The sequence below is a fragment of the Massilia sp. CCM 8734 genome, from assembly GCF_011682155.1.
In the GTDB taxonomy this organism is placed as follows: domain Bacteria; phylum Pseudomonadota; class Gammaproteobacteria; order Burkholderiales; family Burkholderiaceae_D; genus Telluria_A; species Telluria_A rubra.
The window spans coordinates 227,786-283,928 of the sequence record NZ_WHJI01000003.1 but is presented as its reverse complement, the minus strand read 5'-3'; the positions used below and the strand labels follow the sequence as shown (position 1 = coordinate 283,928).

The window sequence follows — 56,143 nt, the reverse complement described above, 5'->3', positions numbered from 1 at the left end:
CCGCGATGCCGGCGCCAATCCGCAGCAAAACGCGGTCATTGATGGTTGGACTGGGGGCGGATGCGTAAAAATTCATCTATTTCGAAGAAAAATGCGAAAAAATCATACCGACCCTTGACCAAGTGTATTCCCTCCGCTATGATTCTTGTCCTCGGAGTGTGGCGCAGCCCGGTAGCGCACCTGGTTTGGGACCAGGGGGTCCAAGGTTCGAATCCTTGTACTCCGACCATGAATTGATATGCAGGCTGATGAAGAACACCTCATCAGCCTGTCATACTCCCCCGGCAGCATCTCTTCCAGCAACATCATTCTCCTTCCCAGTAGTCGACCGATTGGCCAATGTGGCCTACTGTCCGTTGTGGCAAGGTGTTTGCACCGCCGCCCGCACCCTGCAGCAGTGTCGCATACTTCCCGGAATCGGGAAATTCCACCACTTCCGGCGACTGGTTCGTGCTCAGCGCGAGATAGCGCAACTCCCCCTCCCCTGTATTGATAATCTGATGTGCCGTTTCCTGCCCGCCGGCCGGACAGGCAACAATATCGCCCTGCCGCAGCGGATAGCTGGCGGCGCCGATCCTGATCGTTCCACACCCTTGGACAACGATGAACACCTCTTCGTTCACCCGGTGGTTATGAAAAGGGAAAGCGCGCTTGCCGGGCGAGAGCACCGTCAGGTTGCAGCCCAGTGCGCGCATGCCGATCAGTTCGCCAATCATCGCGATACGCGGCGCGAACCGTTCTGCGGCTGCGCCAGTGGGCGCGTACTGCGGCGGCATGTCTTGCGGCGTCAACTGGTCGAGATTGATGACGGGATGGGGCATGGCGGTCTCCTTTGCATGATTGATAAGTCATTATAGGAGTGCTGCCTGCGAAGAAAAACAGCGGCAACCGTAATACACTGTCAAATTGCATTGACAATCGATCCCCCGTTTATGCTGAACCTGAACCGTCTGCAAATGTTTGTCGCCATCGTCGAGACCGGCTCGTTCACCAAGGCCGCAGCCAGGCTGGACGTCACCAAGGCCATGCTGAGCTTCAACCTGAAGCAGCTTGAAGGCGAGCTTGGCGTGTCGCTGCTGACGCGCACCACGCGCCGCACCGCGCTCACCGATGCGGGCCAGCGCTTCTTCGACAGCTGCGTGCAGGTGCTCTCGCAAGCCGAAGCGGCCATCGACGCGGCGCGCAGCAGCCACGCGGCGCTGACGGGGACTTTGCGCGTGACCTCGACCGCCGAATACGGCGCGCACATGGTGGTGCCGGCGCTGGCCGCGTTCGCGCGCGAGCACGCGGGTTTGAAGGTGGATTTTTCGGCGTCGCCGGGATTGGCCGATCTGGTGTCGGACCGGTTCGACCTGGCGCTGCGTTTGGGCAGCCTGCGCGACTCGACCTATCGCGCGGCGCTGATGGAGCGCTTTGCCACCCTGCCGGTCGCCAGTGTCGCGTATGTGGCGCGCCACGGGGCGCCCGAGACGCCGCAGCAGCTGCAAGCGTTTGAGGGCATCTTCCACGCGCGTTTTGAAGGGCCGTTAAGCTGGACGCACACGGCCAGCGGCGAGATCGTCGCCACCACGCATTCACGGCAGCGCATCGTCACCGATAACGCGGCCGGCATGCGCAGCTTTGCGCTGGCCGGTGCGGGCGTGGCGATTTTGCCGGAGTGGCTGGTGAGGGAGGACGTTGCCGCGGGTCGTTTGCTGCGGCTACTGCCCGCGTATGCGTTGCCGGAACAGGGCGTGTACGCGGTCTACCCGAACACGCGCCATCTGCCGGCCAGGGTGGGGATGTTCATCGCCTTCCTGCGCGAGTTCATTGGCCACCAGAGACCGTAACGCTGTTGTCTCAAGCTGTTTGCCTGCACCCTCAAAACCGTCATTCCCGCGCAGGCGGGAATCCAAGGCATCTTTGCTAAGCGGCGGTGCCTTGGATTCCCGCCTGCGCGGGAATGACGGCTAGAACGTTACGGGCTCCAAATATGCGAATCAGCCCGCGCGCTTCGCCGCAATCGCATTGCCCGCACGACTCGACCCCTTGCGTCCCAGGTGCTGCGCAATGAACTGCCCCGCATCGACCACCATATCGAGATCGATCCCGGTTTCAATCCCCAACCCCTGCATCAGATACAGCACATCCTCGGTCGCCACATTCCCGGTCGCGCCCTTGGCATACGGGCAGCCGCCCAGCCCCGACACCGACGAATGAAAGATCGACACGCCCACTTCCAGACTGGCGTAGATATTGGCCAGCGCCTGCCCGTACGTATCATGGAAGTGCCCGGAAATCCGGTCCAGGTGAAACTCCTGGGCGGCGCGCAGCATCACCGCCTGCGTCTTGCGCGCGGTCGAGACCCCAATCGTGTCGGCGATGTCGATCTCGTCGCATCCCAGCTCGCGCATGCGGCCCACCACGTCGGCCACGGCGTCGAGCGACACCTCGCCCTGGTACGGACAGCCGAACGCGCAGCTGATGCTGCCACGCAGGCGCAGGCCGTGTTCCTTGGCCGCCCTGGCCACGCTCTCGAAGCGCGCAATCGACTCGGCGATCGAGCAGTTGATGTTCTTTTGCGAGAACGCCTCCGACGCCGATCCGAAAATCACCACTTCGTCAGCCCTGGACGCCAGCGCCGCGTCAAAACCCTGCATGTTGGGCGTGAGGGCCGAATAAACGGCGCCCGCGCGGCGCGTGATCCCGGCCATCACCTCGGTGCTGGTCGCCATCTGCGGTACCCACTTGGGCGACACGAACGACGCCGCTTCGATATTCGCAAAGCCGGCGCGCGAGAGGCGGTCGACCAGCTCGATCTTGACGGCGGCGGGCACCGACTCTTTTTCGTTTTGCAGGCCGTCGCGCGGCCCCACTTCGACGATCTTGACTTGTTGTGGCAGGGTGTTCATGACGATTCCTTGTTCGAATATTGGTACATGCGCGGTTAATACCCGCGTGCGCGGTCGACCACGTCGGCCACGGCTTCGCCGCGTTCGAGCGCGCCGATCTTGCCGGCGATCTGCGCCACGCTTTCGCTGCGCAAGGTCAGGGCCGAGATATGCGGCGTGATCGTAATGCGCGGCTCATCCCAGAACGGATGCGGCCCCGGCAGCGGCTCGTTGCGGAACACATCGAGCGTGGCGCCGGCGATATGGCCCGACTTGATCAAGGTCAGCAAATCCGGCTCGGCCAGATGCGCGCCGCGCGCCACATTGACCACAAACGCCCCTTCGGGCAGCTTGGACAGGTTGGCGCGCGCCAGCAGGTTGGTGGTGTCGGGCGTGAGCGGCAGCATGCACACCAGCACCCGCGTGCCGCGCAAGAATTCATCAAGGCCGTCTTCGCCGGCAAAGCAGGTGACGCCATCGATCTCCTTGTGGCCGCGGCTCCATCCGCGCAGCGGAAAACCGAACTGCGCCAGCGAGTCGAGCACGCGCCGCCCCAGCATCCCCATGCCCATCACGCCAATCGTGAACTGCGCCTTGTCGAACTGCGGCAGCGGCGCCCACAAGCCACGTCGCGCCTGGCGTTCGTATTCGTCGAAACGGCGGTAGTAGCGCAGCACCGCGTGCGCCACGTATTCGGCCATCTGGAGCGCCATGCCGGCGTCGCCCAGGCGGATGATCGGCACCGGCGGCAGCGCGTCGCCGAACTTGAGAATGGCGTCCACGCCGGCACCGGTCAGGAAAATCGCCTTGACCTTCGCCAACTGGTCGAGCAGCGCCGGCGGCGGCGACCACAGAACCGCGTAATCGCAAGGCGCGCACGGCACGCCTTCCTGCCAGACCACCACCTCGGCTTGCGGCAGCACGCTGGCGAAATCGCGAACCCACGGCTCGGTAACGCCGTCGGCCCGATGTAGAAGAATGCGCATGCTTGTCTCCACTATGCTTTTCTGTTTTGTTTTTATGCAGCCTTGAATGCCAACAGCGGGGCGCCGTCGGCGACCTGGTCTCCTACCTGATACAGGATTTCTTCAACCAGCCCGTCGCTTGGTGCGCCGATGGTATGTTCCATCTTCATCGCTTCCATGATGACGAGCGGATCGCCCTTCTTGACTTGCTGTCCTTTGGTGGCCAGTACCGCCACCACTTTGCCCGGCATTGGCGCGGTCAGGCGCCCGCCTGCGGCTTCGGCCTCGCCGGCGTGCGCCATCGGGTCGTTATAGGCCAGCACAAAGTGCCGTCCGCCGGTGAACACGTGAAAGGTGTCGCCATCACGCCGCACGGCGCCGTGGATCGACGTCGCCCCGAGCTTGATCGACAGTTCCGCGCCAGTTTGCGCGGTGACGGCCAGCCCGGCGTCGATGCCGCCCACTGACAGGTCCCACCCGTGCTGGCGGTAGGTCAGGCCGACCTGGTAGGCCTTGCTCTCTTTCGCCGCCGAATACTCGTCGGTGAACGAGAGCTGGCGCTGGCAGGCGCTGTTCAGGCGCCAGCCGAGCGCATTGCCCCACGGGTCGGACGGATTGTCCGACTGGCCGATCGAGGCCTGCTTCTCGGCCCCGATCAAGGCCACCGCGGCCAACGCCAGCGCGCCGACGGGCGCCGCTTTTGGTGCCGGGAACAGGGTATCGGCATTGCGTTCGATCAGGCCGGTGTCCAGGTCGGCCGTCGCAAACGCGGTGCCTTCGACCAGGCGCTTGAGGAAGGCGATATTCGTGGCCAGGCCGACGATCCGGAACTCGGCCAGCGCCTGCGACATGCGCGCCAGCGCCTGCGTGCGGTCCGCACCCCAGACAATCAGCTTGGCGATCATCGGATCGTAATACGGCGAGATGGCGTCGCCCTCGCGCACGCCCGAATCGATGCGCACCGCCGCCGGCGAGCCGCCAGGCGTGCCACCCAATTCGAAACTGACCGCGCTTGGGGTATCCATATGGCGCAAGGTGCCGATCGACGGCAGGAAGCCTTTTTCAGGATTCTCGGCGTAGATGCGCGCTTCGATTGCATGGCCGTGGATGCCCAGCTCCATCTGCGTTTTCGGCAGCCGCTGGCCATTGGCCACGCGCAGCTGCCACTCCACCAGGTCGGTCCCGGTGATCATTTCGGTCACAGGGTGTTCGACCTGCAGGCGCGTGTTCATTTCCATGAAGTAGAACGAACCATCCTGGTTGGCGATGAATTCGACCGTGCCCGCACCCACATAGCCGACCGCGCGCGCGGCAGCGACCGCAGCCTCGCCCATGGCGGCGCGGCGTTCCGCCGACATGCCCGGCGCCGGCGCTTCTTCCAGCACCTTCTGGTGGCGCCGCTGCACCGAGCAATCGCGCTCGTGCAGGTAGACGCAATTGCCGTGGGTGTCGGCGAACACCTGGATTTCGATGTGGCGTGGGCGCAGCAGGTATTTTTCGGCGAGTACCTTGTCGTCCCCAAAAGAGCTGATCGCCTCGCGCTTGCACGAAGCCAGCGCCGCCTTGAAGTCTTCCGATTTTTCGATCACGCGCATGCCCTTGCCGCCACCGCCGGCACTGGCTTTCAACAGGACCGGGTAGCCGATGCGGTCGCCCTGCTTCTGCAAGAAGTCCGGGTCCTGCTCGTCGCCGTGATAACCGGGCACCAGCGGCACGTTGGCCTTTTCCATCAGCGACTTGGCGGCCGACTTGGAACCCATCGCACGCATGGCCGAACCCGGCGGGCCAATGAACACCAGGCCGACTTCGGCGCAGGCGTCGGCAAACTCCGCGTTCTCCGACAAAAAACCGTAGCCGGGGTGGATCGCTTCGGCGCCGGTGGCCAGCGCCACGGCGATGATCGTGTCGCCGCAAAGATAGCTCTCTTTGGCGGCGGCGGGGCCGATCAGCACAGCTTCATCGCATACCGCGACATGCTTGGCGTTCGCGTCGGCCTCGGAGTACACGGCGACAGTCCTGATGCCCATGCGGCGCGCGGTAGCGGCTACACGGCAAGCGATTTCGCCACGGTTGGCGATGAGGATTTTTGTGAACATGCGTGGGTCTCGATCGATTGTTATTCTAGGTTGTTGGGATCAGCCGCCGCAGCTGGCCTTGGGCGCCGATTCCAGCGTCGATGCGCGCGTCACCAGGCCCAGTTTGGCCAGCAGCACGCGGTCGTCTTCGGCTTCCGGGTTGTCGGTGGTGAGCAGCTTGTCGCCGTAGAAAATCGAATTCGCGCCGGCCAGGAAGCACATCGCCTGCACCGCTTCGCCCATCTGGCGACGGCCGGCCGACAAGCGCACGCGCGCTTCCGGCATGGTGATGCGGGCCACCGCGATGGTGCGCACGAATTCGAACGGGTCGAGCGGGTCCATGCCGTGCAGCGGCGTGCCTTCGACCTGCACCAGGTGATTGACCGGCACCGATTCCGGATACGGGTTCAGGTTCGCCAGTTGCGCAATCAGGCCGGCGCGCTGCAGGCGCGATTCGCCCATGCCGACGATACCGCCGCAGCAGACCTTCAGGCCGGCGCTGCGCACGCGGCCCAAGGTATCCAGGCGGTCCTGGTATTCGCGGGTCGAGATCACGTTGCTGTAGAACTCGGGCGCCGTATCCAGATTGTGGTTGTAGTAGTCCAGGCCCGCTTGTTTCAGGCGGTCGGCCTGGCCTTCTTCGAGCATGCCGAGGGTGGCGCAGGTTTCCAGGCCCAGTGCCTTGACTTCGCGCACCATCTCTTCGACCTTTTCCATGTCGCGCTCTTTCGGGCTGCGCCAGGCGGCGCCCATGCAAAAGCGCGTGGCGCCGTTGGCCTTGGCCTGGCGCGCCGCATCGAGCACCGTCTCGATGCCGAGGATCTTCTTCGCCTCAACGCCGGTATCGTAACGCGCCGCCTGCGGGCAGTAGCTGCAGTCTTCCTCGCAGCCGCCGGTCTTGATGGACAACAGCGTGGCCAGTTCAACGTCGCCCGCCGGGAACTGCTTGCGATGCACCGTCTGGGCCTGGAACATCAGGTCATTGAACGGCAGCTCGAACAGCGCCAGCACGTCCGCCAGCGGCCAGGTGGCCGTGTCAAGCAGGGTGATCGCGGCCGCGGGCGGGTGGAAAGAGACAGCTTGGGTTTGGGACATCATGATTCCTTCAGGTTCAGTCGCGCGCGGACGGCCAGCCAGGCAGCCCCGCGAGATCAATAAATTTGGCCGCTCTAGCAGCCGTCGGCTGCTCGAGGTACGGGATACGCCCCAGGAGGCGCGCCGGGATGCGTTCGGCCAGCGCTTCGACATTCTCGTCGGCGAACTGCATGTCCGGGTCGATCTCGTTGACCACCCAGCCGGCCAGCACCAGGCCGCGCGCGATAATCGCTTCGACCGTCAGCAGCGCGTGGCTGATGCAGCCAAGGCGCAGACCCACCACCAGGATCACCGGCAGGTTGAGTTGTTCGGCCAGTTGGGCGCTGTCGAAAAGGTCCGAGAACGGCACCCGGAAGCCGCCCACGCCCTCGACCACCACGGCATCCGAGGCGGCCGCGATTTCGGCATAGGCGGCGATGATCGGCACCGGTTCGATGGTCACGCCATCGAGTTTGGCGGCGATGTGCGGTGCGCAGGCTGCGCGCAGCATGTAGGGGGTGGTGATGTTGACCGGCAGGTGCACGCTGCTTTCGGCGACCAGCATGTCGGCGTCGTCGTTATGCAGTTCGCCGTGGCGCTCGGTGGCGCCGGCGGCCACCGGCTTCATGCCGCAGGCGCGCACGCCGCCGGCCACCAGCATGTGCAGGATCGCGGCCGAGACCAGGGTCTTGCCGATCTCGGTGTCGGTGCCGGTGACAAAACAGCAAAAGCGGAACGGCAGGCCTTCGGCCGCCAGCGACGGCTGCGGCTCTGCCACCAGCACAGCTTCGGCGCCTGGCACCTGTTCGGTCACCACGGGTACGATGGGATCATTGAGGCTCATCTCACGTCCTTTCCAGGTCGTTGAGCACAGCGGCGAGCTGCGCGACTTCTTCATGCGTGTGCGCGGCCGACAGGGTCACGCGCAGGCGCGCAGTTCCTTCGGGCACGGTCGGAGGTCGGATCGCCGGCACCCACAGGCCGTGGCCATGCAGGCCGGCGCCGATGCGCAGGACTTCTTCGTTGGTGCCGATCACAATCGCCTGGATCGCGGTGTGGGACGGCACGCGCTGCCAGCGTTTCAGGTCGATCTGTTCGTCGAAAGCGGCAATCAGGGACGCCAGGTGCGCGCGGCGCGAGGCGCCTTCGTCGCCGCCGATGATGTCGATGCTGGTCAAGAGCGCGTGCGCCAGCGCCGGCGGCGCGGCGGTGGTGTAGATGTAGGGCCGACCGCGCTGGATCATCAGTTCGATCACGCTGGCATGCGCCGCCACGAAGGCGCCGCCGACGCCGGCCGCCTTGCCCAAGGTGCCCATGTAGACGATGTTTGGGGAGCGCAGCTTGAAGTGTTCGAGCGCGCCGCGCCCGTGCGCGCCCAGCACGCCGAAGCCGTGGGCGTCGTCGATCACCAGCCAGGCGTCGTGCTGCTCGCACAGCGCCAGCAGTTCGGGCAAGGGTGCGATGTCGCCATCCATGCTGAAGACGCTGTCGGTCACCACCAGCTTGGCGGTGGCGTTGCTGGCGGCGAGCATGGCGCCCAGGGCCGCCAGGTCCGCGTGCGGATACACCTTGACCGAAGCGCGCGCAAGACGGGCGCCGTCGATCAGCGAGGCGTGGTTCAGCGACTCCGAAAAAATCTGGGCGTCGCCATCGGCGCCGAGCGCGGTCAGGATCGCCAGGTTGGCCATGTAGCCGGTGCAAAAGCTCAGCGTGCGCGCCGATTCCAGGTGCGGGCCGACGAAGTCGGCCAGCCGCTCTTCCAGCCGCTGGTGCGCCACGCTGTGGCCCGATATCAGATGCGAAGCGCCGCTGCCGGCGCCATACAGGTCCGCGCCTTCGCGCAGGGCGTCGACCACGCGCGGGTGCGCCGCCAGGCCCAGGTAGTCGTTGCTGGCAAAGGCCAGCAACGCGCGCCCGCCGACCATCAGGCGCGGCTTGCAGGGCGTTTCCACCACGCGCCGTTCGCGCGTCAGGCTTTGCTCGTCCAGCTGGCGCAGCTGGTTCTCGATGGCGTCGATCAGTTTCATCAATCAGCTCGCGATCACGGTGTCGAACACGGCGCGGGTGCGCTCGGCCAGGCCGTCGCTTTCCTCGTCGCTGAGGATATACGGCGGCATCAGGTACACGGTGCGGCCGATGGGGCGCAGCAACAGTTCGTTTTCCAGCGCGCTGGCAAAGAAGCGGCGCGAGAAGGTGGCGGCGCGCGCGGCGTCGGGTTCGACCGCGTCGAAGGCCCAGATCATGCCGCGCTGGCGGAAATTGCGCACGCGGTCATGTTCTGCCAGAGGGGCGAGCGCCATCGTCAGGCGCGTGGCGCGAGCGCGGTTGCGGTTCAACACATCGTCATCCTGGAAGATCTGCAGGGTCGCCAGCGCCGCGCGGCAGGCCAGCGGATTGCCGGTGTACGAGTGCGAATGCAAAAAGCCGCGCGTGACATCTTCGCTGTAGAAAGCCTGGTACACCTCGTCGCGCGTGAGCACCAGGGATAGCGGCAGGTAGCCGCCGCTGATGCCTTTAGAGAGGCACAGGAAATCGGGCCAGATGGCGGCCTGCTCGCAGGCGAAAAAGGTGCCGGTGCGTCCGCAGCCGACCGCGATTTCATCGAGGATCATGTGCACCTGGAAGCGGTCGCACAGTTCGCGCACCAGCGTCAGATAAAGCGGGTCGTGCATCGCCATGCCGGTTGCGCACTGCACCAGCGGTTCGATGATGATGGCGGCGATGTGGCCGGCGCGTTCTTCGAACAGCTTTTCCACATCGGCGGCTGCGCGGCGCGCCACGTCCTGCGCGCTTTCGCCTTCCTGGGCGTTGCGTGCGTCCGGCGACGTGACCACGCGCGCGGCGCGCAGCAGCGGGCCGTAGGCATCCTTGAACAGGGCCACGTCCGTCACGGCCAACGCGCCGATGGTCTCGCCATGGTAGCTGCCCTGCAGGCAGACGAATTCCTGCTTGTCGCACAGGCCCGCGTTGCGCCACGCATGAAAACTCATTTTCAGCGCGATTTCGACCGCCGATGCGCCGTCCGACGCGTAGAAGGCGTGGCCGAGCACCTTGCCGGTCATCGTGGACAACTGCTCCGACAGGCGCACCACCGGTTCGTGCGTGAAGCCGGCCAGCATGGCGTGCTCGAGCCGGTCCAGCTGGTCCTTCAGGGCCGCGTTGATGACCGGGTTGGCGTGGCCGAACAGGTTGACCCACCACGAACTGATGGCATCCATGTAGCGCTTGCCCTCATGGTCGTACAGCCAGGCGCCGCGCCCGTGGCTGACCGGGATCAAAGGCACGGTTTCATGATGCTGCATCTGCGTGCACGGGTGCCATACGCTGCGCAGGCTGCGCGCTACCCAATCCTGGGACATGTCCGCCATCGCCTTACACCAGCCACGAAGGCTTGCGTTTTTCGAGGAAGGAGGCCACGCCTTCGCGGCCTTCGTCCGACGCGCGCACCTTGGCGATGCGTTCGGCGGTGTCGACCACCATGGCCGCGTCGACCGCCTTGCCGGTAATCTCGCGCACCAGCACCTTGGCTTCGCGCACGGCGTTCGGGCTGCTGGTGACGATCGCGTTGACAATCGCCGCCACATGCGCGTCGAGCGCGTCGGCGGGCACGATATCGTGCACGAAGCCGATGCGGTGCGCTTCCTGGGCGCTGAATTTTTCGGCCGTGAGGAAGTAGCGGCGAGCCGCGTTCTCGCCCATGGCGCGGATCACGTACGGTGAAATGGTCGCCGGGATCAGGCCCAGTTTGACTTCGGACAGGCAGAAGCTGGCGCTGCCCACCGATACCGCGATGTCGCACGCGGCCACCAGGCCCATGCCGCCGGCGTAGCAATCGCCCTGGATCTTGGCGACCACCGGTTTCGGGCACAGGTAGATCGCGCGCAGCATCTCGGCCAGCTTGGACGCGTCCTCGCTGTTTTCGGCGTGCGAGTAACCGGCCATTTTCTTCATCCAGTTCAGGTCCGCGCCGGCGCAAAAGGCCGGGCCGTTCGCATCGAGCACGATGGCGCGGATGTCGTCGCTGCGTCCCAGTTCATCGAAAGCCAGCGACAGTTCGGCGATGGTGATTTCGTTGAAGGCGTTGCGCACGTCCGGGCGGTTCAGGGTGACGGTGGCGACCTTGGCGGCGATTGAAACGGCGAGTGTTTGATATTGCACACTGTTCCTTTACATGCGGAAGAGGCCGAACTTCGTGTCCGGGATCTCCGCGTTGAGGGCGGCCGACAGGCCCAGGCCGAGCACCATGCGGGTGTCGGCCGGATCGATCACGCCATCGTCCCACAGGCGCGCGGTGGCGTAGTAAGGGTGGCCTTGGTGTTCGTACTGGTCCTTGATCGGCTGCTTGAAGGCGGCTTCTTCTTCAGGCGACCACTGGCCGCCCTTGTTCTCGATGCCGTCGCGCTTGACCGTGGCCAGCACCGACGCGGCCTGGTCGCCGCCCATCACCGAGATGCGCGCGTTTGGCCACATCCACAAGAAGCGCGGCGAGAAAGCGCGGCCGCACATGCCGTAATTGCCGGCGCCGAAGCTGCCGCCGATGATGACCGTGAACTTCGGCACCGCCGCCGTGGCGACCGCCGTGACCATCTTGGCGCCGTTGCGGGCGATGCCCTCGTTTTCGTATTTGCGACCGACCATGAAGCCGGTGATATTTTGCAGGAACACCAGCGGGATCTTGCGCTGGCAGCACAGTTCGATGAAGTGTGTGCCTTTCAACGCCGACTCGGAGAACAAAATTCCGTTGTTGGCGATGATGCCGACCTTGACGCCGTAGATATGGGCGAAGCCGCAAATGAGGGTGGTGCCGTAGCGCGCCTTGAATTCGTCGAAGTCGCTGCCGTCGACGATGCGGGCGATGACTTCGCGCACGTCGAACGGTTTGCGGGTATCGACCGGGATCACGCCGTACAGTTCTTCGGGCGCGTATTTCGGCTCGCTTGAAGCGCGCAGCGCCATCCGGGCCGGCTTGGTGCGGTTCAGGTTCGAGACGATGGTGCGCGCCAGCGACAGCGCGTGCAGGTCGTTCTGCGCCAGGTGGTCGACCACGCCCGACAGGCGCGTGTGCACGTCGCCGCCGCCCAGGTCTTCGGCCGTGACCACTTCGCCGGTGGCCGCTTTCACCAGCGGCGGGCCGCCCAGGAAAATGGTGCCCTGTTCCTTGACGATGATCGACTCGTCGCTCATGGCCGGTACGTAGGCGCCGCCGGCGGTGCACGAACCCATGACGACGGCGATCTGCGGGATGCCCTTGGCCGACAAATTGGCCTGGTTGAAGAAGATGCGGCCGAAATGGTCGCGGTCGGGGAAGACGTCGTCCTGGTTCGGCAGGTTGGCGCCGCCCGAGTCGACCAGGTAGATGCAGGGCAGGTTGTTCTGGTCGGCGATTTCTTGTGCGCGCAGGTGCTTCTTGACTGTCATCGGGTAGTAGGTGCCGCCCTTGACGGTGGCATCGTTACAGACGATCACGCACTCCTGGCCCGACACGCGGCCGATGCCGGTGATGATGCCGGCGGCGGGCGCGGCGCCGTCGTACATCTGGTACGCGGCCAGTTGCGACAATTCGAGGAAGGGCGTGCCGGGATCGAGCAGCATCTGCACGCGGTCGCGCGGCAGCAGCTTGCCGCGCGCGACGTGTTTGGCGCTGGCGGCCTCGCCACCGCCGGCGGCTGCCGCGGTGACCTTGGCGCGCAGGTCGTCGACGATGCGTTGCATGGCTGCGGCGTTGGCCTTGAAGTCGTCGCTGCGCGGATTGAGTTTGCTGTCGATGTGGGGCATTGCGATCCTTTTTTAGTCCGGGAAACTGCCGTCCAGGTAGTACCAGCGCGCCACGCCATCGTGGGTCTCGCGAACGAAACGGCTCACTTCGTGCAGGCGGTGCGCGCGCCCGCCAATCTTGTAGCGGGCGACGAATTCTACGGTATCGGCGTCCGGCGATTCTAGCAGGTTTGCTTGACGTTTACGTAAACGTAAAGCAGATTTAATCTCCAGTCCAAGCCAGCGGGTTTGCTCGTTTTCGCCGACGATACGATCGGCCGGGACGGTGCTTGGGTGCCAGGTGGCGCGCAGGTAGGCTTCATTGCCCAGGGTGTAGGCGCTGTAGCGCGAGCGCATCAGGGTTTCGGCCGTCTGGGGCACGGCCTCACCGCTCAGGAAAGGAGAGCAGCAAGTGGCGAAGGTGGCGCCGCCGCAAGGGCAGGTGGAGGGAGAAGGCATGATTGTTTGCAGAAACAGAATCTTGCAATTATCCGCCATATTGCCGGCGGCGATGGGATGACGTGCGTCTTTGCGTGCGCACACGCGCATCGCCCTGGTACGGAAAAAGCGTTCGCGGGTGACGAACCCGGCGTGCTTCAAAGGATATTGTATGCTGGCACTCAGTCGGCCCGCATCGGACGCGCTTGGCGCCCCTTCTTTGTGCCTGAAAGATTGTTATGCCAAATGGAAAATTCGAGCTGACGGTGTGCGATCCCGATCCTGCAGAGGATCCGGATAACGATCCTGAAGTCGACCGCCCGCCCGCCTACCTGAGGCTTCCCGATCACCCTGGGAAAGGCACACCTGTCACAACAACGGTGCGCCTGTCCGACCTCATCGCGTATGAAGGCGCGGATGTGTTCATGGACTTCCTTGACGGACGCCTTATCGGCATCGAAGTCTTGCCATAGCCGCCGCGTGGACATTTGCGTGCGCGCAGATCCTGGTCACGCGGCGCTGTTAAGTTTGATGTCTTCGATGGACATCTTGCGTTGACAGGCGATCCATGACCAATAACTATGCCAGGCCCCTGCTGGACCATGAGAGCATCGAACTGTTTTTAGAACGTTGCCTTGGGATGAGGCATGAACTCCTGCTCGGCAATGGCGGCACGATGTCATTGCCGGAACTCTGTAAACGCGTCCGCGATGCGCAAAGTGCCGTGGAATCGGCGCAGGCTGACTCCACAATGGCGAGCAAGCGCAATCGTGTGCCGCCATATCGCAGCGATGTCGCGCGCGATCTCCTGCACCAGCAAATTATCGATGAACTCATCACCTACGAGACGCTTGAATCTGACGAGCAAATCCGGTTGGGTTATGGCGGTGCTAAACCGTGTGGACGACAGGCTGAGCCCGGTGCATGTGCTTATCTTGTGACCGGCTTGCCGGCATCTGGCAAGTCGGCTCTGGTGAGTGTCATCTCGAATCGCCTGGGGGCCATGGTGCTCGATTCGGATTTTGCCAAGCGCAAACTACCCGAATTCGCGCATGCGCTGGCTGGCCCCATGCTGGTTCATGAGGAATCACGCATGCTTATTTTCGCGACATCGAACTCTGACACGCCGTCCTTGTCTGAGTACTGTACCTCGAACAAACTAAACGTTGTCGTTCCGCTCATTGGCAATAATGAAGGTCGTCTAAAAGCTGTACGCCAATCATTTCTTGTACACGGCTATCAGGTTCACTTGACAACCATGCTACTGGACCGCGCTCAAGCAACCAGGCAGGCGCTTTTACGCTTCCTGGACACCGGGAGATATATTCCACCCAGCATGATCTTCGACGGATATGCCAACGATCCTGTTTTAAATTACTATAAAGCGTGGATGGACGCGGGGACCGGGAACGATGTGCAATGGGCTTCGCTGGGGGCACTGGCAATGGGAAGCCGACCGGCCAGCGTTCACAGCTATAGTTCGGACGCCAACCCGGCTGCACTCTGGGAGCAGAGACCATGAAAAAGACATCGCTGCGCAAGAATCGCCTTTCCGATCAATCAACGCGATTGCCCGGTAGTTCTTTCAAGCGAGAGCGCAACGCAAAGCGCCGGCGTTCCGGCCCTGATGTTAGCGGCGACGGCGTCAGCTTGCACGACATGTTGATGGAGCAATGGGCCTTCAACGACGACGATATTGCCGAACGTTTGGCTGCGAGCGTCGGCAAGCGCATCTCGCCCGAGGTGCAGGCATACTATGACCGCATGTTCGCGCTGACGCACGCAAGCGCAAGCGCATGCGAGGACGGCGAGACACCCGCCGCGCTCAGCGACGCAGCTTAAAGCTGCAACCCCAGCCCCTCCAGGCTGATCGGCGGCGCCTCGCCCCGCATCACAGCGGCCAAGATGCTGGCCGACCCGCACGCAAACGTGAACCCCAGCGGCCCGTGCCCCACGTTCAGCCACAGCTTGCTCAAAGGCGTGGCCCCGATGATGGGCGCACTGCTGGGCGTTGCCGGACGCAGCCCCGCCCACGCGCTCACCTGCCCGTAATCGGCCGCCTGCGGCATCACCGCGCGCGCCTGGCGCAGCAGGCCCGCGATCCGGCCCGCGTCGAGCGAGGCATCCTCGCCCACCATGTCGACCATGGCCGCCACCCGCAACTGCTCGCCGATGCGCGCATACAGCACCTTGCGCTCGAAGTCGGTCACGCTGATGTCCGGCGCCACGTCCCCGGGCCGGACCGGCGCGGAGAGGCTGTAGCCCTTGAGCGGATACAGCGGCAGGTAAATGCCCGCCGTGGCCGCCAGGGTGCGGCTGCGGATGCCCGCCGCCAGCACAAAGTCATCGGCCGCCAGCATGCCGGCGCTGGTGTCGAGCCAGCGCAGCTTGCCGCTCTCGAGCACGAACCTGCGTGCGTCACCACGCACCACCCCGCGAAAACGCGGATGCGCGCGCAGGCGCTGCCCCAGCCCGACGCAAAACGCATGACAGTCCGCCACCGCTTCGCCCTGGTTGAACACGCCGCCGGCCAGCACCGGCCGGGCCGCCGCCAGCGCCGGTTCGCGCGCCACGCACTCGGCCGCCGACAGCACCTCGCCGCCCGCCGCCGCCCGCGCCGCTGCGGCGAAGGCCGTCGGCGAGCGGTACACCACCAGCTTGCCCGCCTCGCGCCAGGCAAACTCGTCTTTAGGGAGGATGCCGTCCAGCCGCCCCATCGCTGCGCGGCTCAGCTCGCCTAGCTGGAGCAGGCGCGCCGTGGTCCGGCGGTGCGTGCCGGCATTGCAATGCGCCAGGAACTGCGCCAGCCAGCGCCACTGGCGGCGGTCGGCTTCAAGCCGGAAGCGCAGCGGGCCATCTTTTTGCAACAGCCAGCGCAGCGCCTTGAGCGGCACCCCGGCGTCGGCAAACGGCGCCACGTAGCGATAGCTGAGCTGGCCGCCATTGCGGAAACTCGCCCCCGCGCCGAGCGTGGCCCCGGCTTCGAGCAGGGTCACGCCGAACCCGGCCTCGAGCAGCCACCAGGCCGACGCCAGTCCCACCACCCCGCCGCCGATCACGATCACCTCCCGCATGCCGTTTCACCTCTCCTGACGCCGATAGCGCCAGCTTACGGACAGAGCGCCGGGTGCGCCAATGAATCTTGCGGCCGCGCCCATAACCGCCGCTCATGAGTCTTGTCGATGAAATAATAAATCTGGCGCCTGTGGCGGCACGGCATAAAATTTCCGGCGCGGCGCGGGAGCCGGCCACCCAATCAGGCTAGAATGGTCGACCAGCGCCACACTATGTTCCCCGCTATAACGTGCTGATATGCGCGCGGTGAATAATTTCATACTGGCGCATACTGACTGGCAGCGGCACTACAACTACACTGTTGCGCGCGCCGGCATGACGGCAGCAGCACAGGACCATGACCATGAGCGGAACCGTAATGAGCACTACCCACACCGATTTCAAGGTCGATTCGAACGACAACTCTCCGCTGTACATGCAAGTGGCGCGCAAGCTGATCCAGGATGTGCGCGACGGGCGCTACCAGGTCGACCAGGCGCTGCCGTCCGAACGGCTGCTGTCCGAACAGCTCGACGTCTCGCGCGTGACGGCCCGCAAGGCCATCGACCAGTTGGTCGAGCAGGGCCTGGTGGTGCGCCGCCGCGGCTCCGGCAACTACGTGGCGCCGCGCATCGAGCAGCCGCTGTCGAACCTGTCGAGCTTTTCCGAACAGTTGCAGCAGCGCGGCTACCGTCCCGGTTCCCAGTGGCTCAGCCGCTCGGTGGTGGTGGCGTCCGCCGACGAACAATTGAGCCTGGGCCTGTCTCCGAACTCCCGCGTGGCCCGCCTCGAACGCTTGCGCCTGGCCGACGACGTGGTCATGGCGTACGAGGTGAGCGTGATTCCCTCCAGCGTGCTGCCCAAGCCCGAGGCGGTCGGCAATTCCCTGTACGAGCACCTGGCCACCACCGGCCATACCCCGGTGCGCGCGCTGCAGCACATCCGCGCCATGAACGCCGGCGCCGTCCTGGCCGGCCAGCTTGGCGTGCCGGAAGGCCAGGCCGTGCTGTACATCACGCGCGTGGGCTACCTGGAATCGGGCCAGGCGGTCGAGCTGACCCATTCGTATTGCCGCAGCGACCATTACGACTTCGTGGCGGAGATGCGGCGCGTCGCCTGAGGCTGTTTTTTGCTTTTGCCTGTTTTTACTTTTGCCTGATTCATACTGAACCCCATTCGTTTGGCATTACACTAGCCGCATCCCAGCATTTCCGGAGCGGCCATGTTGAATACCGAAACGCCCGATGGCCAGCATGCGGCCCTCGACCAGTATCCGACCGCCGAGCTGGTCAACGCACTGGTCGACGACCAGTTCAATGCCGTGCACGCGGTGCGGGCGGCGTCAGGCCAGATCGCCGCCGCCGTCACGGCCGCCCTGCCGCGCATCGAGGCCGGCGGACGCCTGATGTATGTGGGCGCCGGCACCTCCGGCCGCCTGGGCGTGCTCGACAGCGTCGAACTGTATCCCACCTTTTCCTGGCCGCACGAACGCGCGCTGGCGCTGCTGGCCGGCGGCATCGACGCCATGTTCGTCGCCGTCGAAGGGGCCGAGGACGACAGCGCCCAGGGCGCGGCCGACCTGTGCGCCTTGAATCCCGGACGCGACGACGTGGTGCTGCTGCTGGCCGCCTCCGGCGCCACTCCCTACGTGCTGGGCGCGCTGCAAGCGGCCACCGAAGCCGGCGCGCTCACGGTCGGCTTCGCCAATAATCCGGATGCGCCCGTGGTGCGCGGCGCGCAGATCGGCATCACGCTCGACACCGGCCCCGAAGTCATTTCCGGCAGCACACGCCTGAAGGCCGGCACTTCGCAGAAAATTGCCCTGAACACCTTTTCGAGTGCCTTGATGGTGCGTTTACACAAGGTCTACGGTAACCTGATGGTAGACTTGAAACCAAGCAATGCCAAGCTGGTGCTGCGCGCGGTCCGCCTGACGATGTTTGCCACCGGCGCCGACGAGGCCGCCGCCCGCGCGGTGCTGGAACAATGCGATTTCCATGTCAAGGTCGCCATCGTGGCCCTGACCAAAAAAACCAGTATCGGCCAGGCGAGGGCCTTGCTAGAGCGCGCGCACGGCAGCGTGCGCGACGCACTGGCCGCTTGAGCCATCCCGTGACGTGCGCGGGCCGGCGCCAGCGGCCCGCCCTGCCTGCATGATCACGAAAGAATAATACGAACCGCGATGCAAACTGCGATGCAAACCAAGCAAGATAGAAGCCCCTGGCTGTGGGTGCCTTCCCTGTATTTCGGCCAGGCCATTCCCTACGTGGTGGTGATGACCCTGTCGGTCCTGATGTACAAGGACCGCGGCATCGGCAACGACGATATCGCCTTCTATACGAGCTGGCTGTACCTGCCCTGGGTCGTCAAGCCGCTCTGGTCGCCGCTGGTGGACATGGTGCGCACCAAGCGCTGGTGGATTGTCTCGCTGCAGCTGGCCATCGGCGCCGCGCTGGCCGCGGTCGGCTTCACGATGCACCTGCCGGGCTGGTTCCAGGCCAGCCTGGCCGTACTGTGGGTGATGGCCTTCTTTTCAGCCACCCACGACATCGCCGCCGACGGCTTCTACATGCTGGGCCTGAAGCAATACCAGCAAGCCGCCTTTGTCGGTGTGCGCAGTACCTTTTACCGGCTGGCCACGATTGCCGGCGGCGGCGCCATGGCCATGCTGGCGGGCAAGCTGACCACCAGCACCGGCGATGTCGGCTTTGCCTGGTCGATCGTGTTTTTCGTGCTCGCGGCGCTGTTCAGCGGCCTGTTCGCCTATCACAGCGTGGTGCTGGGGCATCCGGCGCAAGACAAGACCGTGCTTGGGGGCGAGAACAAGCTGGCCGAGTTCTTCGCGACGTTTGCCTCTTTTTTCGGCAAGCGCGACATCTGGTTGATCCTCGGTTTCATCCTCACCTTCCGCTTGGGCGAATCGCAATTGCTGAAACTGGCGATTCCCTTCATGAAGGACCCGCTCATCAAGGGCGGCCTCGGCATGACGACCGCGCAGGTCGGGCTGGCCTACAGCACCATCGGTATCATCGCGCTGACCTTGGGCGGGCTGCTGGGCGGCTTGCTGATCTCGCGCCTGGGCCTGAAGCGCTGTCTGTGGCTGATGGTGTTCGCGGTACACCTGCCCGATGTCGTGTTCGTCTACCTGGCCACCGCGCTGCCGCAGGATTTTGTCTTGATCGCCGCGAGCATCGCACTGGAACAGTTCGGCTACGGCTTCGGTTTCACCGCCATGATGCTGTACATGATCATGGTCTCGGACGGCGAGCACAAGACCGCCCATTACGCCCTCTGCACCGGGCTGATGGCGCTCGGGATGATGGTGCCGGGCATGTTCAGCGGCAAAGTCCAGGAATTCCTGGGTTACCAGAACTTCTTCATCTACGTCTGCCTGATGACGATTCCCGCCTTCATCATGGCGGCGCTGGTGAAGATCGATCCGGAGTTCGGGAAGAAGACTGATCAATGACGGCGCCGGCCCGCCTCGCTTCGCTGGACGCCTTCCGCGGTTTCACCATCGCGGCCATGACCCTGGTGAACAATCCGGGCGACTGGAGCCATCTGTATTCCCAGCTGGCGCATGCGCACTGGCATGGCTGGACCTTCACCGACTGGATTTTTCCATTTTTTCTGTTCATCGGCGGCGTCTCGATGGCGTTCTCGCTGGGCCGCCTCGCCGCCGCCGGCGCCGACAAACCGGCCCTGCTGCGCAAACTGGCGCTACGCGCCGGCATCATTTTCCTGATCGGCCTGGCGCTGAACCTGATACCGGGGTTCGACTTGTCCACCGTGCGCATCTCCGGCGTGCTGCAACGCATCGCCATCTGCACCCTGCTGGCCGCGCCGATCGTGCTGTATTTCAGCTGGCGCCAGCAAGTGCTGTGGATTATCGGCTTGCTGGCGCTCTACAGCGTGCTGATGCTGCTCGTGCCCGTGCCCGGCATCGGCGCCGGCGTGCTCGAACCGGGCCAGGACTTTGGCGCTTACCTCGACCGCCTGCTGCTCGATGGCCACCTGTGGCCGCAATCGAAAACCTGGGACCCCGAAGGCTTGCTCTCGACCATTCCCGCCCTGTGCAGCCAGCTGCTGGGCGTGCTGGCGGGGCGCTGGCTGTTGTCCGGCAACTCGCGCACCGAACAGACCGTCTGGATGCTGCTGGCCGGCCTGGCCCTGCTGTGGATCGGTTCCATGCTCGACGTAATCCTAATGCCGATCAACAAAAGCCTGTGGACCCCTTCGTTCTGCCTGTTCATGACCGGTTGGGCGCTGATCGTGTTTTCCCCTTTTTACTGGTTGCTTGACGCCAGTCCGCATGCGGCAATTCGCGGCGCGGCGGCGCGCTGGAGCACTCCGCTCATCATTTACGGCATGAATGCGCTGTTCATCTTCGCCTTTTCCGGGCTGGTGTCTAAAATGCTGGGTTTTATCGCACCCGGCGGCGTACCCCTGGCGGCGCGCCTGTATGCACAGGTGACGGCGCTTGGCGTGTCGCCTGTCAACAGCTCTTTGCTTTATGCTCTGCTGTTTAATGCGGCAATGTTCTTGATCGCATGGACCATGTGGCGCAAGAAGTGGTTTGTAAAAGTTTAAATTGGGGAATGGTTTGCAGCCGAACAGGACAAGACGCGCATTTGCGCGAGCAGGAGTAGCCGGCGCCATCGCGCTGAGCGGGTTGATGACAGCGTGCACCACGGACAAGCCGGTGGCGCCGGGCGCGGCATATGGCGTGACGCCCAGCCCGGCCACCATCCAGGGTGGCAGCGAGACCGTGCCGCCGGTGGCCCCGCGCGAGTTTCGCGCCGCCTGGGTCTCGACGGTGGCCAATATCGACTGGCCCTCGCGCGCCAACCTGTCGGCCGAGAAACAGCAGGCCGAAGCCATCGCCATCCTCGACCGCGCCAAGGCAATGAACCTGAACGCCATCGTGCTGCAGGTGCGGCCGAGCGCCGACGCCATCTATCCATCCAAGCTGGAACCGTGGACCGAGTACCTGAGCGGCACCCAGGGCCAGGCCCCCCAGCCCTGGTACGACCCGCTCAAGTTCTGGGTGACGCAAGCCCACGCGCGCGGGCTGGAATTGCACGCCTGGTTCAACCCCTACCGCGCGCGCCACGCCACCGCCAAGTCGGCGCCCGCGCACGATCATATTTCGAAGTCCAATCCGGCCGCGGTGAAAACCTACGGGCGCTTTTTGTGGATGGACCCCGGCGAAGAATCGGCGTCGAAACACACGCTCGACGTGATCCTCGACGTGGTGCGCCGCTACGACATCGACGGCGTGCACCTGGACGACTATTTTTATCCGTACCCGATCGAAGCGCCCGGCGCCAGCGGTGCCGAAACAGCCGCGCTCGACGGCGCCTACGTGCCCAAGGCCGAGCTGGAGTTTCCCGACCAGCCGGCCTGGCAGCGCTATTTGCTGTCGGGTGGCAAGCTCGACCGTGCCGACTGGCGGCGCCAGAACGTCAACAAGCTGATCGAAACGATGTACAGCGGCATCCACCGCGAAAAAAGCTGGGTGCGGGTCGGCATCAGCCCGTTCGGTATCGGCCGTCCGGACCGCCGTCCGAAAGGCATCGTCGGCTTCAGCCAGTACGACAAGCTCTACGCCGACGCCGAACTGTGGCTCGCCAACGGCTGGCTCGATTACCTGTCGCCGCAGCTGTACTGGTCGATCGCCCAGCCGCCGCAGGCCTACGACGTGCTGCTCGACTACTGGGTGGCGCAGAACGGCAAGCGGCGCCATATCTGGCCGGGGCTGTTCACCAGCCGCATCGGCGCGGCCACCAAAGGTTTTCCGGCCAGGGAAATCGTGCAGCAGATCGGCGTCACGCGCAGCCGCGCGGGCGCCGGCGGCCACGTGCATTTCAGCATGGTGGCGCTGATGGAAAACCGCCAGGGCCTGAGCGACCAGCTCAAGGCCGGCCACTACATTGCCCCGGCGCTGGTGCCGGCCTCGCCATGGCTGGGAACCGAGACCCCCGGCGTGCCGACGGTGACTGCGCGGCGGGAGGGCAATGGCGTGGCGCTCAAGCTCACGGCCGGCAAGTCGAACGCGCAGTACGCGATCTGGTCGCGCCACGGCGGCGAATGGCGCTTTGCCGTGGTGCCCGCTTCGCGTGCCGACTGGACCGTGCCGGACGACGCCAAAAACGGCCCCGCCAGCGCGGTGTTCGTCAGCGCGGTCGACCGCCTCGGTAACGAAAGCGAACGCGTTCCGGTCCTCAAGCCATGAGTGGACCTGGCCTTGGCATCGACGCCGGCGGCACCAGCACGCGCTGGGCGCTGGCGGCGGCCGACGGGGCGATCCTGGCCGAGGGCGAGCTGGCCGGCTTGTCGGCCTTGCAGATGGGTAGCAGCGACGGCCGCGCCAGAGTGCAAGCCAGTTTTGCCGCGCTGGCGGCCAGTGTGCTGGTGCACGGCCAGCCGCGAGCGGTGCGCGCCGGCTTGACCGGTTTCGGCGGCGATGGCGCGCAGTTGCGGCAGTGGCTGGCCGCGCCGCTCGGCTTGCCGCCCGACGCGGTGGTGCTGAGCAGCGATATCGAAATCGCTTACCTGGCCAGTTTTGCGCCGGGCGAAGGTTACCTGGTGTACGCCGGGACCGGCTCGATCGGCGCCTTTATCGATGCCGATGGCGTGTTTCAGCGTGCCGGCGGACGCGGCGTGATCCTGGACGACGGCGGTGGCGGCTTCTGGATCGCGCGCGAAGCGTTGCGCCACATCTGGCGCAACGAGGATGAAGAACCGGGCCGCTGGCGCGCGTCGCCGATGGCGCAGGCCGTGTTTGCGCAGATTGGCGGCGACGATTGGGCGCTGTCGCGCCAGTTCATGTATGGACAGGAGCGCGGCGCGGTCGGGCGGCTGGCGCTGGCGGTGGCCGCCAGTGCGGATGCCGATCCGGTGGCGGCGGCGATTCTTGCGCAAGCGGGATGCGAACTGGCGCGCCTGGCGCGGGCGCTGACGGCGCGTTTCGGTGCGCGCCCGGTGGTGCTGGCCGGCCGCGCCGCCACGCTGCATGCGCTGATTATGAACACGATGCGCAGCGAGTTGCCGGATGCGCTAAGCTTGACGCAAACGACAGCCCGCGCTCATCATGCAGCGGCGCGTTTAGCCGCTACCTAAGAGCCGTCGCTCCCGCCGAGTGCCGCCTTGGCGCGGGAACGACGGAGGGAACTTGAACTTCTACCTCCTTTATTGACCGATGAAAACCCTGCTCGCCGCCCTCCTGATCGCCCTGCTCACCGGCTGCGCCACCGGCCCCGCCATCGACCACACCTACTCGGCCAAGGGCCAGAGCAGCCGCGTCAAGTTCGTGGTCCTGCACTATACGGCCATCAACCTGCCGCAATCGATCAAGGTATTGACCGAGCAAACGGTGAGCAGCCACTACCTGCTGACCGATGAAGCCGCCCCCATCGTCTACGGCCTGGTCGACGAAACGCGCCAGTCCAACCACGCCGGCGTATCGAACTGGAAAAACTACACCCTGCTCAACGGCAGCTCGATCGGCATCGAAATCGTTAACCCCGGCTTCACCGAATCGCCCACCAGCCGCATCTGGTATCCCTTCCCGCAAGCCCAGGTCGACCGCCTGATCGTGCTGCTGCAAGACATCGTCAAGCGCCACAACATTCCGCCCGAAAACATCCTCGGCCACAGCGACATCGCCCCCCAGCGCAAGCAAGACCCCGGCCCGATGTTCCCATGGGACCAACTGGCCCGGCACGGCCTGGTGGCCTGGCCCGATGCCGCCAAAGTGGCCGCCGCGCGTCCCGTGTACGACCTGATGCTGCCCGACGTCGCCTGGTTCCAGGCACGCCTGGCCACGGTCGGCTACGCGGTGCCGCAGACCGGCCTGCTCGACGAAGCGACCCGCAACGTCATCGCCGCCTTCCAGATGAAATACCGCCCGGTCACCATCGATGGCGCGCCCGACGCCGAAACGGCGGCCCTGCTCGACGCCCTGACGGCGCCCGCCATCAAGCCAGCGGCATAGCGAGGCCCGCCATGCGCCTGCGCCACATCGAAGTCTTCCACGCCATCATGCAGGTGGGCACGATCAGCGGCGCGGCCCAGGTGCTGCACATTTCGCAGCCGGCCGTGACCAAGGTCTTGCAGCATTGCGAGCTGCAACTGGGCATGCCGCTGTTCGAGCGCGTGCGCGGCAAGCTCTATCCCAAGCCCGAGGCGCACCGCCTGTTCGCCGAAACCGAAAAACTGCACCGCGACCTGCAAGGCATCCGCCGCCTCGCCGCCAGCCTCAAGGGTGGCGCGGTCGACACCATCCGCCTGGTCGCCACGCCGACGATCGCCATCAGCGTGCTGCCGCAGGCCATGACGGTGTGGCGCAAGGCGTTCCCGCACACCCGCTGCGAGCTGGGCACGCACCACACCAGCGAGATCGTCCAGACCCTGCGCCTGGGCGAAGCCGACCTGGCCCTGTCGCTGCAAGACCCGCGCCACCCCGGCATCGTGGCCGAAGCGCTGGCCGAGGGCGTGATGACGGTCATTGCCCCGGCTGGCAGCTGGGACGAGGACGCGTGCGGCCAGCCGGTCGGCGCCGGGGGATTGAGTGGCGAACTGATCGGCCATGCCGATAACGACCCGCTCGGCGAACAGCTGGTGGCCGCCTGCGAGGCGCAAGGCGTCCATCCGGTGTTCCACACAGTGGTGCAGACTTACCAGATCGCCCGCTCGCTGGTCGAGGCGGGCGCCGGCATGGCGGTGGTCGATCCGTTCACGGCGGCGTCGGCGCAGGACGCCAGGGTGCAGCGGCGTGCCTGGGCGCCGCCGATTCCCGTGCAGCTGTTTTTGCTCACCGCCAGCAACGCGCCGCTGTCGCACGGCGCCCGTGCCCTGGTCGCTTGCATCGGTGCGGCGGCGCGCGAATGCCTGACGCGTGGAGTGGCGCCATGATCGACGGCTTACCGATCGAACAGGTCGGCCAATGCGCCGACTTCCGCCATTTGTCGAGCATTGGCGGCATCGCGGTCGACTTGCGCTACGCGGGACCGGACAACTTCACCGGGCGCGACTTGTATTCGCCGTTCGACTGCGCCTGGCTGCACGTTGACGCCGCTAGTGCGCTGGAACAGGTGGTGGCCTGGCTGGCGCGCGAGCGGCCCGGCTGCACCGCGCTGATCCTCGACGCGCTGCGCCCGCAGCGGGTGCAGGAAGCGCTGTGGGACGCGCTCGACGGCACCGGCCTGCGCATGTACCTGGCGCCGCCCGAGCGCGGTTCGATCCACTCGTTCGGCATGGCGCTCGACATCACCATTCTCGACGAGACCGGTTGCGAACTCGACATGGGCACGGGGTTTGACGACATGAGCGAACGTTCGCATCCGGCGCGTGAAGACGTGCTGCTGGCGCGCGGCGAACTGACGCCGTTGCAGGTGCAAAACCGGCAACTGCTGCGCGCCGCAATGGCGCAGGCCGGGTTTGTTGGCATCGCCAGTGAATGGTGGCACTTCGATTGTGGCGAGCGCGACTGGGTGCGGCAAACCTTCCAGCGCGTGCTGTAACAGGCAGGCTTCAGCGTCCCCATCAGCGTTCATGGATCTGCGGCGGCAGGCTAAACTGCGCGAGGGGACATCGGGCTGGTAGCAGATGCGGGCTAACCATTTTCTCGTTTGAATTTCACGCGCTCAACCACCCATGCCGCAAAATCAGGGAACCGCGAGTTGCCTTCCGGGACTGGCTCACCGTCGGCAAGCAGGTGCAAGTCAGTAGCGTCTCCCCAGATGATTTCATACTCGGCATCAGGTTCCTTGCGGTCAATGGCGTAGACCACACCGCCATCGTTCCAGTCGTTGATAATCAACACATTATCCGGAAGGTGAATGCTCTTCCTGCACGCTTCAGTCGTGTCGATAGACTCTTCAAGATTATCGATTCCGCATGCCCTTGAGTAGCCATGCGTTGAAAGAAGCCACTTCAATGACCCGGGAAGGGGGAATCCGAGGCGCGCCTCGTATTTCGCCAGATCGTCTGGCGATTCGGGATAAGCGCCATGTACGATATCGGCGTTGTTCTGAACGAAGGCTTGGAATTCGTCAAAGTTCATTGGCGCGGTCAATTCAGATGTCGGACAAGGAATGGATGAGCTGAAGTCAGCAGAAAACGTCACAACGAAAAAGAGCTCAGTATAAGTTAACAGCGTTACATTGAACGCGGTGGTGGCTGCAAACGTCAACACCGTCAGTCCGGTATGACCCTGAATCGAACAGTATTCAATTGCTAACGGGTTTTCGGACATTGCCCCGGTTACCCGATCCGGCCGCCTGTTACGATTGAACATTTCCAACCCTTGGCACATGCCTGTCACCAACGATGAAAATCAGCCTGAACGACCAGATCGGCGACGCCGAAGTCATCGCCCTGTACCGCGCCAACGAATGGTCCTCGGCCGACAAGCCCGAGCAACTGATGGCCGCGCTGCGCAACTCGCACAGCCTGGTCACCGCGCGCGAAGATGGCGTGTTGGTCGGCATCGGCAACGCCATTTCGGATGGCCACCTGGTGGTCTACTATCCGCATTTTCTGGTGGACCCGGCGCACCAGCGCAAAGGTATCGGACGCCTGATGATGCAGGCGCTGTGCGCGCGCTACGCCGGCTTTCACCAGCAGATGCTGACGGCCGACGGCGACGCCATCGCCTTCTACGAATCGCTGGGCTTCACACGCGCCGGCCGCACTGCGCCGATGTGGATTTACGCGGGCAGCGAGCACTGAGCTACCGCCCAGGGCGCCCTTCGTCAATCCAGGCTTGGGTTTCTTTCATGCCGAGCCGGTAGCGCGCACAGTTAAAATCGGCCAGAATGTTGAGTTCCTGCGTGAGCAATTCCTGGAATCGTGGCGTGTCCTCGGCGGGCAATTCCAGGGAAGCTAGTGCCTCCGCCATTGGTTGACGGCGTCGGACCACCGCTCCCACCGCTTCGTTGAGTGCTTCGCGATACTTCACGCGGAAGGGATCCGGCGCATCCAGGGCTCCCGCCACAGCCTGGTACTTGGTCTGGGAGCGCCGATAGGTCCATTCGAAGAGGTCAACCGCCATCGACACATCGCACGCCTCATACACACCCATCATCGCCAGCGCATAATCTTCACGATCCACATCCAGAAACGACAGTGGCGCCTGGTTATACAGCATCAGCGGAATATTGGCGGCGATCCGGCTCACGCGCTTGTTGCCGTCTTCGAAAGCCTGGAGGTACGCCAGGTTTACCCAGAGGAAAAAGGATGCCTCCAAAGGATTCTTGATTTGCTGCGCCTTCAGGATGATGCGCTCGAACATCTCTTCCAGCACCGCCGGGACTTGGGACGGAATGTAGGTGCTGCCGCTGACGTTGACTACTTGCGTGCGCATCGTGCCGAGTGACGCAGCATCGACCAGCAGATCGTGCATGAGTATGGCATGCACATTGCAAACCAGACGTGTGTTAAGCCCTTGCAGGGGAACCGCCTCCACAATGAATTCAATGGCAGCTTTATGATTGAGTAGCATGATGGCATCGCTGTCGGTCGCGGCAGCGCCGCTTTTGAACAGCCTTTCCGTATCCATAAGGGTGTAGCGATTACCTTCGAGACGAGAGGATGACCATGACAGGTCGATCAGCAATTGCTCCAGCACTTTACGGGCGTAAGTCCCCGCCGGAAGCCGGCCGGGGAGGTGGCCGAGCGCAACCAGTTCGTCCGCGAGTTCAGGAGACAGCAAGAAAGTGTCGTTGGGCTTGTAGTTGTCGACAAATTCCCGGTGATACGTGACGGGGGTGCGGGCCGCCACAGGCCGTGTCAGGTGTTGCCGGAGCTGCAGGCTGGCGGCGCTCCAGCGGGGACCGGCGCCGGTGGAGATGGCGCTGGTGGGTATCGGCGTTGCCGCCTGTTCAGGGACAACAGGCGCATTGCTTGTCAGCAGGCGATATCGCGTAGCGCGGGCTTTGCCTGTAATCTCGACGTGGCCGGTCAACACCAGCTTGGCCAGCATGCGCTTGATAGCATCCTTGCTTGATCCGGTGGCTTCAACCAGTTGAGACGATGAGACGAACTCATTTCCAGTCATGGCCATGCCAGCCATGACTTGCAGCAGATCTGCGGTGGTCAGGCGGTCGTTATAGCGCATTAATCACCTCGATAGTGTGAGCCGATTCTACCCAAATTCCACATTGTTGGGAGTATCGGTGCACTTTTTCAGAGAATCGGTGCACTTTTTCGAGTATCGGTGCATTTTTTTCGAGTATCGGTGCACTTTTCAGAGAATCGGTGCGATTCACGCCTTGGCGCGCTGGCGGCGCAAAGTCAGGTCATGGTAAATCACCACCATATTGGCCGACGCAAACATCGGCACCAGCGCGCACAGCACGACGGCGATCACCGTGGCCACCACCGCTTCCACAACCTGGTTCGACAGCGACACCATGTTGACGTCGAAGGCATTGACGCAAAACACCACCGGATAGACATAGCTGAATCCGAACGCTACATGCCACCAGTGGCCGCGCACCAGGCGCAGGCTGCTCATCAGGGCCTTGAGTACCGGCAGCCCGTCGACGACCAGCGCGATCCACCAGAATGCCAGCGCGATAAACAAATACGTGCCGGGCACGATGAACATGAGCGAGCCGATCCCGACCGCCAGCATGAACAGCGCCGCCCCCGCTAGGCACGGCAGGAAGCAGCGCAGGCCGCGCCGCAACGCCTCGCCCGCGCTCACCGATCGCTCATGCGCGCTGGCATGCACCCGCACCACCAGCGGCGCCATCAGCGCCGGGCACAGCACCAGGAAAGCGCCGATCAGGTACAAGGCCCAGGCCTGGCCGAGATACTCGGTCTGGCCCAGAAGGAAGCCGGACCCGGCCAGCGCGAACAGCAGCACCACCGGCGCCAGGGCATACGGCAGCGCGCGCGTGAAACTGGTGTAGAACAGGCGCAGCGCGGCGCGCATCAGTTCGAGTGGCACCAGCGGCGTGGGCGAGAGCCTGAACAGGGCGGCTTGCGGCTTAATTTGCCGCTCCCGAGCGCGCCACCCAGTCGACCAGCGCATCGAGCACCGCGCGGCCCTTGCCGTTTCCGATCAACTCGCTGTTGATCATGGCGACCACCACGCATTGCTGTCCGCCGGCATCGCGCACATAACCGGCCACCGCCACCACATTGCGCAAGGTGCCGGTTTTCAGGCGCGCGCGCTGGGCCGCCGGGCTGTCGGCCAGGCGCCGGCGCAGGGTGCCGTCTACCGCCGCGATCGGCAGGCTGCTGACAAATTCCGGCGACCAGTTGCTGCGCAGTCCCGCCTGCAGCACGCCGCCCATCTGCACCGCGCTGATGCGTTCGATGCGCGACAGGCCCGAGCCGTTTTCCAGCACCATCCCGGCATCGTCGATGCCGCGCGCGCGCATCCAGTCGCGTACGGTACGGTCGGCGCGCGCCACCGTGCTTTCGCCGGGAATGGTGGCCAGCGCGCGGCTGCCCACCACCGGATCGGCTTCCAGGCTGCCCAGGGTCAGGAACACGGTGCGCGCCAGGGTGTTGTCGGAGCTTTTGTTGTAGTCGCGCACGATCTCGGGCAGGGTGCGCGAGACGTGCTCGGCCAGCAGGCGCGTGGCCGGCGGGCTGGCCGCTTCGACTGTGTCGCCCACCAGCACCCCGCCGAGGCGATGCCAGGTGGCGCGCAGCAGGCGGTCGAGGTAATCCTGGCGGTCGAGCACGTTGACCCGGTAGGACCTGGCGCAGTGTTTCGGAAAACTTCCCTTGAGAACGACCGTGATCTTGCCAAGCCGGTCGCGCTGCACGTCAGGCTGCTTCCAGCCGTTGGCCCAGCTGCCGCAGTCGGCGTCGACCAGGGTCATGGCCGAGCTCACCGTCACGCCCTCGAGCGCCGGAGTCGCCGCCACCGCCACCGTGCCTGCGCTCGAGCGCAGGTCGAGTTCGAGCATGTTCTTGTTGACCATCAAGGCGTCGGGAATCACGTTGGTGTAGGCCTCGGGCGATTCGTCGAACTGCGGCGCGCCGATGTCGGGCCGGGCCGGGTTGAACAGCTGGCGGTCGAGCACCAGGCGGCCGTCGATCTTGCGGATGCCCTGGTTGCGCAGCGCTTGCAGCATGCGTTCGAGCACGTCGCCGCTGAAATCGGCGTCGGCCCCGCCGCGCAGCACCAGGTCGCCGCGCAGCACGTCGCCGCTGAGGCTGGCGCCGCTGCGCAGTTCGGTACGGCCGCGAAACGCCGGCCCCAGCTGGTCGAGCGCGACCATGGTGGTCACCAGCTTCATGGTCGAGGCCGGATTGAGCGGACGCTCGGCCAGGTGCGACAGCAGCGTCGTGTCGCCGCGCAGCACCAGCGCGCTCATGGCGTCTTCCGGAATGTTGGCATCAAACAGCAACTGGCTGACCGGCGCCGGCAACTGGGCGCTGGCCGCTTGGGTGAACGCCAGCAGGACGGCAAGGGCGAGTGGTCGCAGCATCTTGATTCTCATGAGTCTGATAACTAAGTAAGTACTAGCCGAAGAACAGGTAAGCGACGAAAATCGCCGTGACGATGCCGGCAAAGTCGGCAATCAGGCCGCACGAAATCGCATAGCGCGTCTTGCGGATGCCCACCGAGCCGAAGTACAGCGCGACGATGTAGAAAGTGGTGTCGGCCGAACCCTGGAAGATGCAGGCCAGGCGCCCGACGAAGGAATCGACGCCATAGGTGGTCATGGCGTCGATCATCATCGCCTTCGATCCGCTGCCCGAGAGCGGCTTCATCAGCGCGGTCGGCAGCGCCGGGGTGAATTCGGTCGGCATGCCGAGGCTGATGAAAATCCATTCCAGCCCGCGGACCACAAAGCCGAGCACGCCCGAATTGCGGATCACGCTGATCGCCACCAGCATCCCCACCAGGTAGGGAATGATGGTCAGCGAAGTCTGGATGCCGCCCTTGGCGCCTTCGATAAAGGCGTCGTACACATTGACCTGCTTGCGCATGGCGCCGAGGATGAAGATGATGATGATCGAGAACAAAATCAGGTTGCTCGACACGCGCGAGACCAGTTCGATTTCCGGCTTGGTCAGGTAGTTGGTGAAAAAGAAGATCAGCGCGCAGATGGCGGCCGTCATCCCGCCCAGCCAGCCGATCACGACGCGGTTGAGCAGGTTGATGCGCTGCTTGATCGACACCACGATGATGCCGGTCAAGGTCGCCACATAGGTTGCAATCATGCAGGGAATAAAGATATCGGACGGGTCCTTGGCGCCGAGAATCGCGCGCTGGGCCATGATGGCCAGCGGAATGAGCGTCAGCCCGGAGGTGTGCAGCACCAGGAACATGATCTGGGCGTTGCTGGCCGTATCCTTGTCGGGATTGAGCGTTTGCAAACTTTCCATGGCCTTCAGGCCGAACGGCGTGGCGGCGTTGTCGAGCCCGAGCAGGTTGGCGGAAAAATTCATCACCATGTGGCCGGTGGCCGGATGGTCTTTCGGCACATCGGGAAAGATGCGCGAGAAAAAGGGCGAGATGACTTTGGCCAGCCAGCCGATGGCGCCGGCTTTTTCGCCGATGTTCATGATGCCGAGCCACAAGGTCATCACCCCGGCCAAGGGCAGGGCAATATCCATCACCGCCATCTTGGCCGATTCGAAGGTACCGTCGACGATCTTCTTGAAAATTTCGGTATCGCCGAGGAAAATCCACTGCGCCAGCGCCGCCAGGAAGCCGACCAGGAAAAAGCCGGACCAGATGTAATTTAATGCCATATCGTATTCGTTTCTCGTTAGGGAGCCGGTGTTGCAGCGAGAGTATAGGCGCAGGTTACCGCGAATTAAGCAAACCATGCAGCTTGGCTATGTAAAAAGCCGGCAGGCATCGCCTTGGCCTATCATACGCACCGGACCACGAGGACTTGCCATGACGATTCGCCGCCTGATTGCTTCCTGCGTTGCAGCCTTGCTGCTGGGCGCGCCCGCGCATGCGAGCGAGAAAGTCCTGCATACCTTCCTGACCACCAGCGAAACCGGGCTCGACCCGGCGGTGGCGTCCGACATCGCCACCCTGAGTCTGCTTGAAAACCTGTTCGACCCGCTGCTGCGCTACGACTACGCGGCCCGGCCAGTGGCCCTGGGCGGCAATGCCGCGCTTGCGCTGCCCGAGGTGAGCGCCGACGGCCTGGTGTACACCTTCCGCCTGCGTCCCGGCATGTTGTTCGGCGCCGACCCGGCCTTCAAGGGCCAGCGCCGCGAAGTCACGGCCGCCGACTATGTTTACAGTCTCAAGCGCCTGTACGACCCCGCCCTCAAGTCGCCCTGGCTGTTCCTGTTCGAAGGCAAGCTCAAGGGCGACGCCGCGCTCAAGGGCGCGTTCAGCGATGCCACCGGGATTGCCGGCTTGCAGGCCGTGGACCGCCACACCCTGCGCATCACCCTGTCCGCCCCCGACAAGAATTTCCTGTTTTACCTGGCGATGCCGGCATCCGGCGCGGTGGCGCGCGAGGTGATCGAGGCCTATCCGGGCCAGGCCGGCAACCATCCGGTCGGCAGCGGTCCGTTTCGCTTGGGCGAGTGGAAGCGCAGCGACAAGATCGTGCTGCTGGCCAACCGCGACTGGGGCCTTACCCGGCACGGGCAGCGCCTGCCCTTGATCGACAAGGTCGAGGTGCGCATCGCCGAGGAATTCCAGGGACGCATGCTGGGATTCCTGAGCGGCGAATACGATTACCTGGAGCAGGTGCCCGAATCGCTGACCGACATGGTGATCCGCGACGGCCGGCTGAAACCGGAACTGGCCGCGCGCGGCATCGTCCTGACCCGCTTTCCGGTGTTGCAGACTTATTATATGTGGATGAACATGGAAGACCCGCTGCTGGGCGGCTACGGCAAGGACAAGGTCGCCCTGCGCCGCGCGATTGCGCTCAGCTACGACAGCGCGGAAGACATCGGCCTGCTCAAGAAAGGCTTCGCCCTGCGCGCCGAGTCGCCCTTGCCGCCGAACGTGCTCGGCTACGATCCGGCCTACCGCGCGCCGGTGCCGTACAACAAGGCGCTGGCGCAGGCGCTGCTGGAGCGCTTCGGCTACCGCCAGCGCGATCCGGACGGATTCCGGCGCGGCCCCGACGGCCAGCCTGTCACACTGACCATGCACAGCGAAGCGACCGTCGGCGGACGCCTGCGCGACGAGCTGTGGCGCAAGAACCTGAACGCCATCGGCCTGCGCGTGGTGTTCCGGACCGACAAGAAGACAGAAATCATCAAAGCCTCGCGCCTGGGCAAGGTGCAAATGTTCGAGAGCAACTGGATCGCCGATTTCCCCGATGGCGACAATTTCTACCAGCTCTTGTACGGCGCCAACCGTGGCCGCGCCAACTATGCGCGCTTCAACTTGCCGGCCTATAACGAGCGCTACGAACAGGCGCGCCTGCTGGGCGACTCGCCGGCGCGCCAGAAACTGTATGGCGAGATGAATCAATTAATCCACGCCTACAACCCATGGGTGCCGCTGAGCCACCCGCTCTCTGCCGACCTGCAACATCCGTGGTTAAAAAACCACAAGCGCCACCCTGTCGAATTCACCACCTGGCGCTACCTCGACATCGATCCGGAACAGCGCCGGCGCGCCAGTAAAATGGCCCGGTAATGCAAGGTGAATACCGGCACCAGCCATTCCCTGAAGTTATAGTTGCTTCAGGAAATTTCATTGGCTGGTCCACGGCGCAGCGCGTAGGCTCGTTCGATTCATGACGTCTTGCCAAGAATAGTAATGTGTGCACGCCAGCTCCGTCATTCGCGCCTTCGCGGGAAGTCATTTCTACCAATGGCAGGAATGACGGAGCTTAGGTTAACAGTATTCGTGCACATAGCGACCAAGAAAACCCAAGGAGAAACCGTGAAGTAAAGCAAGCTAGCGCAAGCGATAGCCCTCATGTGCGTGGCCGGCGGCGCCGCCGCGCAGGCGGCCGACCAGCCCATGGCGCGCGTCGAAATCACCGGCAGCAGCATCAAGCGCATCGCCCGCGAAGGCGCCCTGCCGGTCGAGGTGATTTCGCGCAAGCAAATCGAAGCCCAGGGCATCGTCAACGCCGAACAACTGATCGCCACCCTGAACATCAACATCAACGGCAACGGTTCCGACAACCTCGCCAGCAACGCCGACGTCACCTCCGGCTCGCAGCGCGGCAACAACGGCGCGTCCTCGGCCAACCTGCGCGGCCAGGGCGCCGACAGCACCCTGGTGCTGCTCAACGGGCGCAGGGTCGCCACGCACGGCATGAAAGGCTCGGCGGTCGACCTCAATTCGATTCCCTTCGCGGCGGTGGACCGGGTCGAAGTGCTGAAAGACGGGGCCTCGGCCTTCTACGGCACCGACGCCATCGGCGGCGTGATCAACTTCATCCTCAAGACCGACAAGCTGTGGGACACGCCGTCTGGCGGCCTCGGCTGCGCCTGGGATACCGGCCGCGCGGCCGTGTTGCAGCAGCCCGTCAAGAACAGCAACTTCGTCACGCGCGCCACCATGCGCCGTGGCGGGTACGAGTTTTTTGCCGAACTGGTCGGCGCCAAAACCGAGGTCGCCAAGCGTTTTTCGCCGAACCAGGTTTCGCCGAGCGCGGCCACCTTCCCGGCCAGCTCGTTTTATCCGAGCACCGGCGCGGCCTATAACGCGGTGTTCAACGCGCTGGTGGCCGAGTTCCCCTCGATCGAAGCGAACCGCGGCTTGCCGATCGCCTACCGCTGGCGCTGCATGGAATGCGGCGACCGCGAAATCGCCACCGAAAGCAAAGCGGGCCGCCTGCAACTGGGCGCGGACGGCCAGATCGGCAAGTTTGACTACAAGGTCGGCGCCGCGCGCGCCACCAGCGAGTCCGAATCGACCCTGGGCAAGGGCTACAGCTACACCGCCCCGCTGGCGGCCGCGCTCGGCAGCGGCCTGATCAATCCGTTCCTGAAAGCCGGAGAGAAGCAGTCGCAACAGGCGCTCGACCTGATCCGCAACGCTTCGGCCGCCGGCGTCGTGCTGTACGGCGGCAAGACCACCCTGACCGCCTTCGACGCTTCGCTCTCGGGCGAGGTGTTCACCCTGCCGGCCGGCCCGATCATGGCCGCCGTGGGGACCGATATCCGCAAGGAAGAATACAAATTCAACGGCGACCTGCGCAACATCGCCGAGCGACGCGCCATCCTCAACGCGCCTTTCGACGACGTCAATGTCTTGCCGCAAGTGAGCCGCGACATCCGCGCCTTCTACGCCGAGGTGCTGGTGCCGGTCACCAAGGAACTCGACATCACCGTGGCGGCCCGCCAGGATCATTATTCGGGCTTCGGCAACACGCTCAATCCCAAAGTGTCGTTCCGTTACCAGCCGACCACGCAATGGCTGTTCCGTGGCTCCTACAACGAGGGTTTCCGCGCGCCCTCGTTCAACCAATTATTCAACGGCATTACCGAATCGACCTACGCCGGCAAGGACCTGGTCGATCCGGGCAAGTGCGCCAGCGGCAAGGTCGACACCACCCGTCCCGGCTGCGAATCGATCGGCCCGGTTATCTACACCGGCGGCAAGGCCAAGCTGGGGCCGGAAACCTCCAGGCAGGGCACCGTCGGCGTGGTGTTCGAGCCGTCCGCGCGCTTCTCGGCGAACATGGACATCTGGGAAGTGCGGCGCTTCGAGACCATCAAGGAAGTCGACCTGCCGGTCATGCTGGCCAACTACGATCTGTTCAAGGACCAGTTCGCGCGCGACGCCGATGGCAACCTGGTCGCGATCGACCGGCGCTGGCTCAACACGGGCGCGGCGATTACGCGCGGCATCGAAGTCGGCGCCCGCAGCAATGGCAAATTGTGGGCCGGCAACTGGGCGGCCGGCGTGGATGGTTCCTACTTGCTCAAGAAAAAGAGTAAGCCTTTGGAAACGGCGCCCTACAGCAAGGATGAAGTCGGCGTGTTCAGCTTCACAGGCGACCTCGGCCTGAAGTGGAAGCACACCGCCTACGTCACCTTCGCCAAAGGGGCGTGGAGCGCCATGTTGCAGAACGTGTATCGCAGCGGCTACACCGACCAGGTGCTGCCGGGCGTGGCCAGCGGACGCATCGTGCCGTCCAATTACCAGCCGAAAGTGGACGCGTACTCGATCTTTCATGCCAGCCTGAGCTACACTGGTGTGAAAAACCTGAGCGTGACGGTCGGGATCAAAAACCTGTTCGACGAGGATCCGCCATTCGCCATCACGTATGACGGCAATACCGGGGCCGGCAGCTCGTGGGAACCACGCGTAGCCGACCCGCGCGGGCGTTCGCTGACCCTGATGGCCAATTACAAATTCCTGTGATGGTCCGGGCGGGGGGCTGCGCGCCGGCCGTATGCTTGAAAGTTAAAAGTTGAAAGTTGAAAGCATGCATGCCCCCTAGCGACAAGATCAGCCGGCGCGCGTTTGCGGGCCTGGCGGCCGGCGCAGTGTTGCTGCCATCCACATCCCACAGTGCGCCACGACCGATGCCGCGAACCTTGCTCAAACCTCCACGCCTGCGCGCCGGCGACCTGATCGGCCTGGTGGCTCCTGGCGGGCGCATCAATGACGAAGCCATCGCCTATGCGGTGGCGCGCATCGAAGCGCTGGGTTTCCGCGCCAGGCTGGCCAAGAACCTGCGCGCCGTGCACGGCGGCTACGCCGGCGCGGTGCAGCAGCGCGTCGACGACCTGCACGCCATGTTCAGCGACCGCGAGGTTAAGGCGCTCTGGTGCGTGCGCGGCGGCTCCGGCTGCATTTCCTTGCTCGCACACATCGATTACGCGCTGATCCGCGCCCATCCGAAGGTCCTGCTCGGGTATTCCGACATCAGCGCGCTGCAACTGGCCATCCTCAAGCAATCGCGGCTGGTGACCTTCCACGGGCCGGTGGCCCTCTCCGGCGCGTCCGACTACGCGGTGGAGCACATGCTGGCCGTGCTGATGCATCCGCAGGACAGCTACACGATTCCGATGGCGCTCGAGAACAGCCGGCGCGCGCTGCTGGAGCCGCATTTCGCCCTGCGTACGGTGACTGCCGGCCAAGCCACCGGTCCGCTCATCGGCGGCAACCTGAGCCTGGTCAGCGCGCTGATGGGCACGCCATATGCTGCGGACTTCCGCAAAGCAATTTTGTTCCTGGAAGAAGTGAATGAAGCGCCCTACCGGATCGCCCGCTGGCTGACCCAGCTCGACCTGGCGCTCGGATTGCGCAACGCGGCGGCGGTGATGATCGGCATTTGCGACCACTGCGGGCCGGAAGATGAAGAACCGTCGTTAAGCCTGGATGAAACCCTGGACCAGCACTTGAAACCGCTGGTGATCCCGGCCGTGAGCGGCTACTCCTTCGGCCACATCCGCCACCAGTTCACCCTGCCGCTGGGCGTGATGGCCCGTCTCGACACTGCGCGCCAGACCGTCACCCTGCTCGAGCCCGCCGTTTCCTGACAACCCCACCCCGGTGTCAGGTCTGACATTCGGACACGGCCTGATCATTAAATGCGTTAATGTCGAGCTCGTGTCCGAATGTCAGACCTGACACCAGCTGTTGCTCAGTGCGACACGATCTGCGACAGCACCGAAAACGCCGGCCCGGTCTGCGGCTGCTCCAGCAGGACGGTCAGCTCGGAAAACGTGCACATCATGGTGACGACGTTGATCTTGTTCCACGCCAATTTTTTCAGCACGCCGTGGTAGATGCCCGGCGTTTTCAGCGCGTCGGGATTGAGGCGCAGGGTCAGCGCGGTCAGGTTTTCTACCCGTGCAATATGGCGCTCGCTGGCAAAGGCCGATTCGACCATATGGATCAGCGGCCGGCTGCATACCACCAGCATCTCGTGCACCCCGCGCGTGACCGAGACGAAACTGCCCGGATGGCGCTCGGCCAAGGCCAGCAGTTCGCGCTGGCATTCGTTGCTGTTGTCCGATAGCCGGTAGGTCACCAGGGTCAGGTCGGTGCGGGTGGTCAGTTCGCTGGTGCGCGGCGAGATGACGATCGGCGGCGACGGGGCCGCCTGCGGCAGGCGCTCGGACAGGCGCCGCAGCGCCATCACCACCGCCGCCTGCCCCACCGGCTTCCACAGATCCGATTCGAGCTGGGGCCGCAACTGGCGCGCCAGCTCCGACAGATTGATCAGCCCGAGCGATATCCCTTCCGTCAGGAACGCCGATTCCGACACTATTTGCTCAACTTTGGTCGCGATCGAAAGCATCTCTCTCCGGTCCTCATTGGGTAGCCGCCCATCCGCGCGCGCGACATGCAAGGGCCAAGCCCTGTCGCTGCGTGCGCATGATTGTCGCTCTGTTACCGTGAATTGGTTCTTTTCGACTGTCCTACTGGGCACTGCTGCTTGCCGCAATCTCCTGCTGCACGTGCACCATTGGCAAGTCGTTCAGGTCGGCTGGGTTCTCTGGAGATAGGGCTTGGGCAATAGCACCGGGGGAGGAGACAAACATGCCCATGCATAGCTGAAGTGTGACGTCATGATTTTCCCGTTAACTGATTGCGCTTTATCCGGAGTGTGCCCCGTGCGCTTTAATCCATGTCGCCTGAGAGTTTTTCCCGGCAACTGAGAACGAGTGTAGACCGCATCCCCGCTCTAACGCAATCGAATTGAGTTCGTTTTCCACGTGAATTGTTACATTTCCGCACGTCTTAGAGTACGGCATCTAATTGCCTGCGATGTGGGAAAAATGCCTCACATTGATCTATGTCAACAAAACATTCTTTAGACAATTGCCTCGAGAACCGTTCAGTTTCTGGAAAAGAATGTCTAAAACTGAACATTTGGTGTGCATACGACCAAATCACCCATTTTTTTGACTTGGATTAAGAAACAGGAATAGTGTGGATTCTCTCGCGTTCACCGGACCAACTCATCGGCGCGCTCGGGCGGCCGCCACAGCATCGTGGCCAGCAGTTTCATCTCATTCAATCACTGAACTTCCAATGGAGAAATAATGAACTTCCGCAAAACTTTGCTCGCTGCGACGATTGCTTCACTGCCTCTGATGATGGTTGGCCAAGCCCTTGCCAATGCCCCGATCATGGCCGGTCCGACCGCCCTGCACTCGCCGCAACAGGGCCAGGCCCTGGTTGCCAAGCTGGCCGCCACGCGCGCCACCCACGGCCTCGACGCCGACCACGGTTTCTCCATCACGGTCCAGCATCCCGGTGTGATCGGCACCCGCATCAGCCGCGCCGCCCACACCTACAAAGGCGTGCGGGTGTTCCAGTCCGAATCGGTGGTGGTGACCAACGACAACGGCGATATCGTCAGCGAGTCGATTTCCGACCGCCGCTCGGGCCTGGGCCAGGGCAGCGGCGGCAATGCCGCCCTGCGCGCACGCAGCGCCGGCTTGAACGTGGTGCCGCAAGTCCAGGGCGCGGCCGCGATCGACATGGTTATCAAGAAAGTGTCGCCCAACGCCGTGCACCATGTGCCGCCGACCGCCGAACTGATCATCTATCCGATCGTCGTCACCAAGCGCGCTCCCGGCGCCCTGAACAAGTCTGAAGCCCAGCTCAACGCGGTCGACCTGGTGGAAGAAGTGAGCGACTACGCGCTGGCCTACCTGGTCAAGACGCGCATGATGGAAGGCATCCATCCGGTCTTCTACGACACCATCGTCAACGCCGCCGACGGCAGCGTGATCAAGCAATGGAAAGCGCTGCAGACCGTGGCCGGCACCGGCAAGAGCCAGTACAACGGCACCGTGCCGCTCAACACCAGCGAGTCCGGCGGCACCTTCACCATGAAGGATCCGTCGCGCGGCACCGGCGGCACCTACGGCATGATGGCCATCACCAACGCCAACAAGACCACCAGCGCCGGCCAGGTCTACACCAACGCCACCAACACCTGGGGTGACGGTCTGCAATACAACGGCGGCAGCACCACCAACGCCAACGGCCAGACTGCGGCCGTGAACGCCATGTGGGGCTTGATGAACACCTACGACGCCTTGAAAAACGTGCTCGGCTGGCAGTCCCTGGACGGCAACAACACCTCGACCTACATCGCCGCCCACGTCAACAGCAACTACGACAACGCCTACTACAGCGATGGCTGCAAGTGCATGTTCATTGGCGACGGCGGCAGCGCCTTCACCAGTCTCGGTTCGATCGACGTGATCGGCCACGAAATGGGCCACGGCGTGACCAACGCCACGTCCGACCTGACCTACAGCGGCGAATCGGGCGGCCTGAACGAGTCGAGCTCGGACATCACCGGTGAAATGGTGGAAGCCTACGCGCGCGCCGGCGGCACCGGCACGGTGATCCCGAACACCGGCAATGACTGGTCGATGGGCAAGGAAATCGCCAAGTCCGGCAATCCGCTGCGCTATCTGTACAAGCCGAGCCTGGACGGTTCCAGCCCGAACGCCTGGAGCACGTCGCTCAAGAACCTGGACGTCCACTACAGCAGCGGCCCGAACAACCGCATGTTCTATTTCCTGTCGCAAGGGTCGAACGCCAGCTCCTCGTCCAACTATTACAGCCAGTACCTGGTCAAGAGCCCGGCCGCAATGACCGGGATCGGTAGCGACAAGGCCTTCCGCATCTGGTTCAAGGCCGCCACCACCAAGTTCACCGCCTCGACCAACTATGCCGATGCGCGCACCAAGGTGATCGCCGCCGCCAACGAACTGTATGGCGTGGGCAGCAAGGAAGCGGTCGCCGTCACCCGTGCTTACGCGGCCATTAACGTCGGCGCCGACGTCGACGAAGGCGGCCCCCCAAGCGGCGGCGTGTCGATCAGCTCGCAGCCAGCGAGCGTGACCGTGCAAGCCGGTTCCACCGCGACCTTCTCGGTCGTGGCCACCGGCGGCACCGCGCCGTACAAGTACCAGTGGCTGCGTAATGGCACGGCCATTGCCGGCGCCACCTCGGCCACCTACAGCCTGACCGCGCAAACCACCGACAGTGGCGCCGTGTTCAGCGTGAAAGTGACCGATTCGGCCACCAGCCCGACCACGGCCACCAGCTCCAACGCCACCCTGACGGTGGGCGGCGGCGGCGGCAACGGCACCGAACGCGTCGTCAACGGCGGTTTCGAGAGCGGCACCACCGGCTGGGCCGGCAGCACCGGCGCCATCGGTTCCTTCAGCGGCCAGTCGGCCTACGAAGGCACGCGTTACGCATGGCTGGGCGGCAATGGCACTACGACCAGCGAAACGCTGACCCAGAAAGTCGCCATTCCATCGACCGCCACCACGGCCTCGCTCAGCTTCGCGCTGCACATCGATACCGCGGAAACCGAAAACGTGGCCTACGACCGCCTGACCGTCACGGTCAAGAATGCGTCCGGCAGCGTGCTCGCCACCCTCGGTACCTACACCAACCTGACCAAGGCGTCGGGCTACCAGGTGCGTACCTTCAACCTGCTGCCGTACAAAGGCCAGACCGTGACCCTGTCGTTCGCCGCGCGTGAAGATTCGTCGCTGCAAACCTCGTTCGTGGTCGACAAAGTGAGTCTGGTAACGCAATAACCGGGTGACCCCACAAGAGGATGGCTGGCTGTCCGTCCTCTTTTTTCAGCTCCGGCTTCGGCCGGGGCTATTTTTTATTTATGGAGGCGTGATGTCACCTGGATAACCAGGCCGAAGTGTGATGCAGGGAGTCAATTAGTACAAAGGGTTAACCATGCAGTTTCAACTCCAGGTCCAGGCCGCTGCCGCAGCAGGCAGCCGCCAGCATATCGCCATCGATGCCCCCAGCGAAGCCGATGCCATCCGCATCGCCGCGCGCAAGGGCTGGCGCGTGCTCGCCATCGAGCGCCCGCAGGCACCAAGCGAGCCGCGCCGCAAGCAAGCGTTTCCCCTCATGCAGTTCAGCCAGGAGTTGCTGGCCCTGCTCGAAGCGGGGCTCAACCTCACCGAAGCCATCGCCACCTTGCACAACAAGGAAACCCAGCCCGGCACCCGCGCCACCATCGGCGCCCTCTTGCAAACCCTACAACAGGGCAAGAGCTTGTCGGATACCTTGAACGATTTTCCCGCCATCTTCCCCGAAATCTACGTCGCCACCGTCCACGCGGCCGAGCGCTCCGGCAACCTGCCCGAAGCCCTCGGCCGTTTTGTCGCCTATCAATTGCAGTTCGAAGCGATCCGCAAGAAGCTGGTCTCGGCCGCCATCTATCCGCTCATGCTGCTGGTGGTCGGCAGCCTGGTCACCCTGTTCCTGCTCGGCTACGTGGTGCCCAAATTCAGCGTGGTGTACGAAACCTCGGGGCGCGACATTCCCTGGGCCTCGAAAATGATGCTCGGCTTCGGCCAGCTCATGTCGGCCCATCCCTTCCTGTTCCTCGGTGCGCTGGCCGCGCTGGTCGGGGCCATCGTGTTCGCCCTCGGCCACCCGGCCATGCGCCAGCGCCTGATCCTTGCGCTGCTGCGTCTGCCGGTGCTGTCCGCGCGCGCGGCGGAATTTCGCCTGGCGCGCTTGTATCGCGCCTTGAGCTTGCTGCTGCACGCCGGCATTCCCTTATCGAAAGGGCTGGCGATGGTCTCGGCCATGCTCCTGCCCGGCCAGCAACAGCAGCTCGACGCGGCGCGCCGCGCGGTGCAGGAAGGCATGCCGTTTTCCTGCGCGCTGGAACAGAACCAGCTGGCCACGCCGGTCGCGCAATCCTTGCTCAAGGTCGGCGAAAACACCGGCCGCCTGGGCGACATGCTGGAACGCTCGGCCCGTTTTCACGATGAAGAATTTGCGCGCTGGGTCGACTGGGCCTCGCGCCTGCTCGAACCGCTCCTGATGACCTTCATCGGCGTGGTCATCGGCGGCGTGGTGGTGCTGATGTACATGCCGATTTTCGAACTGGCCGGGAGCCTGTCATGAACGCGCCCGGCTTCCCCCACAATCAGGTAGCGAGCGCGCCGCTGTCGGCCGCGCTGGTGCAGCAGGCGCGCCTGGCCGCGCCAGGCCAGGGCCGGCCCATGCTGGTCGTGCTCGAAGAAATGACCGGCCTGGAGCCGGAAGCGTTCGTGGCCGAACTGGCTGCGCTGTTTTGCTATCCGCTGTGGACCATCAGCGCGCTGCAGGCCGGCACCCCGGCCTTCGGGCTGATGCCCTACACCGACTGCGCCCAGCGCGAGTGCGTGCTGATGGAAGGTGTGGCCGGCACGCCGGTGCTGGTGGTGGGCGACCCCTTCGCCGACGATACCCTGCAATGGGCCGATTGCGCCCTGCCCGCCGGCTTCTCGGTGGCGCTGACGCACCCGGACGAACTGACCGCCTACCTCGCGCAGCAGGAGAACGTGCAGCAAGCCATGGCTGGCATGGGCGGCGACGCCGACCAGGTCGAAAGCCTGGACCTGAGCATCGAAGACATCTCGCTGGTGCGTATCAGCGAAGACAGCAGCCCGGTGGTCAAGCTGGTCAACTCCACCATCTACGATGCGCTCAAGTTCCAGGCCAGCGACATCCACCTCGAATGCGACGGCGACAAGCTCATTATCAAATACCGGGTCGACGGGGTGCTGGTGCAGGCCGGCCAGGTGCAAGGCTTGCAGATGGCCGAACAGATCATCTCGCGCATCAAGGTCATGGCCGACCTGGACATCGCCGAACGCCGCATTCCGCAGGATGGCCGCTTCAAGGTGCGCGTCAAGGGTGCCGAGATCGACTTTCGCGTCTCGATCATGCCGAATATCTTCGGCGAAGACGCGGTGCTGCGCCTGTTGGACCGGCGCGCCCTGACCGAGGCGGCCCAGTCGCTGCGCCTGGAAAGCCTGGGCCTGAACGCCGACGCGATTGTGCTGATCCGGCGCCTGGCGGCCAAGCCGCACGGCATGCTGCTGGTGACCGGGCCGACCGGCTCGGGCAAGACCACCACCTTGTACGCGGCCATCACCGAAATCAACACGGGGCGCGACAAGATCGTCACCATCGAAGACCCGGTCGAATACCGCCTGCCGCGCGTGCTGCAAATTCCCGTCAACGAAAAGAAGGGCCTGACCTTCGCCCGCGGCCTGCGCTCGATTCTGCGGCACGACCCCGACAAGATCATGATCGGCGAAATCCGCGACGACGAAACCGCGCAGATCGCGGTGCAGGCCGCGCTGACCGGCCACCTGGTGTTTACCACCCTGCACGCGAACAACGTGTTCGATGTGGTCGGGCGCTTCTTGCACATGGGCGTGGACGCCTACAGCTTCGCCGCCGCCCTGAACGGCATCGTGGCGCAGCGCCTGCTGCGCCTGAACTGCGAACACTGCGCGGTGCCGGTCCCGCCCGATCCGGACGAACTGCGCGACAGCGGCCTGGCGCTTGAACAGGTGCATGGCTGGCGCTTCAAGGCGGGCGCCGGCTGCGGCCACTGCCGCGGCACCGGCTACAAGGGCCGCAAGGCGGTGGCCGAAGTGTTGATGCTCAACGACGCCATGCGCGAAATGATCACCACCCGCGCGCCGGTCAGCCGCATGAAGGAAGAAGCCTCGCGCGCCGGCATCCGCCTGGTGCGCGAGGCCGCGCTGGACCTGGTGCGCCAGGGAGAAACTACATTGATGGAGCTAAACCGTGTCACTTACTGAACTCTTCTCCAGCCGCACGGTATGCGTGTCGCTCGCCCCCGACCTGCTCACCGCCGTGGTCCGCAGCGGCAAGCGCATCGTCGCCCACAGCGAAGTACGGATTCCCCTCGACCAGACCGACGGCAAATGGGATGGCGCGCTGGCCGCCTTCGGCGCCTACCTGCGCACCGCCGGCGTGACCCTGAAAGGGGTGCCGGTGTCGGTCGCCCTGACCACGCGCTGGTGCCAGCTGGTCATGATCCCGTGGAGCGACGCCCTGCTGCACCAGGGCTCCGCGCAGCGCTTCCAGCAAGCCCAGTTCATCGGCATCTACGGCGACGCCGCGCGCACCTGGGAGATCGTGTGCGACGACGCGCCGTACGGCCAGCCACGCCTGGCCTGCGCCATCGAACGCGACTTCCTGCAAGGCTTGCAAGAGGTGGCGCGCGAGTGCGGCCACCCGTGCATGGCGATCGAGTCGGTGCTGTCGATCACCTGGCGCGCCATCGCCTCAAGCGCCCCGCGCGCCTTCGCGCTGGTCGAACCGGGCCGCCTGGTGCTGGCCGCCGCCGCCAACGGCCGCATTCACGCGGTGCAGGCGCAAGCCCTGCGCGGCCCGTGGGAAAGCGAACTGCCGCAAGCCTGGCAGCGCTGGACCCTGCGTGCGCCCGAGCTGGGCGAAATCGCGCAGGTGGCGCTGGTGACCCTCGACGAGCGCCCGGTGGTGCAGGCGCTGCCCGAGCACTTCGACATGGTCAAGCTGCCGCCGGCCCCGGCGCCCGGTTACGCCGCCGTGGCCATGATGAGGTGTTAAGCATGGCGCTGACCCAACTCAATTTTGTGCGGGGGGCGCCAGCGCCGAGGGGCTGGCGCCTGGCCTTGCTGGCCGGCGGCCTGCTGGCCCTTGGCGTGGCCGGCGTCGACTGGGTGGTGCAGGCGCGCCAGGCCGGCGCACTGGAAGCGCAGCTGGCGCAGTTGGCGCCGCGCGAAGCGCCGCAGGTGCGCCTGTCGGAAGCCGGCCAGCGCGCGCAGGACCGTCAGCTGGCCATCATCGGCGACGCCGTGCGCCAATTGAACTTGCCGGTGACGCGCCTGGTCAACACCGTGCAGGCGCCGGCCGACATCCATGTTGCGCTGCTGGGGATGGACTTGAACAGCAAGCCGGAAGACGGCGCGAAGGTCGGCAGCGCCGCCGGCGGCCTGAAGATCGCGGCCGAAGCCGAAACCGCGGGCGACATGATGAACTACGTCTCCTACCTCAACGAGCAGGCCCTGTTCACCTCCGTGTACCTGGTCAAGCATGAATTGAACGGCGCGGCGGCCAACCGGCCGTATCGCTTTCAACTGGAGGCGCAATGGCAGGACTGAAAATCGCCAGCGCCGCACGGCAGGCGGGGGCGCCCTCGATGCTGGCCGCGCGCATCGCCTGGGAAGCGCGCCGCCATGGTGCCCGCCTGGGTTGGGGCGCCGCCGTCGGCGCCTGCGCGCTGGCCGCTGCCGTCCTGTGCGCGTGGCAGGGGCAGCGCCTCGAAGCGCGCCAGCACGAGCTGGCGCAGTCAATCACCGCCGCGCGCGCCGCCAAGCCCGCGCAGCAACGGGTGGCGCTGCCGGACGACGCGCGCCGCGTGGCCGCCTTCTACGCCTACCTGCCGGCCCATGAAACGATTCCCGACCTGCTCAAGCAACTGGTCGACGTCGCCGCCAAGAATGACGTGGTGCTGGCCAAGGCCGATTACAAGGCGCAAACCGAAGACGGCGCGGCCTTTCTGCGCTACCAGATCACCTTGCCGATCAAGGCCGATTACGCCAGGGTGCAGGCCTTCATCGTCGGCGCCTTGCGCGACATGCCGGCCCTGACCCTCGATTCCGTCACATTCAAGCGCGAGCAGATCGACACCGGCGAGGTCGAAGCGCGCGTGCATTTCAACCTGCTGGTCAGGAAGGCCGCAGCAAAAGGAGGACGCCGATGAAAAAGATGACGATGGCGGTGGCGTTGGGCGTGACGCTGCTGGCCTGCTATTTCGCCCCCGATGACGACACCGACCTGATCGCCCCGGCCCAGGCGCGCACCATCGCCCCGGCGCCGCTGGTGGTAGTGCGGGCGGCAGCGCAGGAAAGCGAAGCGCCGGCGCTCGACATTCGCCCGCGCGGGCAGGACGAAGAACTGGGCAACGCCTTTGCGCGCCAGGGCTGGCAAGGGCAGGCGCCGGTGACGGAGGCCGCGCCGGCCAGGCCGGCCGACAGTGCTGTCACCAAGCCGGTGCAGGCCAGGGCGGCGGCCAGCGCCGGCGGCGCACCGGAACTGCCGATCCGCCTGCTGGGGCGCTTTCTTGACGACGGCAAGCAGGCTTACTTTTTACAGGTCGAGGAGCGCAACGTGGTTGCCTATGTGGGTGACAAGATCGACGACAGCTACACCTTCGACAGCGCCGAAACGGACACGCTGACGTTCACGTATCTGCCGCTCCAGAAGAAACAAACACTCGCAGTAGGGGAGATGAATTGAATCGCACACTGACTGGTACCACCTTGCGCACGCAGTTGTCCATGACTGCGTTGGCCTTCGCGCTCGCCGCCTGCGCCGGCCCGCAAACCTTCAAGGAAGGCAAGGCCCTGATCGAGCAGGGACAAGTCGAGCAAGGCCTGGCCAAGCTCGAAGAAGCCGTGCGCCAGGACCCCGGCAACGCGGAGTACCGGATTGGCCTGTTGAACCGCAAGGCCAGCATCGTCAATGCCCTCAATGCGCACGCCGAGCAGCTGCGCGGCCAGGGCAATTTTGCCGAGGCCGACAAGCTCTCGGCCCGGGTGCTGGCGATCGATCCCGCCAACGCGGTCGCGCGGCAAGGCGTGCAGGCGGGCGCGCAGGAGCAGCGCCACAAGGAGATGGTGGCCGGCGCCGAAGCGTCGTGGCGGCGCGCCGGCGAAGCCGACCTGGCGCAAGCGCTCGAAGCGCTGCGCGTGGTGCTGCAGGAGCGCCCCAACCAGCGCGACGCGCTGGCGCTCAAAAGCCGCATCACCGACGAACAGGCCAAAAAGAACCCCGGCGGCGGCAAACTGGCAGCCGCTTACAAAAAACCCGTGACGCTGGACTTTCGCGACGCGCCGGTGCGCTCGGTGTTCGACTTCCTGGGCAAGGTGTCGGGCCTGAACTTCGTGTTCGACCGCGATGTGGACCCGGCCATCCGCACCACCATCTCGGTGCGCAATACCAGCCTGGAAGAAGCGATCCGCATGCTGCTCTCGGCCAACCAGCTCGAACAGACGGTGACGGGCGAGCGCGCTATCACCATCTATCCGAACACGGCGCAAAAGGTGAAGGATTACCAGCAACTGGTGGTGCGCAGTTTTTACCTGACCAATGCCGACGCCAAGACGGTCTCTTTTTCGATCAAGACCCTGCTCAAGGCCAAGGACATCGTCACCGACGACCGCCTCGGCATCATCATGATGCGCGACACGCCCGACATGATCCGCATGGCCGAACGCATCATCGCCATGCAGGACATGGCCGACCCGGAAGTGATGCTCGAAGTCGAGGTGCTGGAAGTCAAACGCACGCGCCTGATGGAGCTGGGCGTGCGCTGGCCCGACAAGGCCACCCTGAGCCTGGCGAACGTGGGCGAGACCCTGAAACCGCTCACGCTCGCTGACTTGGGAGGCATCAATCGCGGGCGCATCAACTTCGCCGTCGGCAGCGCCACCATCAGCGCCAACCAGGTCGACAGCGACAGCAACATCCTGGCCAATCCGCGCATCCGCGTGCGCAACAAGGAAAAGGCCAAGGTGCTGATCGGCGACCGGGTGCCGGTCATCACCGTCACTACCAACAACGGCGTGAGCTCCGACAGCGTGAACTACGTCGACGTCGGCCTCAAGCTCGACGTCGAGCCGAATGTGCACCTCGACGACGAAGTGGCGATCAAGATCAATCTGGAAGTGAGCAATGTGGTCAAGGAAGTGATCAGCAAGTCGGGCACGCAGGCGTACCAGATCGGTACGCGCAGCGCCGGCACGGTGCTGCGCCTGAGGGATGGCGAGACCCAGGTGCTGGCGGGCCTGATCAGCGACGAGGACCGGCGCAGCGCCGACAAGCTGCCGGGCCTGGGCGAACTGCCGGTGCTCAAGCGCCTGTTCGGCAGCCACAAGGACGATACCTCGCGCAGCGAGATCGTGCTGTCGATCACGCCGCGCATCCTGCGCGGGATGCGCCGGCCCGACCTGACGACCGCGCAATTCGATTCCGGTACCGAATCGAATGTGGGCGGCTACGGGCCCGGTCCGGGCGGCGGGGGCGCTGGCGGCGCCGCCGCGGGACAGTCGCAGGCGCAGGCGCAGCCGGTGGAAGCGCCGCCGTCGGCCATGACCGGCAACGATGGCCCGCCGCCGCAGCCGGCAAACAACGACAGCGCCAATGACAGCGCCACCGGCAACGGCAACGCAAAACCCCCCGGCGCCGATGCGCCGCGCAAGGTGATCCAGTGAAGGCGCGCGGCTTCACTTTCATCGAGCTGATGATCACGCTGGCGATCATGGGAACGCTGGCGGTGGTGGCGGTGCCGATGGCGCAGGTGGCGGTGCAGCGCGAAAAGGAGCGCAGCCTGCGCAGCGCCCTGATCGAGATCCGCGAAGGACTCGAAGCGTACAAGAAGGCGGCCGACCTTGGCCGCATCAAGATCGCGTCGGGCGACTCGGGTTATCCGAACAAGCTGGAAGAACTGGTCGAGGGCGTGCCCGACCAGCTCAGTCCCGCCAAGAAGAACATCTATTTTCTGCGACGCCTGCCGCGCGATCCGTTTGCCGCCCCGGACGAGGCGCGCGCCGCCGATACCTGGGCCAAGCGCGCGTATTCCTCGCCGCCCGATAATCCGAGCGAGGGCGAAGATGTGTTCGACGTCAGCTCGCGCTCGGCGGCGGTGGGATTGAACGGCGTGCCGCACAAACAATGGTGAGGTGCCGGAAATGCGAATGAGAAGACAAGGCCGTGGATTCACGCTGGTCGAACTGCTGGTGGTGATGGCGATCATCGCGACCCTCCTGACCATCGCCGTGCCGCGCTATTTCGGTTCGGTCGACAAGTCGAAGGAAGTCGCGCTCAAGGAAAACCTGCAGGTGCTGCGCGCGGGAATCGACAAATTTTATGGCGACAAGGGCGTCTATCCGTCCTCGCTGGGCGAGCTGGTGACGCACAAGTATTTTCGCTCGGTGCCGGTCGACCCGGTCACCGAATCGAGCGTGACGTGGCAGCCGGTGGCCTCGGGCGATCCGGACAAGCCGGGTGTGGCCGACATCCGCAGCGGCGCGCGCGGCAAGACGCGCGAAGGCGTGCCGTATGAACAGCTGTGATGTCGCGATTGCGGGCAAGGCCGCTGACTTAAGAGCCGTCATTCCCGCGAAGGCGGGAACCCCATTTCGTACCGCAGCTACGGGCGGCTCCAGGAAATGGGGTTCCCGCCTTCGCGGCAATGACGGTCTTGGGGTTCCCGATGACTCAAAAAACCGTCAATCGAAAGCGTCGAGGACCGAGGCCGGCTTTGCCTATATCTGGACCCTGCTGCTGGTCGCCTTCATGGGCATCGGCAGCACCATCGCCAGCGAGCTGTATTCAACCTCGGTCCGGCGCGAGCGGGAGCGCGAGCTGCTGTTCATCGGCCACGAATTTCGCGCCGCCATCGCGCGCTATCACGGCAGCGCCGCCGCCGGCCCGCAGATGTATCCATTGACCTTGCAGGACCTGGTCAAGGACCCGCGCTTTCCCAACGCAAAGCGTCACCTGCGGCGCCTGTACGCGGACCCGGTCACCGGCAAGGCCGAGTGGGGTTTGATCCGGGTGGAGGGGCGCATCGTGGGCGTGCATTCGCTGTCGCAGCGCGCGCCGATGAAGGTCGACAATTTCGACGATCACGACAGTGGATTCAAGAGCAAGGAAAGGTATGCGGACTGGACGTTCGTCTATCCGCACGATATGTTCATCCCGCCGCAGGAGGGCGAGGAAGGCAAGAACGGCGGGCAGCTGCGCATTGGCGTGCTGCCCAGGCCGGGTGCGCCGCGCTGACTCTGCTTAGAGAGGGCGCGGCTGTCGTGATTACTTCGCGCTGCACTTGCCTTGTTTCGCCAACTCGAGTTTTGCAACGTCGAGTTTGCCTTGCTCTTCAGCGATCTGCTCAACGCCCGCACCGCCGACAAAGGCGCCCATCTTGATGTATTGACGGATAAAGTAGTTTTTACCGGTATCGAGCGTCAATTCCAGCGTATTTGGGGAAAACTCGGATTCGGTATCGATCTTGTGCGATTTGCCGCCTTCGACTTCGGCGTAGAAGAACACGTTTGGTGCGCTTTCGCCGATGCATTTGCCGTCGATCCAGATGTCTTTTTTCAGTGCCTGACCCAGCATGCTGTTACGGTAAACGTAAATGCCCGCATTGTTGGCGCTTGGAGCTTTGAACTCTTTTGCCTTGGCGGATTCTTCTTTGGTGGCCATGTCCACAGATGCGCAACCGGTAACGAGCAGGGTTGCGGTGAGGATAACGAGAGCGCCGATTTTCATGTAATTAATTTCCGATTGTTGCTGCAAGCTGGCATTCTTGGCGCCGGTCTTGCTGGGATGGGAGGATGAACTGATGTAACGACAGCATTGTGATGGCGAAATGAAATTGATACAAGGAAACTGTTGTTTTTTTGAGATGAAGTATGGCGCACGGATTGCCTGAGCAGCTCTTTCGCGGCCTGAGAAAGCGGTAGCGGATTGAGCGCGGTTTTCTCTTCGATTCAGCCAGGCGAACCCTGGCGCCGGATCGCGCGGAATGTCAGGCTGATGCGTTCTCCGGCATGCGGGTCTTTTGGAATCGCGTGCAGCCAGTCCTGCTGCACTTGCCCCGACATGTACAGCAGCGAGCCGTTCGGCAGCCGATAGTCGACCCGCAGCGCGGCGTCCAGCTTGCTGCGGTACGCCATCGCGCGCACGCTGCCGAGCGAAATGATGGCCACGCCGGTGCCATCGGCCAGGCCATCGGTTTGATCGGAATGAAAACCCATCGACGAGGTGCCGTCAGGGTAGTAGTTCAACAGGCAGTTGTTCGGCCGGAAACCGAGTTCGCCTTCGAGGCGCGCGCACAGGGCGTCGAGCAGCGCCGGCATCGGCACCTCCTCGTAGGCGATCTGCGCATAGTCATAGCTGACGCCGAAACTGGCCGTCTTGCGCGCCTTCATGCGCTCGTCCCAGGCCACGCCGGTCTTGAGCGCGGCGAACAGGGCATCCGGATCGGCGATGAAGCCGGGGCTGAGGCGAATCAGTGGAACAGGCATGGGGTCGGATTGCTCAGTACGGGTTGATCTGAAAGTGCATAGCATACGGGAAAGCCATGGCGCAGGGTTTGCCCGAGCAGCGCGCCGGTTTATAGTTTTCCTTCATGGCGAGAAAGCCCGCCAGTTTGGCGATTGCCGGATTGGGCGTGACAAAGATATTCGCCGCTGTGGCCTTGCCGTCGCTGTCGACCATGACAACCATGCTCAGTTTGCCTTCAGCGGGGTCCCTGGCATTGACTTTGTGAATGGCGCGATACACGCTTTCGAGACCGCGCACGGGGTAGGGCGGTTCATCGCTGTCATCGAGCATGGGGTACCAGCTGCGTACCATACGCCGCTGTTGCTGGCTCAATTGCTCGTACGATGCATTAAATGGAATCACGAAATCGCCGACAATTTTGCGCGGAATAAGGGTAGCGATAGCTGGTATTTCTTCTTTGAGATTGTATTTTTCGGGCGATCCGGGCGGGCTTGGCGACGCGGGACTGCCGGCCGGGCGGCCGTTGATGAATTCGCCCTTGACCCGGCGCCCGCTGACATAGACGGCCACCCCGTGGCCGTGAAACTCGTTATCTTTCCATTCGCCGTCGTAGCGTCCGCCCAGGGTGTAGACCATCGAGCCCCTGCCGTTGCGCTTGAAATCCCTCCACTCGCCCTTGTAGCGGTCGCCAAGGTGGTTGACCGATACGCCATTGCCGTGCGCCAGGCCATCGCGAAAATCGCCGCTGTATTCGGTACCCGACGAAAACGTGATGTAGCCTTTGCCGTTAGGCATGCCGCGCTCCACCATGCCCTCGTACAGCATGCTGACCTTGCCATTCTTGCGCGCCTCGATGATCCCCTTGCCGTGCGCAAGGCCATCCAGGCATGGACCCTGCCAGCCGATGCTGATGCCCTCCAGCGCAGGGTAGCCAAGCCGGCAGGTGTCTGCCGCGCTGGTGAGCACTGGGAGTGGCGCGGCGAGCATCAGCATCAGGATTGGGCGGGCAAGCGGCAGCATCGCGGTCTCGTCGATCGTTGACGGGATCGGATTTCCCGCACAGGATGTTCGACCGGTGTGCCACCGGAGAGTTCCGCGCGCCGCTCTCCTCAGAACCAGGTGCGGGTAAAGGTCATGGTGTACGGGAACGGCATCGCGCACGGTTTGCCCGCGCAACGGGCCGGTTTGTATTTCTCTTTCATGGCCACGAACCCCGCCATTTGCGACAGCTTGGCGTCCGGCGTCACGTACACATTGACCGACTGCGCATTGCCCTCGCTGTCGACCATGACAATCATGCTCAGCAGGCCGTAGGACGGATCGCGCGCGTTAATCTTTTGGATCGCGCCGAGCACATGACCATTGCCGAGCAGGGGATACGGCGGCTCGTCGGCCGGGTCGAGCAAGGGGTACCACTTGCGCACGATGGTCCGTTCGGCGTCGCTCATTTGCTCGTACGACGCGTTGAAGGGCACCGAGCCGTTGCTGACGACCTTGTGCGGAATGTTCGAGCCCAGGCGCGGCCGTTCCGACTTGAGGCTGTATTCCTTGGGCGGCGCCGCCGGCGCCGGCGCGCTCACTTTGCCCTGCTCGCCATCGGCGCTCTGGCTGACGGCGGCGGCGCCGACCTGGCGCCCGTTCGCGTAGAACGCCTGGCCCCCGGCCGGGTGGTCGTCCTTCCAATCGCCTTCGTAGCGCCCGCCGAGCGTGAAGACGATCTTGCCCTTGCCTTCGCGCTTGCCGGCCTTCCATTGGCCGTCGTAGCGGTCGCCGAACTGGTTGACCGAGGTGCCTGCGCCGTCGCGCAGGCCGTCGCGGAACTGGCCATCGTATTCAACCCCGGGGAAGTACATCAGGTAGCCTTTGCCGTGCGGCCGGCCCTGTTCGACCATGCCTTCATAGCGCCAGGCTTGCAGGTCGGTGGTGCGCTTTTCGATCACGCCCACGCCGTGCGCATAGCCATCCTTGCATGGCCCTTGCCAGCGCATGTCGTCGCCCTTGGCCGCGTCGGGCAGGGCCAGCTTGCAGGCTTCCTCGGCGTGCGCCGCCAGCGGCGGCAGCAGGGAGATGAGCAGGGCGGAAAGGGGGAGCAACAGCGCGCGGGATGGCATCGGCATGGCGGGTTCCTTCAATCGAGAACAGGGATGAACCTGTTTGATCGACCGGTGAATGAATGGTTCCGCATAGTGCCATGCTCCCAGCAGCTTTTTCAAGGAACATTGTCATTCTTACCCTGTGCGTGTAAGGCCAGGCAATGTCAGCGAAGGGCGAGCGACATGAAGGTATACGCGAGCGCTTCGCCGTCGATGCGGAACATGTCGGCCGTTTCGCCGGTCTGCACGAAGCCGCAGCGTGCGTACAGCTGGCGCGCAGGCAGGTTCACCGACAGCACTTCAAGGTCGATCCAGTCGAGTACCGCCTCGCTGGCCGCCCACGCCGCCGCCACGGCGACCAGGCGCCCCCCCAGGCCCTGCTGGCGGGCGTCGCGATGCACGCCCATGCCGAGCAGCGCACGGTGCGTGCAAGCGCCTTCAGGACGCGCACGCAGGTCGATGTGGCCCCTGATGGCGCCGTCGCTGTCGTGCGCCAGCCACAGGCGGCGCCACCCGGGCTGCCCGAGGGCGCTGGCGAACGCATGGCGAAAGGCGGTTTCGCGCTCGGGACCAAAGCGCGAGGCGGCGCGCGGCATCGGCATGAACAGCGCCGTGGCGCCGCTGCCGTTGTCCCGCAAGTGGTCGTTCAGGTAGGCGAAGAAGGCTTCGAGGTCGTCGCTTGCGGCCGGCCGGATGATCGCTTCGCCCGCCATGCTTACAGCGCCCGCGCGATCAGGATCTTCTGGATGTCGCTGGTGCCTTCGTAGATCTGGCACACGCGCACATCGCGGTAGATGCGTTCGACCGGAAAGTCGCTCACGTAGCCGTAGCCGCCATGCACCTGGATCGCGTCGGAGCAAACCCGCTCGGCCATTTCAGACGCGAACAGCTTGGCCATCGCGGCTTCTTTCAGACAGGGCAGGCCGGCATCCTTCATCGACGCGGCGTGCCGGATCAACTGGCGCGCGGCCTCGATCTGGGTCGCCATCTCGGACAGTTTGAACTGCACCGACTGATGTTCGAAAATCGGCTTGCCGAAGCTTTCGCGCTCGCGTGCATACACCAGCGCCGCCTCGAACGCGGCGCGCGCCATGCCGACCGCCTGCGAGGCGATGCCGATCCGTCCGCCCTCGAGTCCCGACAAGGCGATCTTGTAGCCCTGGCCTTCTTCGCCAATCAGGTTGGCGGCCGGGATGCGGCAGTTCTCGAACAGGATCTGCGCCGTGTCCGACGAGTGCTGGCCCATCTTCTGTTCCAGGCCGGCGACGATGTAGCCGGGGGTGGCCGTCGGCACCCAGAACGCGCTGATGCCCTTCTTGCCGGCCGCCTTGTCGGTGACCGCCATGACGATCGCCACGTCGGCGTATTTGCCGCTGGTGATGAACTGCTTGGTGCCGTTCAACACATAGTCGTCGCCTTCGCGCGTGGCGGTGGTGCGCAGCGCCGATGCATCGCTGCCGGTGTGCGGCTCGGTCAGCGCGAACGCGCCCAGCATCGCGCCTTGCGCCAGGGGCCGCAGCCATTGTTCTTTTTGCGCGTCGTTGGCATACATCATGGCGATGCTGCATACCGGGCAGTTGTTGACCGAGATGATGGTCGAGGTGCCGCCGTCGCCGGCCGCGATTTCTTCGAGCACCAGCGCCAGCGACACGTAGTCAAGGCCGGCGCCGCCCAGTTCTTCGGGCACCGCCACGCCAAAGGCGCCCAGTGCGGCCAGTTCCTTCAGTTCTTCCTTGGGAAAGTAGTGCTCCTTGTCCCAGCGCGCGGCGTTGGGGGCAAGGCGCTCCTGCGAAAAGGTGCGCAGGGCGTCGCGGATCATCTGGTGTTCTTCGGTCAGTATCATGGGTTTCGCTAGGTTGGGCTTACCAGGGAATTGGCGTGCCGTCGTAATTGAGGAAGGCGCCGTTGGCGGCGGCGTCGAGTCCGGCCAGGGTGGCGCGCAGGCCGGCCGCGCTTTGTTCGGGCGTGATGTCGGCCCCAAGGCCGCCCATGTCGGTCTGGACCCAGCCCGGATGGAAGGCGACGCAGGTTGCGCCCTTGGGGCCGAAGCGGATGCCGGTAT

Annotated in this window: 54 protein-coding genes and 1 tRNA gene (2 of these 55 cut by a window edge); 29 read left to right on the top strand and 26 right to left on the bottom strand. The window is 64.3% G+C overall.

The window, feature by feature from the left end; genetic code table 11:
• Positions 1-76, bottom strand: partial view of a hypothetical protein gene (locus F2P46_RS05020; RefSeq protein WP_166885794.1) — the 5' end (the start) only. Its footprint begins 623 nt before the window's first position; only the first 76 of its 699 coding nucleotides appear in the window; the start codon lies at positions 74-76; its stop codon lies beyond the left edge, outside the window.
• 76 nt (positions 77-152) lie between these two features.
• Here F2P46_RS05020 and F2P46_RS05015 point away from each other — a divergent pair.
• A tRNA-Pro gene (locus F2P46_RS05015) sits at positions 153-229 on the top strand.
• 76 nt (positions 230-305) lie between these two features.
• On the opposite strand, the gene F2P46_RS05010 is transcribed toward F2P46_RS05015, so the two are convergent.
• Entirely contained in the window at positions 306-821 is a 516-nt protein-coding gene (locus F2P46_RS05010) for a cupin domain-containing protein (protein ID WP_166885791.1), read from the bottom strand.
• 111 nt (positions 822-932) lie between these two features.
• Between F2P46_RS05010 and F2P46_RS05005 the strand changes: the two genes are divergently transcribed.
• The gene (locus F2P46_RS05005) at positions 933-1,829 is read left to right on the top strand and encodes a LysR family transcriptional regulator (RefSeq protein ID WP_166885790.1); all 897 of its coding nucleotides are present in this window, start codon (positions 933-935) and stop codon (positions 1,827-1,829) included.
• Between the two features lie 150 nt (positions 1,830-1,979).
• Here the strand turns inward: F2P46_RS05005 and F2P46_RS05000 are convergent, their stop codons facing one another.
• The 10 genes from F2P46_RS05000 to F2P46_RS04955 are packed head-to-tail and all read right to left on the bottom strand — an operon-like array spanning position 1,980 to position 13,338.
• Positions 1,980-2,891, bottom strand: coding sequence for a hydroxymethylglutaryl-CoA lyase (locus F2P46_RS05000; protein ID WP_166885788.1), 912 nt, complete (start codon positions 2,889-2,891; stop codon positions 1,980-1,982).
• Positions 2,892-2,926: 35 nt separating this feature from the next.
• A complete protein-coding gene (locus F2P46_RS04995) occupies positions 2,927-3,856 on the bottom strand; it encodes a glyoxylate/hydroxypyruvate reductase A (RefSeq protein ID WP_166885786.1) in 930 nt (309 codons plus the stop codon).
• A 32-nt stretch (positions 3,857-3,888) separates the two neighbouring features.
• Complete coding sequence (locus F2P46_RS04990; RefSeq protein ID WP_166885785.1) at positions 3,889-5,931, bottom strand: acetyl/propionyl/methylcrotonyl-CoA carboxylase subunit alpha; 2,043 nt, start codon at positions 5,929-5,931, stop codon at positions 3,889-3,891.
• Positions 5,932-5,970: 39 nt separating this feature from the next.
• A complete protein-coding gene (bioB, locus tag F2P46_RS04985; RefSeq protein WP_166885783.1) occupies positions 5,971-7,005 on the bottom strand; it encodes a biotin synthase BioB in 1,035 nt (344 codons plus the stop codon).
• A 16-nt stretch (positions 7,006-7,021) separates the two neighbouring features.
• Positions 7,022-7,828 (bottom strand): dethiobiotin synthase, encoded by an 807-nt coding sequence (bioD, locus tag F2P46_RS04980; RefSeq protein ID WP_166885781.1) that lies wholly within the window; start codon positions 7,826-7,828, stop codon positions 7,022-7,024.
• 1 nt (position 7,829) lies between these two features.
• Positions 7,830-9,011: an 8-amino-7-oxononanoate synthase gene (gene bioF / locus F2P46_RS04975; RefSeq protein ID WP_166885779.1), complete on the bottom strand. Its 1,182-nt coding sequence runs from the start codon at positions 9,009-9,011 to the stop codon at positions 7,830-7,832.
• A 3-nt stretch (positions 9,012-9,014) separates the two neighbouring features.
• Positions 9,015-10,343: an adenosylmethionine--8-amino-7-oxononanoate transaminase gene (gene bioA, locus F2P46_RS04970; protein WP_229509064.1), complete on the bottom strand. Its 1,329-nt coding sequence runs from the start codon at positions 10,341-10,343 to the stop codon at positions 9,015-9,017.
• A 13-nt stretch (positions 10,344-10,356) separates the two neighbouring features.
• Positions 10,357-11,142, bottom strand: a complete 786-nt coding sequence (locus F2P46_RS04965; RefSeq protein WP_166885776.1) for an enoyl-CoA hydratase/isomerase family protein — start codon at positions 11,140-11,142, stop codon at positions 10,357-10,359.
• Positions 11,143-11,151: 9 nt separating this feature from the next.
• Positions 11,152-12,759, bottom strand: coding sequence for a carboxyl transferase domain-containing protein (locus F2P46_RS04960; protein WP_166885774.1), 1,608 nt, complete (start codon positions 12,757-12,759; stop codon positions 11,152-11,154).
• A 12-nt stretch (positions 12,760-12,771) separates the two neighbouring features.
• Complete coding sequence (locus F2P46_RS04955; RefSeq protein WP_306667669.1) at positions 12,772-13,338, bottom strand: YchJ family protein; 567 nt, start codon at positions 13,336-13,338, stop codon at positions 12,772-12,774.
• Positions 13,339-13,415: 77 nt separating this feature from the next.
• On the opposite strand from F2P46_RS04955, the gene F2P46_RS04950 reads away from it, so the two are divergent.
• The 3 genes from F2P46_RS04950 to F2P46_RS04940 all read left to right on the top strand — a co-directional run bounded on the left by F2P46_RS04950 (position 13,416) and on the right by F2P46_RS04940 (position 15,018).
• Positions 13,416-13,649 carry a hypothetical protein gene (locus tag F2P46_RS04950; RefSeq protein ID WP_166885773.1) on the top strand — a complete coding sequence of 78 codons (234 nt, stop codon included), beginning with the start codon at positions 13,416-13,418 and terminating at the stop codon, positions 13,647-13,649.
• Positions 13,650-13,744: 95 nt separating this feature from the next.
• Complete coding sequence (locus tag F2P46_RS04945; protein WP_166885771.1) at positions 13,745-14,698, top strand: zeta toxin family protein; 954 nt, start codon at positions 13,745-13,747, stop codon at positions 14,696-14,698.
• Positions 14,695-15,018, top strand: coding sequence for a hypothetical protein (locus F2P46_RS04940; RefSeq protein WP_166885770.1), 324 nt, complete (start codon positions 14,695-14,697; stop codon positions 15,016-15,018). The genes F2P46_RS04945 and F2P46_RS04940 overlap by 4 nt, the downstream gene beginning before the upstream one ends.
• On the opposite strand, the gene F2P46_RS04935 is transcribed toward F2P46_RS04940, so the two are convergent.
• The gene (locus tag F2P46_RS04935) at positions 15,015-16,250 is read right to left on the bottom strand and encodes a D-amino acid dehydrogenase (RefSeq protein ID WP_166885768.1); all 1,236 of its coding nucleotides are present in this window, start codon (positions 16,248-16,250) and stop codon (positions 15,015-15,017) included. The two genes, F2P46_RS04940 and F2P46_RS04935, sit on opposite strands and share 4 nt — an antisense overlap.
• 359 nt (positions 16,251-16,609) lie before the next feature.
• Here F2P46_RS04935 and F2P46_RS04930 point away from each other — a divergent pair, with 359 nt between their 5' ends.
• The 9 genes from F2P46_RS04930 (at position 16,610) to F2P46_RS04890 (ending at position 25,754) form a co-directional block, all read left to right on the top strand.
• Positions 16,610-17,350 carry a GntR family transcriptional regulator gene (locus F2P46_RS04930; RefSeq protein WP_166885767.1) on the top strand — a complete coding sequence of 247 codons (741 nt, stop codon included), beginning with the start codon at positions 16,610-16,612 and terminating at the stop codon, positions 17,348-17,350.
• A 102-nt stretch (positions 17,351-17,452) separates the two neighbouring features.
• A complete protein-coding gene (locus tag F2P46_RS04925) occupies positions 17,453-18,334 on the top strand; it encodes an N-acetylmuramic acid 6-phosphate etherase (protein WP_166885765.1) in 882 nt (293 codons plus the stop codon).
• 90 nt (positions 18,335-18,424) lie between these two features.
• Complete coding sequence (locus F2P46_RS04920) at positions 18,425-19,699, top strand: MFS transporter (protein ID WP_166885763.1); 1,275 nt, start codon at positions 18,425-18,427, stop codon at positions 19,697-19,699.
• Positions 19,696-20,820, top strand: coding sequence for a hypothetical protein (locus tag F2P46_RS04915; RefSeq protein WP_166885761.1), 1,125 nt, complete (start codon positions 19,696-19,698; stop codon positions 20,818-20,820). Before F2P46_RS04920 ends, F2P46_RS04915 begins: the two co-directional genes overlap by 4 nt.
• A gap of 85 nt (positions 20,821-20,905) precedes the next feature.
• Complete coding sequence (locus F2P46_RS04910; protein ID WP_166885760.1) at positions 20,906-22,465, top strand: family 10 glycosylhydrolase; 1,560 nt, start codon at positions 20,906-20,908, stop codon at positions 22,463-22,465.
• Positions 22,462-23,352, top strand: coding sequence for a BadF/BadG/BcrA/BcrD ATPase family protein (locus F2P46_RS04905; protein ID WP_166885758.1), 891 nt, complete (start codon positions 22,462-22,464; stop codon positions 23,350-23,352). The genes F2P46_RS04910 and F2P46_RS04905 overlap by 4 nt, the downstream gene beginning before the upstream one ends.
• A gap of 79 nt (positions 23,353-23,431) precedes the next feature.
• Positions 23,432-24,226 carry an N-acetylmuramoyl-L-alanine amidase gene (locus tag F2P46_RS04900; RefSeq protein WP_166885755.1) on the top strand — a complete coding sequence of 265 codons (795 nt, stop codon included), beginning with the start codon at positions 23,432-23,434 and terminating at the stop codon, positions 24,224-24,226.
• A gap of 11 nt (positions 24,227-24,237) precedes the next feature.
• Positions 24,238-25,146, top strand: coding sequence for a LysR substrate-binding domain-containing protein (locus tag F2P46_RS04895; RefSeq protein WP_166885753.1), 909 nt, complete (start codon positions 24,238-24,240; stop codon positions 25,144-25,146).
• On the top strand, positions 25,143-25,754 hold the full coding sequence (locus F2P46_RS04890; protein WP_166885751.1) for a M15 family metallopeptidase: 612 nt from the start codon (positions 25,143-25,145) through the stop codon (positions 25,752-25,754). Before F2P46_RS04895 ends, F2P46_RS04890 begins: the two co-directional genes overlap by 4 nt.
• 92 nt (positions 25,755-25,846) lie before the next feature.
• Here the strand turns inward: F2P46_RS04890 and F2P46_RS04885 are convergent, their stop codons facing one another.
• Positions 25,847-26,530 carry an SMI1/KNR4 family protein gene (locus F2P46_RS04885; protein WP_166885749.1) on the bottom strand — a complete coding sequence of 228 codons (684 nt, stop codon included), beginning with the start codon at positions 26,528-26,530 and terminating at the stop codon, positions 25,847-25,849.
• A 32-nt stretch (positions 26,531-26,562) separates the two neighbouring features.
• On the opposite strand from F2P46_RS04885, the gene F2P46_RS04880 reads away from it, so the two are divergent.
• On the top strand, positions 26,563-26,964 hold the full coding sequence (locus F2P46_RS04880) for a GNAT family N-acetyltransferase (RefSeq protein ID WP_166885747.1): 402 nt from the start codon (positions 26,563-26,565) through the stop codon (positions 26,962-26,964).
• A 1-nt stretch (position 26,965) separates the two neighbouring features.
• Here the strand turns inward: F2P46_RS04880 and F2P46_RS04875 are convergent, their stop codons facing one another.
• The 4 genes from F2P46_RS04875 to F2P46_RS04860 all read right to left on the bottom strand — a co-directional run bounded on the left by F2P46_RS04875 (position 26,966) and on the right by F2P46_RS04860 (position 31,959).
• A complete protein-coding gene (locus F2P46_RS04875) occupies positions 26,966-28,351 on the bottom strand; it encodes a Fic family protein (RefSeq protein WP_166885745.1) in 1,386 nt (461 codons plus the stop codon).
• Positions 28,352-28,498: 147 nt separating this feature from the next.
• Positions 28,499-29,188, bottom strand: coding sequence for a hypothetical protein (locus F2P46_RS04870; protein WP_166885743.1), 690 nt, complete (start codon positions 29,186-29,188; stop codon positions 28,499-28,501).
• Between the two features lie 40 nt (positions 29,189-29,228).
• The gene (gene dacB, locus F2P46_RS04865) at positions 29,229-30,686 is read right to left on the bottom strand and encodes a D-alanyl-D-alanine carboxypeptidase/D-alanyl-D-alanine-endopeptidase (protein WP_166885741.1); all 1,458 of its coding nucleotides are present in this window, start codon (positions 30,684-30,686) and stop codon (positions 29,229-29,231) included.
• Positions 30,687-30,720: 34 nt separating this feature from the next.
• Positions 30,721-31,959: a spore maturation protein gene (locus F2P46_RS04860; protein ID WP_166885739.1), complete on the bottom strand. Its 1,239-nt coding sequence runs from the start codon at positions 31,957-31,959 to the stop codon at positions 30,721-30,723.
• A gap of 151 nt (positions 31,960-32,110) precedes the next feature.
• Between F2P46_RS04860 and F2P46_RS04855 the strand changes: the two genes are divergently transcribed.
• From F2P46_RS04855 to F2P46_RS04845, 3 genes are all read left to right on the top strand, one after another.
• The gene (locus tag F2P46_RS04855; RefSeq protein ID WP_166885738.1) at positions 32,111-33,832 is read left to right on the top strand and encodes an ABC transporter substrate-binding protein; all 1,722 of its coding nucleotides are present in this window, start codon (positions 32,111-32,113) and stop codon (positions 33,830-33,832) included.
• A gap of 285 nt (positions 33,833-34,117) precedes the next feature.
• Positions 34,118-36,520, top strand: a complete 2,403-nt coding sequence (locus tag F2P46_RS04850; RefSeq protein WP_166885736.1) for a TonB-dependent receptor — start codon at positions 34,118-34,120, stop codon at positions 36,518-36,520.
• Between the two features lie 68 nt (positions 36,521-36,588).
• A complete protein-coding gene (locus F2P46_RS04845; protein ID WP_166885734.1) occupies positions 36,589-37,644 on the top strand; it encodes an LD-carboxypeptidase in 1,056 nt (351 codons plus the stop codon).
• Between the two features lie 104 nt (positions 37,645-37,748).
• On the opposite strand, the gene F2P46_RS04840 is transcribed toward F2P46_RS04845, so the two are convergent.
• On the bottom strand, positions 37,749-38,408 hold the full coding sequence (locus F2P46_RS04840; protein ID WP_166885732.1) for a hypothetical protein: 660 nt from the start codon (positions 38,406-38,408) through the stop codon (positions 37,749-37,751).
• 748 nt (positions 38,409-39,156) lie between these two features.
• Between F2P46_RS04840 and F2P46_RS04835 the strand changes: the two genes are divergently transcribed.
• The 11 genes from F2P46_RS04835 (at position 39,157) to F2P46_RS04785 (ending at position 50,758) form a co-directional block, all read left to right on the top strand.
• Entirely contained in the window at positions 39,157-41,688 is a 2,532-nt protein-coding gene (locus tag F2P46_RS04835) for a M4 family metallopeptidase (protein ID WP_166885730.1), read from the top strand.
• Positions 41,689-41,842: 154 nt separating this feature from the next.
• Positions 41,843-43,033 carry a type II secretion system F family protein gene (locus tag F2P46_RS04830; RefSeq protein WP_166885728.1) on the top strand — a complete coding sequence of 397 codons (1,191 nt, stop codon included), beginning with the start codon at positions 41,843-41,845 and terminating at the stop codon, positions 43,031-43,033.
• On the top strand, positions 43,030-44,727 hold the full coding sequence (locus tag F2P46_RS04825; RefSeq protein ID WP_166885726.1) for a GspE/PulE family protein: 1,698 nt from the start codon (positions 43,030-43,032) through the stop codon (positions 44,725-44,727). The genes F2P46_RS04830 and F2P46_RS04825 overlap by 4 nt, the downstream gene beginning before the upstream one ends.
• Positions 44,714-45,520, top strand: a complete 807-nt coding sequence (locus F2P46_RS04820) for a hypothetical protein (RefSeq protein WP_166885724.1) — start codon at positions 44,714-44,716, stop codon at positions 45,518-45,520. Before F2P46_RS04825 ends, F2P46_RS04820 begins: the two co-directional genes overlap by 14 nt.
• 2 nt (positions 45,521-45,522) lie before the next feature.
• Entirely contained in the window at positions 45,523-46,074 is a 552-nt protein-coding gene (locus F2P46_RS04815) for a hypothetical protein (RefSeq protein WP_166885722.1), read from the top strand.
• The gene (pilO, locus tag F2P46_RS04810; RefSeq protein WP_166885720.1) at positions 46,062-46,676 is read left to right on the top strand and encodes a type 4a pilus biogenesis protein PilO; all 615 of its coding nucleotides are present in this window, start codon (positions 46,062-46,064) and stop codon (positions 46,674-46,676) included. The genes F2P46_RS04815 and pilO overlap by 13 nt, the downstream gene beginning before the upstream one ends.
• A complete protein-coding gene (locus F2P46_RS04805) occupies positions 46,673-47,212 on the top strand; it encodes a hypothetical protein (RefSeq protein ID WP_166885718.1) in 540 nt (179 codons plus the stop codon). The genes pilO and F2P46_RS04805 overlap by 4 nt, the downstream gene beginning before the upstream one ends.
• Positions 47,209-49,188, top strand: coding sequence for a secretin and TonB N-terminal domain-containing protein (locus F2P46_RS04800; protein ID WP_229509062.1), 1,980 nt, complete (start codon positions 47,209-47,211; stop codon positions 49,186-49,188). The genes F2P46_RS04805 and F2P46_RS04800 overlap by 4 nt, the downstream gene beginning before the upstream one ends.
• Complete coding sequence (locus tag F2P46_RS04795) at positions 49,185-49,655, top strand: type II secretion system protein (RefSeq protein ID WP_368737879.1); 471 nt, start codon at positions 49,185-49,187, stop codon at positions 49,653-49,655. The genes F2P46_RS04800 and F2P46_RS04795 overlap by 4 nt, the downstream gene beginning before the upstream one ends.
• A gap of 10 nt (positions 49,656-49,665) precedes the next feature.
• Positions 49,666-50,049, top strand: a complete 384-nt coding sequence (locus F2P46_RS04790; protein WP_166885716.1) for a type II secretion system protein — start codon at positions 49,666-49,668, stop codon at positions 50,047-50,049.
• A 223-nt stretch (positions 50,050-50,272) separates the two neighbouring features.
• Positions 50,273-50,758, top strand: a complete 486-nt coding sequence (locus F2P46_RS04785; protein ID WP_208296500.1) for a type II secretion system protein — start codon at positions 50,273-50,275, stop codon at positions 50,756-50,758.
• Positions 50,759-50,788: 30 nt separating this feature from the next.
• Here F2P46_RS04785 and F2P46_RS04780 read toward each other — a convergent pair whose 3' ends face one another.
• The 7 genes from F2P46_RS04780 to F2P46_RS04750 form a co-directional block, all read right to left on the bottom strand.
• Positions 50,789-51,250 carry a DUF2846 domain-containing protein gene (locus tag F2P46_RS04780; protein ID WP_166885715.1) on the bottom strand — a complete coding sequence of 154 codons (462 nt, stop codon included), beginning with the start codon at positions 51,248-51,250 and terminating at the stop codon, positions 50,789-50,791.
• A 221-nt stretch (positions 51,251-51,471) separates the two neighbouring features.
• On the bottom strand, positions 51,472-52,008 hold the full coding sequence (locus tag F2P46_RS04775) for an alpha-ketoglutarate-dependent dioxygenase AlkB (protein ID WP_166885713.1): 537 nt from the start codon (positions 52,006-52,008) through the stop codon (positions 51,472-51,474).
• Between the two features lie 13 nt (positions 52,009-52,021).
• Entirely contained in the window at positions 52,022-53,149 is a 1,128-nt protein-coding gene (locus F2P46_RS04770; RefSeq protein WP_166885711.1) for a hypothetical protein, read from the bottom strand.
• The gene (locus F2P46_RS04765; RefSeq protein WP_166885709.1) at positions 53,098-54,105 is read right to left on the bottom strand and encodes a hypothetical protein; all 1,008 of its coding nucleotides are present in this window, start codon (positions 54,103-54,105) and stop codon (positions 53,098-53,100) included. Before F2P46_RS04765 ends, F2P46_RS04770 begins: the two co-directional genes overlap by 52 nt.
• Positions 54,106-54,245: 140 nt before the next feature.
• Positions 54,246-54,794 carry a GNAT family N-acetyltransferase gene (locus F2P46_RS04760; RefSeq protein WP_166885708.1) on the bottom strand — a complete coding sequence of 183 codons (549 nt, stop codon included), beginning with the start codon at positions 54,792-54,794 and terminating at the stop codon, positions 54,246-54,248.
• A 2-nt stretch (positions 54,795-54,796) separates the two neighbouring features.
• Positions 54,797-55,924 (bottom strand): acyl-CoA dehydrogenase family protein, encoded by a 1,128-nt coding sequence (locus F2P46_RS04755; RefSeq protein ID WP_166885706.1) that lies wholly within the window; start codon positions 55,922-55,924, stop codon positions 54,797-54,799.
• Positions 55,925-55,943: 19 nt separating this feature from the next.
• A protein-coding gene (locus tag F2P46_RS04750; protein WP_166885704.1) for an SDR family oxidoreductase crosses the window boundary here: on the bottom strand, positions 55,944-56,143 show its 3' portion. 469 nt of this gene lie beyond the right edge of the window; only the last 200 of its 669 coding nucleotides appear in the window; the start codon falls outside the window, past its right edge; the stop codon is at positions 55,944-55,946.

Excerpts from the sequence above, each read along its gene's own strand:
- F2P46_RS05010 (WP_166885791.1), bottom strand. The coding sequence starts at position 821 with ATGCCCCATCCCGTCATCAATCTCGACCAGTTGACGCCGCAAGACATG.
- F2P46_RS05005 (WP_166885790.1), top strand. The coding sequence starts at position 933 with ATGCTGAACCTGAACCGTCTGCAAATGTTTGTCGCCATCGTCGAGACC.
- F2P46_RS05000 (WP_166885788.1), bottom strand. The coding sequence starts at position 2,891 with ATGAACACCCTGCCACAACAAGTCAAGATCGTCGAAGTGGGGCCGCGC.
- F2P46_RS04995 (WP_166885786.1), bottom strand. The coding sequence starts at position 3,856 with ATGCGCATTCTTCTACATCGGGCCGACGGCGTTACCGAGCCGTGGGTT.
- F2P46_RS04990 (WP_166885785.1), bottom strand. The coding sequence starts at position 5,931 with ATGTTCACAAAAATCCTCATCGCCAACCGTGGCGAAATCGCTTGCCGT.
- bioB (WP_166885783.1), bottom strand. The coding sequence starts at position 7,005 with ATGTCCCAAACCCAAGCTGTCTCTTTCCACCCGCCCGCGGCCGCGATC.
- bioD (WP_166885781.1), bottom strand. The coding sequence starts at position 7,828 with ATGAGCCTCAATGATCCCATCGTACCCGTGGTGACCGAACAGGTGCCA.
- bioF (WP_166885779.1), bottom strand. The coding sequence starts at position 9,011 with ATGAAACTGATCGACGCCATCGAGAACCAGCTGCGCCAGCTGGACGAG.
- bioA (WP_229509064.1), bottom strand. The coding sequence starts at position 10,343 with ATGTCCCAGGATTGGGTAGCGCGCAGCCTGCGCAGCGTATGGCACCCG.
- F2P46_RS04960 (WP_166885774.1), bottom strand. The coding sequence starts at position 12,759 with ATGCCCCACATCGACAGCAAACTCAATCCGCGCAGCGACGACTTCAAG.
- F2P46_RS04950 (WP_166885773.1), top strand. The coding sequence starts at position 13,416 with ATGCCAAATGGAAAATTCGAGCTGACGGTGTGCGATCCCGATCCTGCA.
- F2P46_RS04945 (WP_166885771.1), top strand. The coding sequence starts at position 13,745 with ATGACCAATAACTATGCCAGGCCCCTGCTGGACCATGAGAGCATCGAA.
- F2P46_RS04940 (WP_166885770.1), top strand. The coding sequence starts at position 14,695 with ATGAAAAAGACATCGCTGCGCAAGAATCGCCTTTCCGATCAATCAACG.
- F2P46_RS04935 (WP_166885768.1), bottom strand. The coding sequence starts at position 16,250 with ATGCGGGAGGTGATCGTGATCGGCGGCGGGGTGGTGGGACTGGCGTCG.
- F2P46_RS04930 (WP_166885767.1), top strand. The coding sequence starts at position 16,610 with ATGAGCACTACCCACACCGATTTCAAGGTCGATTCGAACGACAACTCT.
- F2P46_RS04925 (WP_166885765.1), top strand. The coding sequence starts at position 17,453 with ATGTTGAATACCGAAACGCCCGATGGCCAGCATGCGGCCCTCGACCAG.
- F2P46_RS04920 (WP_166885763.1), top strand. The coding sequence starts at position 18,425 with ATGCAAACCAAGCAAGATAGAAGCCCCTGGCTGTGGGTGCCTTCCCTG.
- F2P46_RS04915 (WP_166885761.1), top strand. The coding sequence starts at position 19,696 with ATGACGGCGCCGGCCCGCCTCGCTTCGCTGGACGCCTTCCGCGGTTTC.
- F2P46_RS04910 (WP_166885760.1), top strand. The coding sequence starts at position 20,906 with ATGACAGCGTGCACCACGGACAAGCCGGTGGCGCCGGGCGCGGCATAT.
- F2P46_RS04905 (WP_166885758.1), top strand. The coding sequence starts at position 22,462 with ATGAGTGGACCTGGCCTTGGCATCGACGCCGGCGGCACCAGCACGCGC.
- F2P46_RS04900 (WP_166885755.1), top strand. The coding sequence starts at position 23,432 with ATGAAAACCCTGCTCGCCGCCCTCCTGATCGCCCTGCTCACCGGCTGC.
- F2P46_RS04895 (WP_166885753.1), top strand. The coding sequence starts at position 24,238 with ATGCGCCTGCGCCACATCGAAGTCTTCCACGCCATCATGCAGGTGGGC.
- F2P46_RS04890 (WP_166885751.1), top strand. The coding sequence starts at position 25,143 with ATGATCGACGGCTTACCGATCGAACAGGTCGGCCAATGCGCCGACTTC.
- F2P46_RS04885 (WP_166885749.1), bottom strand. The coding sequence starts at position 26,530 with ATGTTCAATCGTAACAGGCGGCCGGATCGGGTAACCGGGGCAATGTCC.
- F2P46_RS04880 (WP_166885747.1), top strand. The coding sequence starts at position 26,563 with ATGAAAATCAGCCTGAACGACCAGATCGGCGACGCCGAAGTCATCGCC.
- F2P46_RS04875 (WP_166885745.1), bottom strand. The coding sequence starts at position 28,351 with ATGCGCTATAACGACCGCCTGACCACCGCAGATCTGCTGCAAGTCATG.
- dacB (WP_166885741.1), bottom strand. The coding sequence starts at position 30,686 with ATGCTGCGACCACTCGCCCTTGCCGTCCTGCTGGCGTTCACCCAAGCG.
- F2P46_RS04860 (WP_166885739.1), bottom strand. The coding sequence starts at position 31,959 with ATGGCATTAAATTACATCTGGTCCGGCTTTTTCCTGGTCGGCTTCCTG.
- F2P46_RS04855 (WP_166885738.1), top strand. The coding sequence starts at position 32,111 with ATGACGATTCGCCGCCTGATTGCTTCCTGCGTTGCAGCCTTGCTGCTG.
- F2P46_RS04850 (WP_166885736.1), top strand. The coding sequence starts at position 34,118 with ATGTGCGTGGCCGGCGGCGCCGCCGCGCAGGCGGCCGACCAGCCCATG.
- F2P46_RS04845 (WP_166885734.1), top strand. The coding sequence starts at position 36,589 with ATGCCCCCTAGCGACAAGATCAGCCGGCGCGCGTTTGCGGGCCTGGCG.
- F2P46_RS04840 (WP_166885732.1), bottom strand. The coding sequence starts at position 38,408 with ATGCTTTCGATCGCGACCAAAGTTGAGCAAATAGTGTCGGAATCGGCG.
- F2P46_RS04835 (WP_166885730.1), top strand. The coding sequence starts at position 39,157 with ATGAACTTCCGCAAAACTTTGCTCGCTGCGACGATTGCTTCACTGCCT.
- F2P46_RS04830 (WP_166885728.1), top strand. The coding sequence starts at position 41,843 with ATGCAGTTTCAACTCCAGGTCCAGGCCGCTGCCGCAGCAGGCAGCCGC.
- F2P46_RS04825 (WP_166885726.1), top strand. The coding sequence starts at position 43,030 with ATGAACGCGCCCGGCTTCCCCCACAATCAGGTAGCGAGCGCGCCGCTG.
- F2P46_RS04815 (WP_166885722.1), top strand. The coding sequence starts at position 45,523 with ATGGCGCTGACCCAACTCAATTTTGTGCGGGGGGCGCCAGCGCCGAGG.
- pilO (WP_166885720.1), top strand. The coding sequence starts at position 46,062 with ATGGCAGGACTGAAAATCGCCAGCGCCGCACGGCAGGCGGGGGCGCCC.
- F2P46_RS04805 (WP_166885718.1), top strand. The coding sequence starts at position 46,673 with ATGAAAAAGATGACGATGGCGGTGGCGTTGGGCGTGACGCTGCTGGCC.
- F2P46_RS04790 (WP_166885716.1), top strand. The coding sequence starts at position 49,666 with ATGCGAATGAGAAGACAAGGCCGTGGATTCACGCTGGTCGAACTGCTG.
- F2P46_RS04785 (WP_208296500.1), top strand. The coding sequence starts at position 50,273 with ATGGGCATCGGCAGCACCATCGCCAGCGAGCTGTATTCAACCTCGGTC.
- F2P46_RS04780 (WP_166885715.1), bottom strand. The coding sequence starts at position 51,250 with ATGAAAATCGGCGCTCTCGTTATCCTCACCGCAACCCTGCTCGTTACC.
- F2P46_RS04775 (WP_166885713.1), bottom strand. The coding sequence starts at position 52,008 with ATGCCTGTTCCACTGATTCGCCTCAGCCCCGGCTTCATCGCCGATCCG.
- F2P46_RS04765 (WP_166885709.1), bottom strand. The coding sequence starts at position 54,105 with ATGCCGATGCCATCCCGCGCGCTGTTGCTCCCCCTTTCCGCCCTGCTC.
- F2P46_RS04760 (WP_166885708.1), bottom strand. The coding sequence starts at position 54,794 with ATGGCGGGCGAAGCGATCATCCGGCCGGCCGCAAGCGACGACCTCGAA.
- F2P46_RS04755 (WP_166885706.1), bottom strand. The coding sequence starts at position 55,924 with ATGATACTGACCGAAGAACACCAGATGATCCGCGACGCCCTGCGCACC.